Annotated in this window: 49 protein-coding genes (2 of these 49 running past the window's edge); 24 read left to right on the top strand and 25 right to left on the bottom strand. The window is 59.4% G+C overall.

The annotated features are described in order from the left end of the window. The 5 genes in view from MSNKSG1_RS09665 to MSNKSG1_RS09645 are tightly spaced (each overlapping or abutting the next) and all read right to left on the bottom strand, a layout consistent with a single transcriptional unit that may run on beyond the window. Positions 1-163: the 5' portion of a K+/H+ antiporter subunit F gene (locus MSNKSG1_RS09665; RefSeq protein ID WP_008939075.1), read on the bottom strand. It extends 107 nt beyond the left edge of the window; 163 of the gene's 270 nt are visible here — the first part of the coding sequence; its start codon is at positions 161-163; its stop codon lies beyond the left edge, outside the window. Then, positions 160-648 (bottom strand): Na+/H+ antiporter subunit E, encoded by a 489-nt coding sequence (locus MSNKSG1_RS09660; protein ID WP_008939074.1) that lies wholly within the window; start codon positions 646-648, stop codon positions 160-162. Before MSNKSG1_RS09660 ends, MSNKSG1_RS09665 begins: the two co-directional genes overlap by 4 nt. Then, complete coding sequence (locus tag MSNKSG1_RS09655; protein WP_008939073.1) at positions 648-2,165, bottom strand: monovalent cation/H+ antiporter subunit D; 1,518 nt, start codon at positions 2,163-2,165, stop codon at positions 648-650. The genes MSNKSG1_RS09660 and MSNKSG1_RS09655 overlap by 1 nt, the downstream gene beginning before the upstream one ends. Further along, positions 2,162-2,536, bottom strand: a complete 375-nt coding sequence (locus MSNKSG1_RS09650) for a Na+/H+ antiporter subunit C (protein WP_008939072.1) — start codon at positions 2,534-2,536, stop codon at positions 2,162-2,164. Before MSNKSG1_RS09650 ends, MSNKSG1_RS09655 begins: the two co-directional genes overlap by 4 nt. Beyond that, positions 2,536-5,337, bottom strand: coding sequence for a monovalent cation/H+ antiporter subunit A (locus tag MSNKSG1_RS09645; protein ID WP_008939071.1), 2,802 nt, complete (start codon positions 5,335-5,337; stop codon positions 2,536-2,538). Before MSNKSG1_RS09645 ends, MSNKSG1_RS09650 begins: the two co-directional genes overlap by 1 nt. 350 nt (positions 5,338-5,687) lie before the next feature. On the opposite strand from MSNKSG1_RS09645, the gene MSNKSG1_RS09640 reads away from it, so the two are divergent. Beyond that, complete coding sequence (locus MSNKSG1_RS09640; protein WP_008939070.1) at positions 5,688-7,742, top strand: NADPH-dependent 2,4-dienoyl-CoA reductase; 2,055 nt, start codon at positions 5,688-5,690, stop codon at positions 7,740-7,742. Positions 7,743-7,827: 85 nt separating this feature from the next. On the opposite strand, the gene MSNKSG1_RS19275 is transcribed toward MSNKSG1_RS09640, so the two are convergent. Beyond that, positions 7,828-7,992: a hypothetical protein gene (locus MSNKSG1_RS19275; protein WP_008939069.1), complete on the bottom strand. Its 165-nt coding sequence runs from the start codon at positions 7,990-7,992 to the stop codon at positions 7,828-7,830. A 109-nt stretch (positions 7,993-8,101) separates the two neighbouring features. Next, the gene (locus MSNKSG1_RS09635) at positions 8,102-9,091 is read right to left on the bottom strand and encodes a GlxA family transcriptional regulator (RefSeq protein ID WP_008939068.1); all 990 of its coding nucleotides are present in this window, start codon (positions 9,089-9,091) and stop codon (positions 8,102-8,104) included. A gap of 241 nt (positions 9,092-9,332) precedes the next feature. Between MSNKSG1_RS09635 and MSNKSG1_RS09630 the strand changes: the two genes are divergently transcribed. Further along, positions 9,333-11,138, top strand: a complete 1,806-nt coding sequence (locus MSNKSG1_RS09630; protein WP_008939067.1) for an acyl-CoA dehydrogenase — start codon at positions 9,333-9,335, stop codon at positions 11,136-11,138. A 17-nt stretch (positions 11,139-11,155) separates the two neighbouring features. Next, entirely contained in the window at positions 11,156-11,935 is a 780-nt protein-coding gene (locus MSNKSG1_RS09625; protein WP_008939066.1) for a crotonase/enoyl-CoA hydratase family protein, read from the top strand. A gap of 147 nt (positions 11,936-12,082) precedes the next feature. Here MSNKSG1_RS09625 and MSNKSG1_RS09620 read toward each other — a convergent pair whose 3' ends face one another. Then, the gene (locus MSNKSG1_RS09620; protein WP_008939065.1) at positions 12,083-13,360 is read right to left on the bottom strand and encodes an alkane 1-monooxygenase; all 1,278 of its coding nucleotides are present in this window, start codon (positions 13,358-13,360) and stop codon (positions 12,083-12,085) included. 202 nt (positions 13,361-13,562) lie between these two features. On the opposite strand from MSNKSG1_RS09620, the gene MSNKSG1_RS09615 reads away from it, so the two are divergent. The 6 genes from MSNKSG1_RS09615 to MSNKSG1_RS09590 all read left to right on the top strand — a co-directional run bounded on the left by MSNKSG1_RS09615 (position 13,563) and on the right by MSNKSG1_RS09590 (position 20,133). Next, positions 13,563-13,820, top strand: coding sequence for a hypothetical protein (locus MSNKSG1_RS09615; protein WP_008939064.1), 258 nt, complete (start codon positions 13,563-13,565; stop codon positions 13,818-13,820). A gap of 89 nt (positions 13,821-13,909) precedes the next feature. Then, entirely contained in the window at positions 13,910-14,203 is a 294-nt protein-coding gene (locus MSNKSG1_RS09610; RefSeq protein WP_008939063.1) for a hypothetical protein, read from the top strand. A 189-nt stretch (positions 14,204-14,392) separates the two neighbouring features. Next, the gene (locus tag MSNKSG1_RS09605) at positions 14,393-16,138 is read left to right on the top strand and encodes an alkaline phosphatase PhoX (protein WP_201764945.1); all 1,746 of its coding nucleotides are present in this window, start codon (positions 14,393-14,395) and stop codon (positions 16,136-16,138) included. Between the two features lie 87 nt (positions 16,139-16,225). After that, the gene (locus MSNKSG1_RS09600) at positions 16,226-17,866 is read left to right on the top strand and encodes a hypothetical protein (RefSeq protein WP_008939061.1); all 1,641 of its coding nucleotides are present in this window, start codon (positions 16,226-16,228) and stop codon (positions 17,864-17,866) included. A 201-nt stretch (positions 17,867-18,067) separates the two neighbouring features. Then, positions 18,068-19,708 (top strand): methyl-accepting chemotaxis protein, encoded by a 1,641-nt coding sequence (locus tag MSNKSG1_RS09595; protein WP_008939060.1) that lies wholly within the window; start codon positions 18,068-18,070, stop codon positions 19,706-19,708. Positions 19,709-19,770: 62 nt separating this feature from the next. Continuing rightward, positions 19,771-20,133 carry a DUF4870 family protein gene (locus MSNKSG1_RS09590; protein WP_008939059.1) on the top strand — a complete coding sequence of 121 codons (363 nt, stop codon included), beginning with the start codon at positions 19,771-19,773 and terminating at the stop codon, positions 20,131-20,133. A gap of 32 nt (positions 20,134-20,165) precedes the next feature. Here MSNKSG1_RS09590 and MSNKSG1_RS09585 read toward each other — a convergent pair whose 3' ends face one another. After that, complete coding sequence (locus MSNKSG1_RS09585; protein ID WP_008939058.1) at positions 20,166-21,479, bottom strand: MFS transporter; 1,314 nt, start codon at positions 21,477-21,479, stop codon at positions 20,166-20,168. 141 nt (positions 21,480-21,620) lie between these two features. Between MSNKSG1_RS09585 and MSNKSG1_RS09580 the strand changes: the two genes are divergently transcribed. Genes MSNKSG1_RS09580 through MSNKSG1_RS09570 form a run of 3 tightly spaced genes read left to right on the top strand, consistent with a single transcriptional unit; the run spans position 21,621 to position 24,563 of the window. Next, positions 21,621-22,457, top strand: coding sequence for a 23S rRNA (adenine(2030)-N(6))-methyltransferase RlmJ (locus MSNKSG1_RS09580; protein WP_008939057.1), 837 nt, complete (start codon positions 21,621-21,623; stop codon positions 22,455-22,457). Between the two features lie 27 nt (positions 22,458-22,484). Continuing rightward, positions 22,485-23,738, top strand: coding sequence for a hypothetical protein (locus MSNKSG1_RS09575; RefSeq protein ID WP_008939056.1), 1,254 nt, complete (start codon positions 22,485-22,487; stop codon positions 23,736-23,738). A 9-nt stretch (positions 23,739-23,747) separates the two neighbouring features. Continuing rightward, positions 23,748-24,563, top strand: a complete 816-nt coding sequence (locus MSNKSG1_RS09570) for a mechanosensitive ion channel family protein (RefSeq protein ID WP_008939055.1) — start codon at positions 23,748-23,750, stop codon at positions 24,561-24,563. Here MSNKSG1_RS09570 and dctP read toward each other — a convergent pair. Then, complete coding sequence (gene dctP, locus MSNKSG1_RS09565) at positions 24,531-25,631, bottom strand: TRAP transporter substrate-binding protein DctP (RefSeq protein WP_008939054.1); 1,101 nt, start codon at positions 25,629-25,631, stop codon at positions 24,531-24,533. The two genes, MSNKSG1_RS09570 and dctP, sit on opposite strands and share 33 nt — an antisense overlap. Before the next feature lie 95 nt (positions 25,632-25,726). On the opposite strand from dctP, the gene MSNKSG1_RS09560 reads away from it, so the two are divergent. Continuing rightward, positions 25,727-26,635, top strand: coding sequence for a DMT family transporter (locus MSNKSG1_RS09560; RefSeq protein ID WP_008939053.1), 909 nt, complete (start codon positions 25,727-25,729; stop codon positions 26,633-26,635). Next, a complete protein-coding gene (locus MSNKSG1_RS09555) occupies positions 26,625-26,903 on the top strand; it encodes a GIY-YIG nuclease family protein (protein ID WP_008939052.1) in 279 nt (92 codons plus the stop codon). The genes MSNKSG1_RS09560 and MSNKSG1_RS09555 overlap by 11 nt, the downstream gene beginning before the upstream one ends. Here the strand turns inward: MSNKSG1_RS09555 and MSNKSG1_RS09550 are convergent. Further along, complete coding sequence (locus MSNKSG1_RS09550) at positions 26,881-27,774, bottom strand: alpha/beta hydrolase (protein WP_008939051.1); 894 nt, start codon at positions 27,772-27,774, stop codon at positions 26,881-26,883. The two genes, MSNKSG1_RS09555 and MSNKSG1_RS09550, sit on opposite strands and share 23 nt — an antisense overlap. Before the next feature lie 78 nt (positions 27,775-27,852). Between MSNKSG1_RS09550 and MSNKSG1_RS09545 the strand changes: the two genes are divergently transcribed. Then, complete coding sequence (locus MSNKSG1_RS09545; protein WP_008939050.1) at positions 27,853-28,899, top strand: alpha/beta hydrolase; 1,047 nt, start codon at positions 27,853-27,855, stop codon at positions 28,897-28,899. Positions 28,900-28,915: 16 nt separating this feature from the next. Further along, positions 28,916-29,572, top strand: a complete 657-nt coding sequence (locus MSNKSG1_RS09540) for an OmpA family protein (protein ID WP_008939049.1) — start codon at positions 28,916-28,918, stop codon at positions 29,570-29,572. 86 nt (positions 29,573-29,658) lie between these two features. On the opposite strand, the gene MSNKSG1_RS09535 is transcribed toward MSNKSG1_RS09540, so the two are convergent. Both MSNKSG1_RS09535 and serA read right to left on the bottom strand, forming a co-directional pair. Further along, positions 29,659-30,453 (bottom strand): phosphatase PAP2 family protein, encoded by a 795-nt coding sequence (locus MSNKSG1_RS09535; RefSeq protein WP_008939048.1) that lies wholly within the window; start codon positions 30,451-30,453, stop codon positions 29,659-29,661. A gap of 98 nt (positions 30,454-30,551) precedes the next feature. Then, the gene (gene serA / locus MSNKSG1_RS09530; protein ID WP_008939047.1) at positions 30,552-31,781 is read right to left on the bottom strand and encodes a phosphoglycerate dehydrogenase; all 1,230 of its coding nucleotides are present in this window, start codon (positions 31,779-31,781) and stop codon (positions 30,552-30,554) included. A gap of 189 nt (positions 31,782-31,970) precedes the next feature. On the opposite strand from serA, the gene MSNKSG1_RS09525 reads away from it, so the two are divergent. After that, positions 31,971-33,374 carry an FAD-binding oxidoreductase gene (locus MSNKSG1_RS09525; protein ID WP_008939046.1) on the top strand — a complete coding sequence of 468 codons (1,404 nt, stop codon included), beginning with the start codon at positions 31,971-31,973 and terminating at the stop codon, positions 33,372-33,374. Next, on the top strand, positions 33,374-34,051 hold the full coding sequence (locus tag MSNKSG1_RS09520) for an SIR2 family NAD-dependent protein deacylase (RefSeq protein ID WP_008939045.1): 678 nt from the start codon (positions 33,374-33,376) through the stop codon (positions 34,049-34,051). The genes MSNKSG1_RS09525 and MSNKSG1_RS09520 overlap by 1 nt, the downstream gene beginning before the upstream one ends. Before the next feature lie 128 nt (positions 34,052-34,179). Here the strand turns inward: MSNKSG1_RS09520 and MSNKSG1_RS09515 are convergent, their stop codons facing one another. From MSNKSG1_RS09515 to MSNKSG1_RS09495, 5 genes are all read right to left on the bottom strand, one after another. Beyond that, complete coding sequence (locus MSNKSG1_RS09515) at positions 34,180-35,490, bottom strand: ABC1 kinase family protein (RefSeq protein WP_008939044.1); 1,311 nt, start codon at positions 35,488-35,490, stop codon at positions 34,180-34,182. Between the two features lie 60 nt (positions 35,491-35,550). Continuing rightward, entirely contained in the window at positions 35,551-36,213 is a 663-nt protein-coding gene (locus MSNKSG1_RS09510) for a fumarylacetoacetate hydrolase family protein (protein ID WP_008939043.1), read from the bottom strand. Between the two features lie 22 nt (positions 36,214-36,235). Beyond that, the gene (locus MSNKSG1_RS09505) at positions 36,236-36,778 is read right to left on the bottom strand and encodes an adenine phosphoribosyltransferase (protein ID WP_008939042.1); all 543 of its coding nucleotides are present in this window, start codon (positions 36,776-36,778) and stop codon (positions 36,236-36,238) included. Positions 36,779-36,808: 30 nt separating this feature from the next. Then, positions 36,809-38,107 (bottom strand): NCS2 family permease, encoded by a 1,299-nt coding sequence (locus MSNKSG1_RS09500; RefSeq protein ID WP_008939041.1) that lies wholly within the window; start codon positions 38,105-38,107, stop codon positions 36,809-36,811. 151 nt (positions 38,108-38,258) lie between these two features. Next, complete coding sequence (locus MSNKSG1_RS09495; RefSeq protein WP_008939040.1) at positions 38,259-38,876, bottom strand: trimeric intracellular cation channel family protein; 618 nt, start codon at positions 38,874-38,876, stop codon at positions 38,259-38,261. 190 nt (positions 38,877-39,066) lie between these two features. On the opposite strand from MSNKSG1_RS09495, the gene MSNKSG1_RS09490 reads away from it, so the two are divergent. Together MSNKSG1_RS09490 and MSNKSG1_RS09485 are read left to right on the top strand one after the other, a co-directional pair. Next, complete coding sequence (locus tag MSNKSG1_RS09490) at positions 39,067-39,636, top strand: BLUF domain-containing protein (protein WP_008939039.1); 570 nt, start codon at positions 39,067-39,069, stop codon at positions 39,634-39,636. Between the two features lie 152 nt (positions 39,637-39,788). After that, positions 39,789-40,769, top strand: a complete 981-nt coding sequence (locus tag MSNKSG1_RS09485; RefSeq protein WP_008939038.1) for an NADPH:quinone oxidoreductase family protein — start codon at positions 39,789-39,791, stop codon at positions 40,767-40,769. 11 nt (positions 40,770-40,780) lie between these two features. On the opposite strand, the gene MSNKSG1_RS09480 is transcribed toward MSNKSG1_RS09485, so the two are convergent. The 7 genes from MSNKSG1_RS09480 to MSNKSG1_RS09450 all read right to left on the bottom strand — a co-directional run bounded on the left by MSNKSG1_RS09480 (position 40,781) and on the right by MSNKSG1_RS09450 (position 51,645). Further along, entirely contained in the window at positions 40,781-42,610 is a 1,830-nt protein-coding gene (locus MSNKSG1_RS09480; protein WP_008939037.1) for a long-chain-acyl-CoA synthetase, read from the bottom strand. Positions 42,611-42,622: 12 nt separating this feature from the next. Beyond that, a complete protein-coding gene (locus MSNKSG1_RS09475; RefSeq protein WP_040886838.1) occupies positions 42,623-44,590 on the bottom strand; it encodes an acetyl/propionyl/methylcrotonyl-CoA carboxylase subunit alpha in 1,968 nt (655 codons plus the stop codon). Between the two features lie 153 nt (positions 44,591-44,743). Next, entirely contained in the window at positions 44,744-45,565 is an 822-nt protein-coding gene (locus tag MSNKSG1_RS09470; RefSeq protein WP_008939035.1) for an enoyl-CoA hydratase/isomerase family protein, read from the bottom strand. A gap of 156 nt (positions 45,566-45,721) precedes the next feature. Further along, positions 45,722-46,882, bottom strand: a complete 1,161-nt coding sequence (gene atuD, locus MSNKSG1_RS09465) for a citronellyl-CoA dehydrogenase (RefSeq protein ID WP_008939034.1) — start codon at positions 46,880-46,882, stop codon at positions 45,722-45,724. A 451-nt stretch (positions 46,883-47,333) separates the two neighbouring features. Further along, positions 47,334-48,950, bottom strand: a complete 1,617-nt coding sequence (locus tag MSNKSG1_RS09460) for an acyl-CoA carboxylase subunit beta (protein WP_008939033.1) — start codon at positions 48,948-48,950, stop codon at positions 47,334-47,336. A gap of 7 nt (positions 48,951-48,957) precedes the next feature. Beyond that, positions 48,958-49,824 carry an SDR family oxidoreductase gene (locus MSNKSG1_RS09455; protein ID WP_008939032.1) on the bottom strand — a complete coding sequence of 289 codons (867 nt, stop codon included), beginning with the start codon at positions 49,822-49,824 and terminating at the stop codon, positions 48,958-48,960. A gap of 21 nt (positions 49,825-49,845) precedes the next feature. Next, entirely contained in the window at positions 49,846-51,645 is a 1,800-nt protein-coding gene (locus tag MSNKSG1_RS09450; RefSeq protein WP_008939031.1) for an acyclic terpene utilization AtuA family protein, read from the bottom strand. 138 nt (positions 51,646-51,783) lie between these two features. On the opposite strand from MSNKSG1_RS09450, the gene MSNKSG1_RS09445 reads away from it, so the two are divergent. The 4 genes from MSNKSG1_RS09445 to MSNKSG1_RS09430 all read left to right on the top strand — a co-directional run. Then, entirely contained in the window at positions 51,784-52,395 is a 612-nt protein-coding gene (locus MSNKSG1_RS09445) for a TetR/AcrR family transcriptional regulator (protein ID WP_008939030.1), read from the top strand. Between the two features lie 255 nt (positions 52,396-52,650). Continuing rightward, positions 52,651-53,712 carry a hypothetical protein gene (locus MSNKSG1_RS09440; RefSeq protein ID WP_008939029.1) on the top strand — a complete coding sequence of 354 codons (1,062 nt, stop codon included), beginning with the start codon at positions 52,651-52,653 and terminating at the stop codon, positions 53,710-53,712. A 58-nt stretch (positions 53,713-53,770) separates the two neighbouring features. Next, positions 53,771-54,781, top strand: coding sequence for a putative solute-binding protein (locus MSNKSG1_RS09435; protein WP_040886836.1), 1,011 nt, complete (start codon positions 53,771-53,773; stop codon positions 54,779-54,781). A 15-nt stretch (positions 54,782-54,796) separates the two neighbouring features. After that, a protein-coding gene (locus MSNKSG1_RS09430) for a TRAP transporter large permease subunit (RefSeq protein WP_008939027.1) crosses the window boundary here: on the top strand, positions 54,797-56,482 show its 5' portion. 366 nt of this gene lie beyond the right edge of the window; only the first 1,686 of its 2,052 coding nucleotides appear in the window; its start codon is at positions 54,797-54,799; the stop codon falls past the right edge of the window.

The raw sequence follows: 56,482 nt of genomic DNA, 5'->3' as shown, positions 1-56,482 counted from the left end.
GCGTCACGCTCAGCAGGATAATCAGCGCAATGGCATTGATGTAGAGGGTGTCCAGTGCCAGCACCCGGTCGGTCGCATTGGGGCCCTTGATCAGTCGGTAAACATTCAGCAGGGCCGCCAGAGTGACCATGGCAATGGTGAGGTAAAGGGCGACGATTATCATTCGAACATCTCCAACAGGCGTCGTTCGTAGCGATTGCGAATGCTGTGGATCACTTCCTCGTCTGTTTCAGCATCAAGGGCATGAATAAGCAGCGATTTATGATCATCGCTGACGTCCACCGTCACGGTGCCGGGGGTGAGGGAAATGGTTCCGGCCAGAACGGTAATCGCCAGAGGATCGGTTAGCTCCAGCGGATAGACCACGAACGCGGAGCGGGGCTGGCGTGCCGAGAGGATGAGGGCGGCGACATCGAAGCTGGCGACCACAATATCCCTGAGAACATGCACGAGGTAACCCGGCATTCGCCACCATTTGAGCAGCGACGGGCGTTCGGGCCAGAATCCCTGCGTCATCTGGGGGATGGCCCAGGCCAGAACCAGGCCGAGGACGACACTGCCCCCACTGACACCTTCGCTCAGGAACTGCCAGATCAGGAACAGGCTCAGACTGAGCCAGGGCTGCGGGAATGTCAGTCGATCCAGCATCAGTTGTCCTCCTGAACCATGGGCGTTTGCAGAATCTGCACGTACCCCTGTCGATCCTGCAGCTGCGCGGCAGTCGCGTCCGTGTATTCATTGATCGGCCCGGCAAAGGCAACGATGATCACGCTCAGGGCCACCAGGGCGCCGGTTGCCGCACGTACTTCACCGCCCAGGCGGGGCGGGTCCTCGATGTGTCCACCGACGGTGCGCCAGAACACGATGCTGCCGGCCCTGCTGTAGGCAATAACAGTAAAGAAGCTGCCGACCAGCAGAATGCCCCAGAGCCAGGCCATCTCGGGACCGGAAGTGACGGATTGAAGAATCAGCACCTTGGAAAAGAATCCGCTCAGGGGGGGCAGTCCCGCGGCGGCAACGGCGCCGACCAGGAAGAACACACTGAGCAGTGTCCGGTTCTGCATGGGCGGTGCGGTCACGATCCGGTCACCGGCGCTACCGCGCTGGCTGGCCACCAGTTCGGAAAGCAGGAAAAGCCCTGCGACGGTCCAGGTCGTGCTCAACAGGTAGAACAGCGCTGCGGAGATACCGGCGTTGGAGCCCAGTGCGATGGGCGCCAGAAGGGTGCCCACGGAAATAACCACCTGCCAGGCGACCAGGGTCTTGAGGCTCTGGGCGCCGAGCGCGCCGATGACTCCCATCGCAAGGGTGACGAGTGCCAGCGGGAACAGCCAGTCCATGCCCAGGTTGGCCAGCGGACCGGCGTGGTCACCGAATACCAGCAGGTAGACCCTGAGAATGGCGTATACCCCCACCTTGGTCATCACCGCAAACAGGGCAGCGACGGGGGCCGAGGCTCTCGCGTAGGCCCGTGGCAGCCAGAAACTCAGGGGCAGGATCGCCGCTTTGAGGCCGAAGACGACCAGCAGCATCAGGCCGCCGGCTTTTACAAGTTCGAGGTCTGCGCCCTGGAGATCCGGAATCCGGAGGGCCAGGTCGGCCATATTCAGAGTGCCTGTCACGCTGTAGATCATGCCGACACTGATCAGGAAAAGTGCCGATCCCACCAGGTTGAGCACGACATAGTGCAGCCCGGGGATGGTACGGGCGGTGCCGCCTCCATGCATCAGCAGACCGTAGGATGCGATCAGGAGCACCTCGAAGGCCACGAACAGGTTGAACAGGTCGCCGGTCAGGAAGGCGATGTTCAGGCCCATGAGCTGGAACAGGAAAAGCCCGTGGAACTGCCGGTTGCCTTCATCGTACCCGCCCAGGGAAAAGAGATGACTGAACAGGGCGAGAACCCCGGTCAGCACCAGCATCAGCGCCGCGAGGCGATCCAGTACCAGGACGATGCCGAAGGGAGGCTGCCAGTTGCCGAAGGCATAGAGGCGGTATTGCCCGTCATTGGCAAGCAGGAGCAGCACAATCGTTGCGACCAGCAACAGTACGGTGGTCGCCAGGGCAAGCGTGCGGCGCAGGCTGATAGGCGCATAGCCCATGAAGACCTGCAGGATACCTCCAAGTAGCGGGATCAGAATCGGTGCGATCAGCCATTGATTCATTGGTCGTGGCCCTCCCGTTTTTCCGACGCCGTGGAGTCGGGTTCTGATGAGGGCTGGTCTCCGTTGACGTGATCGTCGTCATGGTCCGCAAGGCTTCTCAGGGAGAGCACGACGACAAAGGCGGTCATCGCAAAACCGATTACGATTGCGGTCAGCACAAGGGCCTGTGGCAGCGGGTCCGTGTACCCCTCAGTGCTGCCTATGATCGGTTGGGCGCCGGTCGCCAGGCGTCCGGTTGAAAACAGGAACAGATTGACGCCGTAGGAAAGCAGCGTCAGCCCGACGACCACCGGAAAGGTGCGTGCGCGGAGCAACAGATAGACGCCCGAGGCGGTCAGGGTTCCTATGGCCAGGGCAAACACGAGTTCCATCAGTTAGCCTCCGGTCCGGGTTTGATGGCGGAATGCGGGGAAAGGCGGCCGATGCTGACCAGTGCCAGCAGGGTTGCGCCGATGACGGTCAGATAAACCCCCAGGTCAAAGATCATGGCCGAAGCCACTTCAAATTTGCCCACAACCGGCCAGTGGATATAGCCGAACGTCGAGGTCAGGAACGGGTAGCTGAAGGCCAGGCTGCCGGCTCCGGCGATGACGGCGAACATCAGGCCAAGGCCGATCATGTTGTGGTACTTGAACGGGATCCGGTCTTCGGTCCAGTCCATCCCGCTGGCGACGTATTGCAGGATCAAAGCCACCGAGGTCACCAGGCCGGCGATAAAACCGCCACCCGGCAGGTTGTGGCCTCTCAGGAAAATGTATACCGAGACCATCAGGGCCAATGGGAGCATTGGCCGGGCGATCTGGCGAAGCATCATGGGATGGCTGTCCCGGGTCCACGGATGCCCCTGGCCGTCACCCGGTGGCGGGGTCAGCGCGGTATTCTTCAGCATCGCGTAGATGCCCAGCGCGGCAATGGCCAGTACCGTTATCTCACCCAGGGTGTCAAAGCCCCGGAAGTCCACCAGGATCACGTTGACCACATTGGTACCGCCCCCTTCCGGTTTGCTGTTGGCCAGGAAAAAGTCCGAGATCGAACTGAACGGGCGCGTCAGCATGGCCAGGGTGATCAGTGTCATCCCACCGCCGGCGACCAGTGCGATGAGCAGATCCCGGAGACGCCTGCCGGAACTGCTTTCGATGGGTGTCCAGGACGGCATGTAGTAGAGCGCCAGCATCAGCAGCACGATGGTGACAACTTCAACGGACAGTTGAGTCATGGCCAGGTCAGGCGCGGAGAAGCGGGCGAATCCGAGGGCAACAATCAGTCCGACAACGCTCAGTAGCACCAGCGCGTAGAAACGTTCCCGGTGCATAACGGCGGTCATGACGGCGGCAATGATCAATACCGCCACGGCAATGCCGGTAGGTGCGTCCACGGGCGTCAGTCCGTTCGCGCCAATAAAGAGTCCGAGATTGGCCAGCGGGGCTGCCGCGATCACGATGACGCTGAGCACAAGGAGCATCGCGTAGCGCTGAAGCGAGCCATTTTCGAGCAGGGCCGTCAGTCGGTTGGCCGCTTCGGTCACGCGAGCCACAACCGCCTCGAAGATGGCTTTTTCATCGATTTCCTTGAACCGGGCGTGGAAGTCGAAGAAACGCTGGCGCTGGCTGTACATCAGCAATCCACCGAAAAACGCCACGAAGCTCATCAGCAATGGAAGGTTCAGGCCATGGGCGAAGGTCAGGTGGTAATCAGGCACATCGCCGCCCAGGGTGGCCGATGCCGCGGCGTACAGAAGCGGGCCAACGGCTATGGCCGGGAAGATGCCCACCATGACACAGGCGAACACCAGTATCTCCACCGGTATCTTCATGTAGCGGGGTGGTTCGTGCGGCGGGAATATCGGCAGATCCACCGGCTTGCCGTTGAAGAAAACGTCGTGGACGAAGCGCACCGAATAGGCCACCGAGAAGATACCCGCCAGGGTCGCGATGATCGGGGGCAGCCAGGCCCAGAGACCGGGCAGGTTCAGGTCCAGTGACTCGGCAAAGAACATTTCCTTGCTCAGGAACCCGTTCAGCAGTGGCACGCCCGCCATGGAGGAGGCGGCGACCATGGCCAGTGTGGCCGTGTGCGGCATGTAACGCCACAGGCCGTTGATTCGACGCATGTCCCGGGTGCCGGTCTCATGGTCAATGATGCCCGCGGCCATGAACAGGGATGCCTTGAAGGTGGCGTGGTTGATGACGTGAAACACCGCCGCCACCGCGGCCAGCTTTGTACCCATTCCGAACAGCAGAGTGATCAGGCCCAGATGGCTGACGGTCGAGTATGCCAGGAGCCCTTTGAGGTCATGCTTGAGCATCGCGGTGTAGGCACCGAGCAGCAAGGTGGCCATGCCGGTGAAACTGACCATGTAGAACCACTGTTCCGTGCCGGCCAGTGCCGGATAAAGCCTTGCCATCAGGAAGATGCCTGCCTTGACCATGGTGGCCGAGTGCAGGTACGCCGATACCGGCGTGGGCGCCTGCATGGCGTGTGGTAACCAGAAATGGAAGGGAAACTGGGCCGATTTGGTGAAGGCACCCAGCAGAACCAGGGTCAGGACAACCGGGTACATGGCATGGGCCTTGATCTGATCGCCCGCTGCGAGTACGTCGTCCAGCTCGAAACTGCCAACAATGTTGCCGATGATCAGGATGCCGGCCAGCAAGGCCAGTCCGCCACCGCCGGTGACCGCCAGAGCCATGCGTGCACCTCGCCGGGCATCCTGCTTGTGGGTCCAGAAGCCGATCAGCAGGAACGACACCAGGCTGGTGAGTTCCCAGAAAATCAGCATCAGCAGCAAGTTACTGGACATCACGATACCCAGCATGGCGCCCTTGAAGCACAGAAGCAGGGCATAGAACTTGGCGATATTCTCCTTCGGCTTCAGGTAATACCGGGAGTAGAGAATGATCAGCAGACCGATGATCAGGATGAGCAGGGCGAACAGCAGTGACAGGCCGTCCAGCCGGAAACTGAGGGACAGGCCCAGAGCCGGGAGCCAGGGCTGGTGGAACAGGACCACGCCGCCGTCGGCAAGAACCTGCCACTGGGGATAGAGCGCCGCCAGGGCGATCAGCGCGGGTACGGATGAGGCAATGGCAATTGCCGTTCGTCCTCCCTGGGCAAACAGGGGTGCAGCGATCGCCCCCAGAAAGGGCAGCATAACAACCAGCGGTAGCGACATCGCAACCTCGTTATCGGTTTTTTCTTTTACGTATAAATACAGGCGTGTGTGCAGAAGTCTAGCTTCCGGATAGAGTCCCTGCATGGGGTTTGGCCCGCAGGAATACACCGGAAGCCTGGAATCAGGCGAAGGGTGGGTCCGGGAAATAGGGTAGACGACCGCGATGGCGGGCGATATCAGCCGTTATGGGCGGGCGAATGGTCTGTTTGCAGCCGAAGGACCTTCCGGTCATTGGTTGCTCCGTCTATCGAACTTGGGATTTGATGATACGTGGCCCGTCCGCAAGGTCAAGTCAACTTGCCATTGATCAAGTGTATACTCGCGATAAATTTTCCATGAGAGAGCCCTCCATGAGCGAAATGTATCCCAACCTGCTGAAATCCCTGGACCTTGGCTTTACCGAGCTCAAGAACCGGGTTCTGATGGGATCGATGCATACCGGCCTTGAAGACCGTTTCTGGAACATCCATAAATTTGCCCGGTATTTTGCCGAGCGGGCGGAGGGTGGTGTCGGCCTTATGGTGACCGGCGGTTTCTCTCCCAACCTCGCCGGCCAGCTGGCTCCGCTGGCTTCCACAATGAACAACCGGGCAACGGCGTTCCTGCACCGTCATGTCACCGGCGCGGTTCACGAGGCCGGAGGAAAAATCTGCCTGCAGTTGTTGCATGCAGGGCGCTACGGCTATCAGCCGCTGATCGTTTCGGCGTCTGCGACTAAGGCACCGATCAGTCCGTTCAAGGCGCGGGCCCTGTCCACTAAAGGTGTTGAGCGACAGATAGACGACTTCGTCAACGCGGCCAAACTGGCAAAGTTTGCAGGCTACGACGGCGTCGAGGTGATGGGCTCCGAGGGCTATTTCATCAACCAGTTCCTGTGTGAGCGGACCAACAAACGAACGGACAAGTGGGGTGGTCCCTACGAGAATCGCATGCGTCTGCCCGTGGAAATTGTCCGACGCATCCGCGAGGCCGTCGGGCCGGAATTCATTATCATCTACCGGCTGTCCATGCTGGATCTGGTCGAAGGTGGACAGACCTGGGACCAGATCGTCACCCTCGGCAAGGCCATTGAGCGGGCGGGTGCCACCATCATCAACACCGGTATCGGCTGGCATGAGGCGCGGGTCCCCACCATTGTCACCTCGGTGCCTCGTGGCGGTTTCGCCGATGTCACCGCCAAGTTCTACGGTGAAGTGGACATCCCGGTGTGCACCACCAATCGCATCAACACGCCGGAAAAAGGCGAAGAGATTCTCGCGGCTGGCAAGGCCGACATGGTTTCCATGGCCCGGCCTCTGCTGGCGGACAGCGAGTTCGTGCGCAAGGCAGAGCAGGGGCGCAGTGATGAGATCAATACCTGTATTGCCTGTAACCAGGCTTGCCTGGACCACGTGTTCCAGGCCAAGCGGGCGTCGTGCCTGGTGAATCCGCGTGCGTGCCATGAAACCGAACTGGTTTTGACGGTAGCACCCGTGGCCCGGCGAGTGGCCGTGGTTGGCGCAGGCCCGGCCGGTCTGGCAGCGGCGACGACGGCGGCAAAACGTGGTCATAAGGTCACCCTCTTCGAAGCGGACGACCGGATTGGCGGCCAGTTCAATTACGCCAAGCGCATCCCGGGCAAAGAGGAATTCTACGAAACTCTGCGCTACTACAAGCGCCAGATCGAGTTGCTGGAGATAGATCTGAAACTCGGCACCCGCGTCGATGCAGACTCCCTGGTCAAGCAGGGCTTCGATGATGTGGTGATCGCGACCGGGGTGAAGCCTCGCACCCCCAACGTCGAGGGTATCGACCATCCTAAAGTACTTGGTTATCTCGACGTGCTTCGTGACAACAAACCGGTGGGCGAAACCGTGGCGGTCATTGGTGCGGGAGGCATCGGCTTTGATGTCAGCGAATTTCTGACCCATGACGCCAGCCATCAGCCCGAAGGCGAACAGGTTGACGTCGCCGACTGGCAGGCGGAGTGGGGCGTAAACCCCGACTTTGAGGGACCTGGAGGCCTGGCCGAACGAAAACCGACGCCGTCACCCCGCAAGATCTACCTGATGCAGAGGAAGACCGGCAAGGTTGGAGGTGGCCTTGGCAAAACCTCCGGCTGGGTTCACCGGAGCAGCTTGAAACATCGGGACGTGGAAATGTTGCGGGGCTGTCGATACGAGCGTATTGACGATCAGGGGTTGCACATTTCCCTGACTGACAAGGACGGCAAAGTCACCGAAAGCAGGGTGCTGGCCGTTGATAATGTTGTCATTTGTGCGGGCCAGGAGCCCTACCGGGAACTGTTCGACCGTTTAAGCGCCTCCGGTGTGAAAACACACCTGATTGGCGGCGCGGATGTTGCCGAGGAACTGGACGCGAAACGGGCCATCCGGCAGGGAACGGAAGTCGCCGCTCAGCTATGATGAGCCGGGCATCTGGTTGCACATAGTGACGCTGGCGGGCAGGTTGGCGTCACTTTTGGGCACCTGACCCGGATGGCAGTCCGGGTCAGCGAATCGATTCCAGTGCCTTGAAAATGGCCTGTGCTTCCGCTTCAAGAACCTGAGAGCGAAGCGTATGGCCTTGCTCCAGGGCGTGCGCCAGCTGCTTTTGTTTCATGTCGTACAGGCGGCTAAGAACATCAGCCTGAGTTTGTCTGGTTGGTGCCTGCATGGAAAACTACCTCCCCACTATTACACCGGTGTCAGGAAAATATACGTTTCCCCGGGCCCAATGGCCTTCAAGCAATTATCAAGCATAAGCCGGGCCACAAATGTTTTGGTCAACGACCGAATCGAGCCCTGTAGGCTCCGGGGGATAACCCGGTGTGCTTCCGGAACAGGCGGGAAAACGAACTGATGTCCTCGTACCCGACGTCCCGGGTGATGGCGTCGATACTCTGCCCCGAGGACTCGAGTTGCCTGCGGGCACGTTCCACACGCAGCAGTTGCACATAGGTGTTGGGCGTATCGCCGGTGGCCTGCCGGAAACGCCGGAGCAGAGATCGTTCGGACAGGCCGGCCCGCCCGGCCAGCGCAGGCAGTGACAGGGCTTCCCTGAAGTGATCATCGAGCCAGTCCTGGAGAGCGAGAATGATGGCGTCGGAGTGGTAGCGTTTGGCCTGAAGAGCGCTGTAGGGCGCCTGACTGCTGCGCCCTGCGTCGATCACAAACGCTTTCGCCAGCTCCCGGGCCACCTGGGGGCCGGCGAAACGTTCCACCAGATAGACTCCCAGATCCCACCAGGCCATACCGCCGCCGGCACAGGCGACGGGGCCATCAACCGTCACCAGTTTCTCGGGATGAAGTTGCACTCTCGGGTAACGCTCTCGGAACTGGTTGCTGAATCCCCAATGGGTCGTCGCCTCCCGGCCATCAAGCAGGCCAGCCTCTGCGAGAAAGAACGCCCCGGTGCAATTGCTGGCGACGTGAACATTAGGAGTCTCCTGCGTCCGGAAGTTGCCCAACCACTCAATCAGCAGGGAATTGTCGGCTAATACTTTCTCGATCGGGGCACCAATGGTTGGAATGATGATCAGATCGCTGTCGTCGCGATCGGGCTCGTTCCACGCGCCATCGCTGACCAGGGTTAGCCCATTGATGCATTTACACGGTTCGCCGTCGTGGGTCAGCAGGCGTGTTCGGAACCAGGGCTGGGGCTCATCGCCGTGAATCCGTGCCCAGGTCACCCCTGCCAGCCGGAACAGATCGATGATGCCGGTGACGGCGCTGGCCAGGGCGCCATTGAAGCCAATGACTGAAACAGTGCGCATGAAAACTCCGAATCAGGGGCTTGGTGAGTGTTGATCCCCCTGAAACTGTGTGCAGCAGGGATGCTGCACTCAAGCGCACATGGATGTGTTTACAGCGGGTTTCTGGGGGATCAACACTCACCAAGGCCCGGGCGGTCCCGCGCCAATGTTGGCGGGATAGACCAAGAATATGTCAGAAATGCCGGTTTTAACACAAGCGCCGGTTGTGCGAATCTAGGCGGCAATAAACAGGAGACCATGCATGACAGACACCCTGATTGATCGCCGCGACCTGGCGTTCCAACTCTACGAAGTCCTCGACACCGAATCCCTGATTCCGCGCGACCGGTTCAGCGAGCACAACAAAGACACCTTCGACGCCGTCATTGAAACGGCCGACAAAATGGCCCGCGAAGAATTTGCCACCCACAACAGTGCCGCGGACAAAGACGAGCCCCGTTTCGAAGACGGACAGGTGAAAATGCTCCCGCAGGTCAAAAAGGCCTTCGACGCCTATTCCGAAGCCGGCTTCATCGCCGGCCGGTATGATTACGAATTGGGTGGCATGCAGTTGCCGGAGTCCGTCATGGCGGCCTGCAACGGCTTCTTTACCGCCGCCAACCCAGGGACGGCAGGCTACCCGTTCCTGACGACCGCCGCCGCCAACCTGATTCGGATTTTCGGCAACGGCCAGCAGCAGGCAACCTTCCTCCCACATATGCTGACCGGCCGCTTCACCGGCACCATGGCGCTGACCGAGCCTCATGCCGGATCCAGCCTGGCAGACATCCGCACCTCAGCTACCCCGACGGAGGACGGGCATTACCTGATCAAGGGCGCGAAGATCTACATCTCCGGTGGCGAGCAGTCCCTCACCGAGAACATCGTTCACATGGTCCTCGCCAAGATCAAAGGCGCGCCTGCGGGCGTCAAAGGTATCTCCCTGTTCATCGTGCCCAAATTCCGGGTGGATGCAGAGGGCAACCCCGAAGAACGCAACGGTGTCAGCCTGGCCGGACTCATCCACAAGATGGGGTACCGGGGCACTACCTCCACTGCCCTGAGTTTCGGCGACGATGCCCCGTGTCACGGTTACCTGGTTGGTGAACCTCACCAGGGCCTGAAGTACATGTTCCAGATGATGAACGAGGCGCGTCTGGGTGTGGGTTTTGGTGCGGCGGTTATCGGCTATCGCGGCTATATGCACAGTCTCGAGTACGCGAAGGACCGCCTGCAGGGCCGCAAGCCCTCCGAGAAAAATCCGGACAGCCCGCAGGTGCCGATTATCGAGCATGCCGATGTCCGCCGTATGCTGCTGGCCCAGAAGGCCTACAGTGAGGGTGGCCTGGCCCTCTGCCTGTATGGCGCGCGGTTGGTGGACGACCAGAACACTCACCCCGATGAGCAGAAGCGCGTGGAAGCCGGCAAGCTGCTCGACCTGCTCACGCCGGTCATGAAAGCCTGGCCTTCGGAGTATGGCCCCAAAGCCAACGACCTGGCGATCCAGGTATACGGTGGTGCGGGATACACCCGCGAGTACCCGGTGGAACAATGCTGGCGGGACAATCGGCTGAACCCGATTCATGAGGGCACCAACGGCATTCAGGCCCTGGACCTGCTGGGCCGCAAGATCTGGCAGGACCAGAGCCATGGTCTGCAGTTGTTGATGCAGGAAATGCAGGTGGATCTGGAAGCGGCCACCACAGAGCGGTGCCAGCAATGGGCGCTGTCACTGAGTGAAACGCTCCAGCAAGCGGTGAAGGTTACCCAGAGTCTGGGCAAGTCGCTGATGGGAGGCAATAATCCGGACGCCGTTCTCGCCAATGCTTCGTGTTACCTGCACCTGTTCGGGCACATTACCGTGGCCTGGATGTGGCTGCGTCAGGCCAACGTCGCGGCCAAAGCTCTGGAGAGCGCGTCCAGTAACGAGGAGCGGAACTTCTACAATGGCAAACTCCAGGCGGCCCAGTATTTCTTCCACTGGGAGTTGCCGACCGTTGCCCAGGATCTCGTTCTGCTTCGCAATCAGGACGATACCTGTCTCAACATGCAGGCCGACTGGTTCTGAAATCCGGGAGAGTAGGTATGTCACTGGTAAACGTCGAAAAGAAAGGCCACATCCTGCTGATCGGGTTGAACCGTCCGGAAAAAATGAACGCCATGAACCGGGCGATGTATCACGAAATCGCGGCGGCCTACCATCGCCTTGAACACGACCCGGAATTACGGGTCGGCCTGATGTACGCGGAGGGCGACCATTTCACCAGCGGCCTGCAACTGGACGACTGGGCCGGTGTGTTCGCTAACGGTAAAGGTATTGAGCCGGGAGAAGGAGAGCTTGATCCGTTTCATATCACCGGAGATGGCCTGTCCAAGCCGGTCGTCTTCGCGGCTCAGGGGATCTGTTTCACCTGTGGTGTGGAAATGATGCTCAACACCGATGTGCGAGTCGCTGCCAGAGGCACGCGGTTTGCTCAACTGGAAGTGAAGCGGGGCATCTTTGCCTGTGGCGGCGCCACCATTCGACTGCAGCGTGAAATCGGCTGGGGCAATGCCCAGCGTTACCTGCTGACGGGGGATGAGTGGACGGCAGATCAGGCGTATCAATGGGGGCTCATTCAGGAACTGGTCGAACCCGGCGAGCAGTTCGACAAAGCCCTGGAAATTGCTGAGAAGATTGCGAAAGCGGCACCGTTAGGCGTTCAGGGGAGCCTGAAGTCCTCAAAAATCGCCGTGAGCGAGGGACAGGAAATGGCCAAGCAGCGCCTGTTCCCGGACCTGCAGCCGGTGATGGCCAGTGAGGATGTCAAAGAAGGGATTCAGTCGTTTCTTGAAAGGAGAGAGGCTGTTTTTAAAGGGCGATAACATTCGGAATCTGGAGAGGGCCTCCGCACGCCCTTCCTTCCGGGACACGCCGTAAATACGTCCCTGTAGGCTTGAGCGCAGCGTCCCTGCTGCGCACAGTCCCGGAAGGAAGGGCGCGCGGAGGCCCGGCTGACCATCGGTGGGAGGCTATGCCGCCTCTGAGTCAGACTTGCTTCCCCGGCGGTTCTCCGCTTCGGCAGCCACCTTGGCCGCATAGTCGGCATACTTCGCCATCAGCTCGTCCTTCCGGTCCGGATCCCAGTTGATCTTGCTCAGATCACCCTCGTAATGATCGATCACCCGCTTGTCCATTTCCTCATACCACCACTTGGGAACGTAGGCCGGTAGCAGCATTGAGGCATAACCGCCAGGCAATTGCGGTGCGTTCTCGAAATGCCGCAGGGCCTGGAAGCTCCGTGTGGGGTGGGCGTGATGGTCGGAATGGCGCTGCAGCTGATACAGGAACAGGTTGGTGACAATGTGGTTGCTGTTCCAGCTGTGCTCGGGCTTGGTGCGCTCGTATTTGCCGCTCTTGTCTTTCTGGCGCAGCAGTCCGTAATGCTCGATGTAGTTAACGCTCTCCAGCAAACTGGCTCCGTAGACGGCCTGAGCCGCCAGGAACGGCACCGCGCGAGGGCCGCACACCAATGTGGTGGCGCCAAAGAAGCCGGCGCTCATGGCCCAGCCCTGAAGCAGTTCATTATCCAGGCTCCAGAAGGATTTACCCTTCCGGGCAAGACGGGCCTTCTCGATCTTGATGGACGATTTGATGCCACCCACCACTGTGCGTGGGAGGAACTTCCAGAAGCTCTCACCCATCCGGCTGCTGGCGGGGTCCTCGGGCGTTGCCACACGCTTGTGATGTCCGAAATTGTGCTCCACCACGAAGTGGGTGTAGGCGGTCGGCGCCAACGCTGCCATCGCCATCAGCTTGTTGAACTTGTTCGACTTGTGGCCTAGCTCATGGGCGGTGTTGATACCGACACCGTTGATGGCCCCGACGGTGAGGGTCAGGCCGATCTTGTCCTCCAGGGGCGTCTTTTTCCGGCTGGCAAGCCAGGCCCCCATGAAGGTCATGGCGTACTGGGTAGGAATGAAGGCCTTGACGATCCGGTCGTAGTACTTGTCCTGTTCCAGTGACTTGACGGCAGATTCCGGCGGGTTGCTCTGATCTTCGCCGATGGCGCGATCCAGTGCCGGAATGATGCCGTGCACCAGAGCCGGACCGGTCCAGGCCAGTGCCTTGAGCTTCTTCGGAGCAACCGCGTAGCCAGTCAGCGCGGCCAGGCCGATACCCGGTAAGGCGGGGCCCAGCAGCCAGAGATAGCGTTTCGGGTCTTTCCAGTCGCCGCCTTTGCCGGATTCGACGTTGGTGTCCGGGGGCTGGTGCCTTGTGCGAATCGATCGCAGGGTTGACCTTGGCATTCATGTCCTGTTCTCCGTGTGGTGTTCGTTATCCGAATTTATGTCGGACAATCTTGCAATGCAACAGGCGACGACGATGTGGAGGTCTTTGGCTCAAAATGACAAAGGTCTGTTTTCTGGAAGATTCAGTGAAGCTGAGCCAGACTTGCTGGAGTTAACAAGAACGACACACAGAAAGTGCCGCCGCAGGGACCACCAGACCATGACTTTTCAGGCTGAACCGGACCGGGAGCCGCAAAGGCTCATTCAGGACACGCTCCAGGAATATCGGACAACCGGCAGGATGGCAGAAATCATCTACCGGGACGGAGCCGGGCAGGTGTGCATCGCCCACGACGTCATTCGGGATGTGTTCAGCCGGGCAGGAAGCGATTTCGTGATGCTTGGCCGCGGTGCAATGCTGGAGCTTGATCACATCATGACCATCGACGGCTGGTCGCCCCGGGTGGGAATGTCCTGACTCAACCGTAATCGCCACGTAATTGCCCTCCGGTTGGCGTTGCCTCACCCTGTGTACCTCGACATTGACACTCAAAGGAGGGATACGCAGTGAAACGTCGACTTATGACAGGAGTGATTTTCGCATCGGCACTTGGTCTTGTTGCCTGTGGTTCGGAGGACAACGAGGGCGTCGATATGGACAAGGCTGCCGAAAATGCCAGTGACATTGCAGAAAATGCCGCCGACAGCACCGAGGAAACCGTGGAGGAAGCCACGGGTCAGGATGAGGGCGCAGTCGGTGAGCTCAAGGAGGGCGCCGAAGACGCGGCCGACGACATGGGCGATGCGGCAGACAAAGCAGCAGATGACGTCGAGGAAGGTTATAACCAGATGACTGAGTGACCTCCCCGAAGAGGCCCTCTCCAGGGGCCTCTTCTGATTTTTGTTTTCCCGCCCGAGCAAATTGCCTCGCTTCAGCTGTCTCCAAACTGTCACGCCCTGTTCATTTCCTGTAAACCAATGTGAAACACAGCGCGCCTAACCTCTGGACTCGTCACATAAAACCGACAGTTCACTTCGTTAGGGTAAAAGATGATGAATCAGAATAATGGCAAGGCGCTGTTCAAGGTTTCTGCACTGGCGTTGGCTGTTGCCGGCACAACCCTGCTCGCAGCCTGTAACAACAGCGATAACAACACCACTTCCGACACCACCAGCACCATGGATACCGATACCCAGGCGCTTACCCGTCTGGCGACGGTTCCCCTGGGGGCGGAAATTACCGGCCTGTTCACCACCGAAGAGGGCGATCTTTTCTTCAACGTCCAGCATCCGTCGAGCAGCAACACTGTCTCCGATGCCGATGGCAAGGTGTTTACGGCCGGCACCGTGGGTGTGATTCGCGATGCAGATTTCAGCTCCGCTGACCTGGCCTTCGACGCTGTCGAGGTGCCTAGTGGCGACGATCAACAGCTGGTTCGGACTGCCGTGGGTTCCTACAATGTGATTGCACAGAATGGTGACCAGTGGGCCGGCGCGCCGACCGGCAGCCTGGGCGCTATCTCCACTGCTGATGGTTCTTCCGTGATCAAGGTTTCCAACGATCCGGACTTTAACGCCTTTATCAGCACAGGAACGAATGAGGGATACCTGTTCACCAACTGGGAAGACCGCCCGGGCGGTATGAGCCGACTCAAGATCCGCAAGCTGGACAGCGGTGACTGGAGCGTCGTTGACAACGACGTGATGATGGTCGATTTCAGTTCGGTGGATGGTACCTGGGTTAACTGTTTCGGTACGCTCTCGCCCTGGATGACACCTCTGACCTCCGAAGAACTCTACTTCGACGACACCTCAGACTGGAATAATCCCGGCTACACCTACATTAGCGATGTTGAAGCGCTTCAGACCTACCTCGGTGGCACCTACCCGAACCCGTATAACTACGGCTTCATCGTAGAGATCCAAGATCCCACCACCGCCACGCCGACGCCCGTCAAAATGCGCGCCATGGGCCGTTTCTCCCACGAGAACTCTGTGGTCATGCCGGACAAGAAAACTGCCTACATGAGTGACGATGGCACGGGCACCATTTTCTTCAAGTTCGTGGCCGACACGGCAGAAGACCTGTCTGCGGGTACTCTGTATGCCGCTAAAGTGACCCAGGATAGTACTACCGATCCCACCAAGGCAGGTTTCGACATCCAGTGGGTTGAGCTGGGCCATGGTGACAACGCGACCATCAACGGCTGGATCGCGAATTACGATGGAATCGACCAGGGTAGCTATTCCGCCGGTAGCACCAGCTACATTTCGGATACCGAGATCAACGACTGGGCCGAGAGCAAGCTCCAGCAGGATCTCGACAGCAGCGGCAGCATTGCGGCCAATCCGTTCGGCGATGACCGGGTTGCGTTCCTGGAAACCCGCAAGGCGGCCGCAGCTCTGGGCGCCACCGCAGAGTTTCGTAAGATGGAAGGCGTGAACATCAACCTGGCTGGCGCGGCGGACGGCAGCGTTCCTTATGCCTACATGTCCATGTCCGAGTTCAACAAGACCATGTCTGACGGTACCGGAGCGATTCAGCTGGATCCGACCAACGCCGATTGCGGTGCGGTTTACCAGATGGCTCTGGGTACCAATTTCAACATCACCCGTATGGAGCCGGTGCTGGTCGGTGGACCCTACGATGGCACGGCTACCGCCAATACCTGTTCTGTGGATAACGTCGCTAACCCGGACAACCTGCTTGTCCTGAACGACGGTAGGGTTGTTGTGGGCGAGGACTCTGGCGAGCACGAAAACAACATGCTGTGGCTGCTTAATCCAGAGCTCTGATCCCCGGGTCGGAATCACAGTGAAGTGCACGGGAAGCGTCGGTTGGCGCTTCCCGTTTTCTATGGAAGAACGAATGGACTGTGCGTTATGCCTGATGTGATACGGATCTTTCCCCTGATTACGCTGCTCCTCGCCGGGTGTGGCGGCGATGAGGAAGCCAACCTAGCGCCCGAGGGTGGTTCCCTGGCGCAGTCGGCTTCCGGTTCCGAACCCTATCGTCCGCAAGTGGCGGCCGACACCCTGTATAACCGCGAAGCGGTCATCCCGCCCCAGTGCTACACAAAGACTGAGGGCACCAGGAATCCCTGCTACACGTGCCACCAGAGCTACGACGATGCCACCCGGCCAAACAAAATGGCCGATGGCTTTCTGCAGGGGGACTACGGTTTTTCGGATGTCGGTGTCGAGAACCACTGGAAGAATCTGTTTGTTGATCGACGGGACGAGGTGGCCGCGATCAGCGATGAAGCCATTATCAATTACATCCAATCAGACAACTACACAGCCTTTATCAAGGGTCTGAAGAATGATCCCGACTGGTCCGGACCGGTTCCGGCCATTGATGGCCTGGCCGAGGGTGCTGCCGCTTTCGATAATCAGGGGTTGGCGCTGGACGGCAGCGGGTGGGTGGCCTTCAACTATAAACCCTTGCCAAGCACATTCTGGCCAACCAACGGCTCCACAGATGACGTGATGATCCGGTTACCAAAGCCGTTCCGAACGGCCTCCTGCGCCACTGGCACAGACGCCTTTTCACGCGATGCGTATTTCGCGAATCTGGCCGTGCTGGAAATGGCGATGAAGGACCTGTCCACAATCTCCACGCTCCCCATTGACGAAAACGCGGTCTGTGAGGATCTGAACGACGATGGTGTGTTGACCATGGTGCAGGAAATACCCGCGAGGGATCATTACCTCGGGGATGCCGCCTCCGAACCGGTGGCGCGGATGAGCTATCCGGAAGGCACGCAGTTTATTCATACGGTTCGGTATGTCGGGCTGGATAACGGGAAAATCACACCGTCCCGCCGGATGAAGGAAGTGCGATACATGAAGAAGGTCAAGGCCTATTCTACGCCCGCCCTGGCATCGCTGTATGGCAATGAACGTCAGGAAAAAATGGAAGGCATGCTGCCCACCTTCGTTGATCATGGCGACAAGGGACTGAATAACGGGTTGGGCTGGGAGGTGCTCGGCTTTATTGAGGACAGTGAAGGTGAGTTGCGCAAGCAGACCTATCAGGAGCAGATGTTCTGCATGGGGTGTCACGGGACCATCGGTACCACAATCGACCAGACCTTCGCCTTCCCCAGAAAGGTGACGGGAGCCGAGGGTTGGGGGTATATCAATTTCGAAGGAATGAAGGATGCACCCAGCGTGGGGGAGACCGAGCCGGAAATTCTCCAGTACCTGCAACGGGTTGGTGGAGGAAACGAATTCCGTGCCAACCCGGAGATGCGTGATCGCTGGTTCCTCCCGGATGGAACGGTCGATGAATCGGCGGTCAGGGGGGCTGATGTCTATACGCTGATTACTCCGAGCCCCGGGCGAGCATTGTCACTGAACAAGGCGTATCGGGTCATCGTCCAGGAACAGAGCTTTGCCTATGGTCGGGATGCGACGGTCACACCGGTCAAGAATGTCTTCCGTTCAGTCGATCCGGAAGCTGCGCCTCCGCTGGAGGAGTCGGCCCGGATCGACCACTGGGATCTGCGGCTGGCCTGGTAATCGTCCGGGATTCAGTCGAGCTAACAAAAAGGCACAAACCGCAGCGGTTTGTGCCTTTTTGTTTCAGAAAACCCTCAGCTCGCCGTTAACCCTGTTAAATGCACTAAAGTATGAGTTATTAACTCATATCAATTTATTACTCTCCTTGATGGCCTTCAATAACAAGATGAAAGCAGACAGAACAATAACTATGAGGTTGTTATGGGTTTACTTGATCGCTCAACGGCAGTCTGGGGACTGGTGGTTGCCAGTGTGTTGGCAGTGGCGGGGGTGTTCGTGGCGCCTGTGTTAGGACTGGACCCCATTTCACTGATGGTTGGCGTGATCCTGGGATTGGTGGTCGCCAGTGTGTACCTGGTGGTCCGGGTGCTGGAGCCTGCCGAGCGGGGCATCGACGGTCTCAACGATGGCTCCCTTCCGGATGATCACCCGCTGCGGCTGAAATGCGCCGGACTTCTCTCGGATGCGGCCTCTGGCCGGGCGTTGGTCGAAACCCTGTCTGATAGTGCTGACCGCAACGCGATCTCGGCGGCCCAGGTCTCCTTTGCAGCTGATCAGGTGAAACTGCGACTGGACCGACAGGTGGAAGAAACCGCACAGATGGCGAGTCATGCCGGACATATTACGGAAACGGTCCGGGAATCCTCGAGCCAGGCCACGGATGCCGCCACCATGGCGCACCAGGCGAGTGTGACCAGCAGCGAAGGGCGGGAGGCTCTGGTCAGCGCTATTGAGAGTGTCCGCCAGGTTCATCAGCAGTCGGGTGAGAACCTGCGGCTCATTCAGGAGCTGAATGAGAAATCCAACAAGATTCAGGGTGTGACCACCACCATTCAGGGCATTGCCGAGCAGACCAATCTGTTGGCACTGAACGCCGCCATTGAGGCTGCCCGGGCCGGAGAGCAGGGCCGGGGTTTTGCGGTAGTTGCCGATGAAGTTCGACAACTTGCCGGGCGAACCGCCCAGGCAACCAGTGAGGTCGCCGAAACGCTGGAGGAAATTCGCTCCGATACCACGCTCATCGTTTCCCGCATCGAAGATCTTGCCAAAAGCATCGATGAAGGGCTGTCATCGGTGGAGAGTGTGGGCGAACGTCTGGATCAGATCCGGGACCAGTCGGACCGGGTCCAGCAACAGGTCCAGAGAATAGCCGAGATTGACCAGAGCAATGAGCAGAGCCTGGAACAGGTCTTTTCGGCCATTGAGACGGTTCGCGACCAGATTTCCGAGAGTGATGCCAGTGTCGCGTCGCTGGCGGAACAGGCCGCCACCTTGATGGAATTGGCGGAGAAGGCCAACGCGGCCTTTGCCCTGAACAGTGAGGCCAGTTACCACCGGTTCTTCTACGATCAGGCCCGGGACGGCGCCCGCCGGATTGGCGAGTTGTTCGAACACGCCATCGCTGATGGCCGCCTGACCGAAAGTGCACTGTTCGACAAAACCCGCGATGCGATTCCCAATACGCATCCGACCAAGTATGCCAGCCGGTTTGACCAGTTCACGGACCAGGCGCTTCCGGCCATACAGGAACCCGTGAAGGACGCCCATGAGGCTCTGGTTTTTGCGATCGCCTGCGCGCCGGACGGCTATGTGCCGACCCATAACCGGGATTTCGCTCACCCGCCCACCGGCAAACCGGAGGTGGATCTGGTCAAGAGCCGAAGCAAGCGGTTGTTCAATGATCGGACCGGCATCCGCTGTGGCAGTCACACGGAAAACATGCTGCTCCAGACCTACCGGCGGGACACCGGTGAGATCATGCATGACCTGTCTGTGCCAATCTATGTGAACGGCAAGCACTGGGGCGGATTCCGCCTGGGGTACCGGCCGGAGCATCACTGACGTTCCGGTCCGCGGGTAGGGGTATGTTAGACTGAAAGCGTAATTCAGCCAGGAAGCAGCCCATGTCCGATTCAGAGTACATTCCCGCAGACTCCGATCCGGTCCGGCGCAGGTCGGACCCGGCCCGCAACATTGCTGTGCTGGTTTATATACTGCAGGCCCTGTCCTTTTTTGTTGGCGGCATTACCGGTCTCGTCGGTGTCATCATCAACTACGTCAAGCTGGACGACGTTCGCAATACCTGGATCGAGCGTCATTTCCAGTGGCAGATCCGAACCTTCTGGATTGGTCTTCTGTGGACTGTCATCGGCGTTATCACGACCGGCATCATCATAGGCTGGTTTATTCTGCTGGGCATTTCGATCTGGATTATCTACCGCGTGGTGAAGGGAGCTCTGGCCCTTAACGAAGGGAAAGTAGTCTGATTCTGACAGAAATGGTTTGTTCGCCGTTCAAGTCACATGTCAGTGACTTCTTTTAACCTGAAGGCGCTGAGAAGCCCAGCCAGGCCCATAAAGCCGAGCACGAGTATGACGGCAACCTCGGACAGCGTGGAAATCCAGGCAGTGATCCCGCCCGTTACCAGCAGCAAAATGCCGATGACGGTGTTGCTGACGGCCGTGTAATCCGTGCGCTTGTTGCCCCCGGCCATATCTATCAGATAGGTCTTTCGGCCGAGGCGAACGCCCGCATGGGCAATGCTGAGCGCAAAAAAGGCGATCGGGTAGAACCAGACGCTGCCCATGTCCGGCCCAGCAATCAGGGCGGTAAACCCGACTCCTAGACAGACCGCGCTCGCCATGGCGGCGCCCCGGATCATCACTCTTCGGCTGGAAGTATCTGCGGCCCAGCCCCAGAAGCTCGCGCTCAGGGAGCTGGCGAGGCTGCTGGCCAGCAGAAACACGCCCAGCATCCAGCCGATGTCCGATTCCCGCTGCGCCAGTACCACGAAGTAAGGCGATGCCAGGGCGGAGCACAGGAGCAGGGCCCGGGTGATGACGAAGTGCCGGAACGGGGCATCGTCCCGGAGCAGGGACAGGCTCCGGATGGCTTCGGTCATGGCGTTGCCACCGCCGCCGGTTTCTCCGGCGTACTCTTCGACATTGGCGAACAGGAATCCGGCGATGACCCAGAGTACCGCTGCCAGGAGCAGTAGCGTTGCGTAGAAGGTTAGGGAGGGCTCTCCACGATCCCAGAACAGCAATGCGGTCATTACCACCGTCGCTGTGCCGCCGACGGTGGTGGCCAGCCCGGACAGCCGCCCCCGACGGGTTTTCGGGATACATTTGCCCTGGACGTCCTTCATGGATACCGAGCAGAAGCCCCGGGCCAGCGAGAACACCACCAGCGCGGCAATGAGGCCGCCGCCGGCGGCATACCCATCGAGAAACCAGACGCTGGCTGCCATGCCAACAACGCTGGCAGCCTGGCCAAAGCTGCCCAGCGTCCAGAACCACTTGCGTATGGCCTTCTTGCGAACCCAGGCTGCGATCACCATTTGTGGCACCATGGAACCGGATTCCCGGATAGGAACCAGCCATGCCACCATCGCCGGCGCACCGACGGCGCTCATCAGCCAGGCGAGTACGGTTTTCGGGCTGATCAGGAGATCACCGAGCTTGGTCAGGACGTTACTGGCCAGAATCAGGAAAAAATTGCGGGGGACTTCCCTGCAGGCTTCCTCCGGGATGTCTTTGCAGACACGGGCGTCCTCCTCGTTGGCGATCAGGCCATAGAGCTGGTCGATGGTGTCCTGCTTGCTAGGTGGCAATGGGTATCCTCCTGATGGATTTGGCAAAAGCATAACAGCCTGAACTCTCAGAGATAAACGCCGTTTACGGTTGGATTGGAGGATCGGACTTGCCTGTGCAGGTCCACTGGGGCTAAATGTCAGTTTTCAGGGGCTTTCTTCATGCTCAGCTATCTTCACGCATTTCACGCGGGCAATTTTGCCGATGTCCAGAAGCATGCGGCGCTGACGTTGGCGTTATCGATGATGCAGGCCAAGGCCTCCGCCATCGCGTGTTTCGACACTCATGCGGGCAGTGCGGTGTATGACCTTGGCGGGGAACGTGCGAGGAAAACCGGCGAGGCCGATGGGGGTGTACAGAGGCTTTGGCAACGGCGTGAACACCTCAGATCACCCGACTGGCAGCCGGTGCTGGACCTGCTTGGTCATCTCAACGCCGGCGATGACCGCCTGGCCACCTATCCCGGCTCGCCGCAGTGGTTCCGCCAGTTCCTCCGCGCCGATGATGCGTTGACCGCGTTTGAGTTACACCCGTCTGAGAGTGAGCAGCTCGCCAACTGGGCCGGTCGCAAGGTTCGGGTGTTGCGGGAAGACGGTCTGAAAGGCCTGCTTGGCCAACTGCCTCCGAAACAGCCCAGACTGCTGGTCCTGATTGATCCGTCCTATGAGATCAAATCTGACTACAGTGCCGTTGCCGAAACCCTGCAGAGGGCGTGGCAAAAATGTCGCCATGGGGTCTATCTTATCTGGTATCCGGTTCTGACGTCTGGCCTGGAAAAGCAGTTGAAAGAAGCGCTCAGAGCTGGACCGGTCCGGAAAATTCTCATGAGCGAAATACATCTTAACCATCCTCCGGAACGAGGCATGACCGGTTCCGGCATGTTGATTGTCAATCCGCCGTGGGGATTCGACGACAGGCTTGCCGGGATGCTCGACGAGGTTTCAGGAGCCGAAGGGCTGGGGATTCGACACGAGCTGGACTGGCTGGTTCCGGAATAACAACATGGCATTTCAGGAGTCTTCTGTTTGAAGGACGAAAACGGGGCAGACAGCGAGGGCTCGCCACTCGGCCAGCTCATCACGATGGAGAGTTGGCGGATTCCTGAGACCTCCGTCCGGCGCACGGTCAAGGGGGCGGTACGGCATCTGATGGCGCAGCTCCGACAGGGAATCGCACCGGAAGAAGAGCCTTTTCAGAGCCTGGACGACCTGCCTGTTCTGTCTGAACGACAGCGGGAGCGCATCGCGCCCTATCCGGATTATTTCGCCCAGGCGCGAACGCTTGTTGCGTCGCTTGAGACCCTCAGAACCTCCGGCGCGTTCAGCCGCGATGTTGCCCTGATCGTTGCGCCGCCTTTCTCCGGGTTGCGTGAATCGCTGGTCCGATTACCCACGTTAGGGCCGGACGGGGCAACGGACCCGTGGCGGTTGGTCGCTCCGCCCGAGGATCTGTGCATGACCGAAGCACAGGCTCGGCAGTGGTGGGATAAGCAGGATCTCGCCAGCGCGTGGGTCATACCCGAACTCGGCGATTTCTGGCTCCGGCATCCCGCGGGGCTCGCGCTGATTCCGGAGTTGCTGCGCCGTGTGGCGGCCGGTGAGACGGGGCCGGGTATCATTGGCTGTTCCAGCTGGTGCTGGCAATTCTGGTCCAGATATCTGCCCGATGCGCACCTGGGTCCTTTGACGCCAGCCCCGCTGGATGCTGAGCGCCTGGGGCGTTGGTTTGGCAATCTCTCGATACTGCAGGACCGTCGACCATTGGTGGCGCGCATGGCCGATGACGGTTTGTATGTCCTTCCCATTGATGACCCCGACGATGGCTCCCGACGTAAACACGCCGGGTTTCTCCGCGATCTGGCGATTGCTTCGAGGGGGAATCCTGGCGTGGCGCTGGCGATCTGGCAGCACGCCCTTCGGGCACGTCCGGAAGAAAGTGCCGAAGCGGAGGAACAGACAACGGATGAGGCAGGTAGGTATCGGGAGTGCTGGGTGGTGCACATGGATCAGCTCAGTCTTCCGACGATGCTCCAGACCTACGATCGGGCCATCGGCTTTATTCTCCATGCGCTGCTGCTGCACGACGGTCTGGATGAGGAGCGCCTGGCAATGGTATCGGATGTGAGGGGGGCGCCTTTGCAGCTGGCCCTGTCGCGTCTCGTCAGGGCCGACATTATCGAAAGGGGCGATGCTTCCCGGCATTGGCGGGTGACCCCCTTGGGATACCCGACGGTTCGGCGCCACCTGCTGAGCTGGGGCTATCCGGTGGATGAGTTTTAGGGGGGTAACATGGAAGAAACACTCGGTGGTCTGAAAGGCCTGTTCTCGACCGTCACATCCCAGGCTGTGATGGAGGCGGCCATTGTCATTGCCGCTGCGGCGATGCTGATCTTCCTGATCCAGAAGCTGGTACCGGGCGTGGCCGCCCGGTTGGGCGGCAAGACCCGGCTTTATCTGTTGGCGTCGGTGCCCCTGCTCAGGCTGGTGATCATTGTCGTGACCATTGTCGTTGTGGTTCCGATCCTGATTGAGCCGTCGTTCGAGAACATGGTCGCCATTTTCGGCACCCTGGGCCTGGCATTGGGGTTTGCGTTCAAGGATTACGCCAACAGCCTGATCGCCGGCATCGTCACCCTCTACGAGATGCCGTATCGGCCAGGAGACTGGATCGAGGTGAACGGCAAGTACGGTGAGGTCCGTTCCATCGGAACCCGGGCAGCAGAGATCGTCAGCCCGGACGACACGGTGGTGCTCATACCCCACTCGACACTCTGGAATGCCTTGATCGCGAACGGCAACGACGGCACCGACAACCTGATGTGTGTGGCGGAGTTTCACCTGACACCGGGCCACGATGTTCGCAGGGTCATGAGCCTGTTAAGGGATGTCGCGTTCACCTCGCCCTACACCAAGACCATGAAACCCATTTCGGTGGTCGTCGCCCAGCACCCGTGGGGTTTGACCTATCGGCTCAAGGCCTATCCACTGGAGCCGCGGGACCAGTTCCGGTTTGTCAGCGATCTGACGGCGAGGGGAATGGATATACTGTCGGAGCACGGCGTCTGCCCGGCATCAGTTCCCGTCAGTGTTGCCAGTCCCGCCTGATTTAGGGGTTTTGGCGAAAGTGGCCACCATCCCCTGGATGGTTGAGAGAATCTGCTCCCCTCGAGTACCGTTCTGCTCAAGGTAATACTGGTAGGTGGGCTGACTGGCCTCCCGGAAGGTATTCCGTTCCTCGTCAGTGAGAGTCACGACGCGGATATCTCCGTCAGTAGTGATCGCTTCCAGTCGCGTCTGGTTCAGGTCCTTCTGAAGGTTCCAGGCATCCTTGCCGAGTTCGCGAATGGACTGCTCCAGCCATTCTTTCTGCCGCGCCGGCAGGCCCTGATACCAGCCCGGATTGGCCACCACGGATGAAACGAACTGAGTCGCTCTCGCCCGGGTCATCGTGTTTTGCACTTCGTGGAAATTCATTTCCTCAATGGCAAAAACCGGGTTGGTCTGGCCGTCCAACTGCCGCAACTGCAGCTCGCTGAAGACCTTGGAGTAGGGTGTTTTGACGGGGGCTGCGCCATAGGCCCGGAACGCTTCTGCTGACATGTTGGAGGTCATGGTCCGGAATCGCAGGCCCTGGAAATCGTCCGGCGTTCGCAACGGCTTGTTGGCGGTCCACGCCATCCAGCCCTCCGGCACGAAACCCAGCAGGGTGAGGTTGCGCTCCTGGTAAGCCGGTGCAAAGAGCTCCGTGAGGGACGGGTCGGTAAACAGGCGTCTGGCGACGTCGTCATCGTCCGGAACCAGAAAGTGGAGCAGGAATACCCCGGTTTCAGGGACGAGGTCCGAAAGGTGGCCGGGTGAGGCGAACGCCATGTTGACCGATCCGTTACGGACCAGCTCGGTCAGTTGTGAGGAGGTGCCGAGGGAGCCGTAGGGGAATACATCGACGACGATCCGGCCGTCGGAATTCGCTTCGATTCTGGATTTTAGCTCCCGGGCGTAGGCGTGTTGTACACTGCCCTCGATTTCTTCGAGGGCGAAACGCCAGGTTACCGGAAAATCGTCGGATGAGGCCTCTGATGAGTCTCGCGTCTTGCCGGTTTCGGAATCGGAACAGCCGGCCAGGGCAATAACAAGGCTCGCCAGGAGCGGCAGCCAGAGGCGGTGGGTATGCATGTCCTTCTCTCCAGACCCTGGTTACTGAGATGGTGAACCAGCCCTAAGCTAACATATTCGGCGGAGAGCTTCCCGCTGCGACGGAGTTGATCTTCATGGCAAACCAGAAACAGGCGATGCTGTTCGGTCTTGCAACGGTGCTGCTGTGGTCGACGGTTGCAACGGCATTCAAACTGGCGCTTCAGGATCTGGCGCCGGTCCAGATGCTGTTGATTGCCTGTGCAGCGTCGGTCGTCGTGATGGCGCTTATCCTGAAAGTACAGGGGCGTTGGAAGCTGGTTTTCTCTCTGTCCCGCCGGCAATACCTGCAGTCGATCGGGATGGGGTTGATCAATCCGTGCCTGTATTACTTTGTCCTGTTTGGCGCGTTTGACCGCTTGCCGGCTCAGGAGGCCCAACCGCTCAACTACACCTGGGCGCTTGTGCTGGCCTACCTGTCGGTTCCCTTTCTCGGGCAGCGGTTGCGCCGGATTGATGTCGTTGCCGGACTGGTCTGTTATGCCGGTGTTGTTGTGATTGCCACTCGCGGCAATATCACCTCGCTGTCATTCTCGGATCCGATCGGCGTAGGTCTTGCTCTCGGAAGTACTGTGATCTGGGCGTCCTACTGGATCATTGCGACCCGGGACGATCGGGACCCGGTTGTAGGGCTATTCCTGAATTTCCTGTTCGGCCTGCCGGTGATTGCGGTGGTGTGTGGTCTGACCGCGGGATACAGCATCGCGTCTGGCGGGCCGCTCCTTGCCGCAGTCTATGTCGGGGTTTTCGAAATGGGCGTGGCCTTTGTCCTCTGGTCCTACGCCATGAAAAAAGCCGAAAACACCTCCCGGGTCAGCAATCTGATTTTCATTTCCCCCTTCCTGTCCCTGGTGTTCATTTATTTTATTCTTGGTGAAGTGATCCTGATTTCCACCTACATTGGTCTGGCGTTGATCATGGGCGGACTCTGGCTGCAGCAACGAAAGGTGAAAGTGCGTGAAGCGGAGCTGGCCCATGGGCGGTGACTGGTTCCTTTACATGGTCCGTACCGCCAGCGGTGCGCTTTACACCGGCATTTCCACCGATGTGCAACGGCGGTTTGCCGAACACGCCGCCGGTGCTCCGAGAGGCGCCCGAAGCCTTCGGGGGAAAGGTCCTCTGGAGCTGGTATTCTCGGAAGCGGCCGGGGACCGACAGCTGGCCTCGCGTCTCGAATGGCACATCAAACGCTGGCCAAGAGCCCGGAAAGAGGCGTTGATCCGGGGCGAGGTCAGCCTTTCAGATGTGATCTGATGTGCTCACCTGCGGTCCGGATGGCGTCGGTGGCCCGGTCCAGCTGACCGGCATGCACCTGGAAAACGTGCCAGAGACTGTTGTAGATTTCCAGGCGAACCGGCTCGCCATCCCGCTCGGCCACATCCTTCAGACGCACCGCATCATTGAGCAATATTTCCTCGCTGCCCACCTGAATCAGCATCGGCGGTAAGCCTTTGAAATCGCCGTACACGATCGAGATCAGTGGGTGATCAAGGGCTTCAGAGCCGGCATAGAGGCGCGCCGCCTTTTCAGTCCAGCCCGACTGGATGACGGGTTCCCGCTCCGGTGAATAGAGTTGTGTCTGGGTAAGATCGGTCCAGGGTGAAAACAGGGTCAGCGAGCCTGGAAGCGGCTCTCCCCGATCTCTCAGGTGCATCGCGAGCGCCACGCACAGTCCGGCACCGGCGGAGTCCCCGGCCAGCGCGATCTGTGCCGGCGGAACGCCCTCGGCAATCAGGGCCAGATAGGTATCGTGGGCATCTTCAAGTGCGGCTGGAAACGGATGTTCCGGCGCGAGTCGGTAATCCGGCGTCACCACTTCACACCCGCAGGCCTGCGCGAGGTGGCCTGTGAGACCACGGTGAGTATCCGGCGAGCCGATCATGAATGCGCCACCGTGGAGGTAAAGAACGACGCCCGTTCCGGGATTCGCCGTTCGGGTCCGGAGGACCGGAACGTCTGCCAGGATGCCGTGTTCGAATTGGCAGCCGCGGGGTGGAGTCGAGCTTCGGTAGGCCTGTCGGATCAGGCGACGCTGAAGCTTGACCGGTACCCGAGGACTCAGCATCGGACGGACCAGTCGGCTCATGGTTTGCCGTAAACCGGCCTCAAGAAGAGGTTGGAACATCTGTGTTCTACTCCCGCTATGCGATAGGATGTCAGCCCTAACAGCTAATTACGAACCCTGACAGGCGTTTAACTCTACGTGTACTGGAAAACAGATACCATAGAAATTCCGGATTGGAACAGACACTCGCTGCTCGAGCGTCTGGAGCCCTTTGAGCCCGGAGAGGAACGTCCCCTGAGCGACGAAATGGTCGCCTATTGCCGGTTTTACGGGCTGGATCTCTGGGTAGAGCATCCGGATGTCCACTACCACCAGGGCTACGTCCAGGCCGACGAACATCAGGTAATGGTCCATTATTATCGCTTATCCGGTTCCGTTGCCCATCGGGGCACCGTGTTCATTCTGCACGGTTATTTTGATCACGTGGGTCTCTACAGCCAACTGATCGACCGGTGCCTCGGTGCCGGTCTGGATGTGCTTGCCTACGATCAGCCGGGTCACGGGCTGTCCAGTGGGACCCCGGCAGCCATTGGCAGCTTCCTGGAGTACCAGGAGGTCCTGTCGTCGGTGATTCGTCAGGTGCGGGGAAAGGTTCGAGAGCCCTGGTTCGCCGTAGGCCAGAGCACCGGTGGCGCCATTCTGATCGATTATCTCCTGTCGAATCATCACGATCCGGACTCGTCCGACTTCAAACGGGTGGTTCTGCTTGCTCCGTTGGTGCGTCCCATGGGGTGGCTGGGGGCCAGGATTCTCCATACGGTGGTCAAGCCCTTTATCACCCGTTGGCATCGGGCATTTGCTGAAAACAGCGGGAACACCCGTTTTCTGCGCTTTCTTCGAGAACACGATCCACTCCAGGCCCGGGCTGTGCATGTGGATTGGGTCACGGCACTTCGACAGTGGGTGCCGCATATTGAGTCGGCACGGCCGGTCGATTTTCCGGTGACCGTTGTGCAGGGGGAGAAGGACAAAACCGTGGACTGGCAACACAATCTCCGGATCATCCGGAACAAATTCTCCTCGATTGAGGAACTGAGAATCCCGGACGGACGTCATCATCTTGTGAATGAAGCCCAGGATTTGCAGGCACAGGTATTCAATACCATCATTGATACGTTCACCAACACCGGGGCGGGTGCGGCACAGGCCAAAGACAGGTCGCCGCTCACCAAACCTGTTCAATAACGCACAGGAGAAAGCTGTGAAAAAAACCATTCTTGCATGCGTCATCGCCGCCTATGGCGTCACTGGCTGTATGACCTACGATCCCTACACCGGCGAGGAGAAGACTTCCAACGCGACCAAAGGCAGTGTGATCGGTGCAATCGGTGGCGCGGTGGTCGGTGCTGCGACTTCAAGTAAGAGCGATCGTGGCAAGGGGGCGCTGATCGGTGCTGCCAGCGGTGCTGCCATCGGTGGTGGTATTGGCTACTACATGGACAAGCAGGAAGCGGAGCTGCGTCGCAAGCTGGAAGGCTCCGGCGTTCGGGTGGTCCGGAATGGCGATCAGATTCAGTTGGTGATGCCGGGCAATATTACCTTTGACCTCAACCAGGCGTCGATCAAACCGTCCTTCTCGAATACGCTGGAATCCGTGGCACTTGTGCTCAAGGAGTACGACAAGACCATCATCCAGATCGAGGGTCACACCGACAGCTCCGGTTCCGACAGCTACAACCAGCTGTTGAGTGAGAAGCGTGCGGCATCGGTTCGCGATTTCCTGCTGAATCAGGGCATCGAGCCGCGTCGTACCCGTGCTGTGGGTTACGGTGAGCGCTATCCTGTGGCTTCCAACGACACCGCCGCAGGGCGTGAGCAGAATCGCCGCGTCGAGTTGACGCTGGTGCCGATGCAATAAATCCAGAACGTCCCTCTAGCAGGCCAGCCGGCATTCAGTCCGGCTGGCCTGTCGGGTCCGCGCAGTCCCGGGTTTGACTGCCGGATCTATTCCCTCTCGTTTTCCCTCTCCGTTTTTTCGGCCCCAGGCAGCAACAGGCTGGCGAGGCTGAAGCTTATGGTCCAGCAAATCATCAGCGTCCACAGATCGTGGGACAGAAAGTGGGCACCCCGGAACTGCTGTGCAACGCCGAAAACAAGCCCCATTAACAGGCCTGTGGCAAGCCCGAGAAAGCGCCAGCGGGGGCGCCAGGCTGCCAGGAAAAAATACAGGGCAATCCAGGCATAGCCGGCGCTCGCATGACCGGCCGGAAAACAGGCCGTGTCCGGCATGCTGTCCGGTCTCGTCGCGAGGAGGCCGACGAAGGGCTGGTCACCGCCATAGCGAATGAGATTCCACGGGCAGTCCATGGGCACCAGATGTTTGATCACAGACACAGCCAGGGTCGAGAGCCCGACCGCCAGAAACAGGTACAGCAAAGGTCTTCGCCACTGGATGGCCCGCTTGCTCAGGGACACGAAAATCAGCGCAAGGATAACGACACCGCCCATGGCTTTGCTGAGCCCGCGGGCGTCACTGTGCAAGATGGTTTCAAACAGGTACCGATGCTTGAAGGCCCACTGCTGACCTTCCAGGCTGTACAGGAAATCGGCAACCCGAAAATCCAGGTCAAACGCCTGGAAAATGGCAATGCCGGTCAGGAACGCGGCCCAGGCAACAAGAACTTTCCATTGCCAAGGATAGGCAGATGTCTGGCTGATTGGACCAGAAAGCGTTGAGGTCTGGCTGGAAGAATGGTCGGGCATACGGATGTCACACAGGTCCAGAAAGTTGGCCAGCATACCCGGCCATTCTTAAAACAGGCTTAATTTTTTGATTCAGACGCAAAAAAACCGACGCCGTGGCGCCGGTTTTTCGGTGGCCGGTTTGTTCCGGTCATTCAGAACAGTACGCGGCAGCGAATGGTGCCCTTGACCTGGCTAAGCTTCTCGAGAGCCAGTTCGCCGTAGGCTTTATCCACATCGACGACCACGTAGCCAATCTCCTCCTTGGTCTGCAGATACTGCCCGCAGACGTTGATCTCGTTTTCCGAGAACACCTGGTTGATTTCGGACATCACGCCCGGCACGTTTTCGTGAATATGCAGCAGGCGGTGCTGGTTGGGGTGCGAAGGCAGAGCCACTTCCGGGAAGTTGACGGACGATACGGAGGTGCCGTTATCGCTGTACATGGCCAGCTTCTCGGCGACTTCGCGGCCGATGTTTTCCTGCGCTTCCATGGTGGAACCGCCCACGTGCGGCGTCAGGATCACGTTGTCGAATTCGCGCAGCGGAGAGACAAACTCTTCCTTGTTGGACTTCGGCTCAACCGGGAATACGTCAACGGCAGCGCCCAACAGCTTGCCCGAGGCGAGTGCTTCGGACAGCGCGTCGATATCCACGACGGTTCCGCGGGAAGCGTTCATGAAAATGCTGCCCGGCTTCATCTGGGCGAACTGCTCCGCCTTGAACATGTACTTGGTGGCCGGCGTCTCTGGTACATGCAGCGACACCACGTCGGCGATGTTCAGCAGTTCCTGCATGGTACCGACCTGGGTGGCGTTACCGATGGACAGCTTGGACACCACGTCGTAGAAGTAGACGTCCATGCCCAGGCTCTCAGCCAGGACACTGAACTGGGTGCCGATGTTGCCGTAGCCGATAATGCCGAGCTTCTTACCCCGGATTTCGAAACTGTTCTTGGCCGATTTCTGCCACTCGCCCCGGTGGGCCTTGGCGTTTTTCTCGGGCACACCGCGCAGCAGCAGGATGGCCTGGGCCAGCACCAGCTCCGCCACGGAACGGGTGTTGGAGAAAGGCGCGTTGAACACGGCAATACCGCGACGGGTCGCCGCCTTGAGGTCCACCTGGTTCGTCCCGATACAGAAGCAACCGACCGCGACCAGCTTCTGGGCGGCCTCAAATACTTTCTCCGTCAGCTGGGTGCGGGAGCGCAGACCGACGAAATGCACATCGGCGATCTTCTCGATCAGCTCTTCCTCGCCCAGTGAATGGGTCAGATACTCGATATTGGTGTAACCCGCGGCATTCAGGGTATCAATGGCAGATTGATGCACGCCTTCCAGCAGCAGGATCCGGATTTTGCTCTTTTCGAGAGACGTATTTGACATGGGCTAGCTTCCGAACCTTTCGTCGTATTAAATGACCTGGAGCCGGGGATCGTCAGCCCGGCTCACAGAACAGGGGCGGTATGATACCATAAACGCAGACTTTCACAGCGCGCCGGTTTGCCTTTATCAATTCCCTGTGAATCCCGTATCAACAGGCTCTGGCCCAACCCTGACGAGACTGACGTATCCATGAATTCCGAACAGATCATTGCCGCCCTCAAAGACCTCGTTGCTGCAGGCGACGCCCCCGGTAAGGTCCTGACTGATCCCGCTGATCTCGATACTTATGGAAAGGACTGGACCAAGATCTATCCACCCAAACCGCTCGCGATTGTGTTGCCGAAGACCACCGAGCAGGTTCAGGCTCTGGTGACATTCGCCAACGAAAATCAGGTGGCTCTGGTCCCCTCGGGTGGCCGGACTGGTCTGAGCGCCGGTGCGGTTGCCGCCAACGGCGAGGTGGTGGTTGCCTTTGACAACATGAACCGGATTCTTGATTTCAATCCGAGCGACCGAACCGTGCGGTGTCAGGCCGGTGTGGTGACCGAACAGCTGCAACAGTTTGCCGAAGAAAACGGGCTGTATTACCCGGTGGATTTTGCCTCGGCCGGTTCCAGCCAGCTGGGCGGCAACCTGTCGACCAATGCCGGTGGCATCAAGGTCATCCGTTATGGCATGAGCCGGGACTGGGTTGCCGGCCTCAAGGTGGTGACCGGGAAAGGCGACGTGATCGATCTGAACAAGGATCTGGCCAAGAACAATACCGGCTACGATCTGCGTCACCTGTTCATTGGCGCCGAGGGAACCCTGGGGTTCATCACTGAAGCCACCATGAAACTCACCCGCAAGCCGGACGACCTGACGGTGCTGGTGCTGGGCCTGAAGGACCTGACCAATACTATGGATGTCCTTCAGTCCTTCCAGAAGAAGCTCGACCTGACGGCGTATGAGTTTTTCTCCCATCAGGCCATGCAGCATGTACTGGCCCATGGCCAGGTGCAGGCGCCATTCGAAACGGAAGCCCCGTATTACGCGCTGCTTGAATTTGAAGCCGTTTCCGATCAGGTGATGGATGACGCCATGACCCTCTTCGAAGAGTGCGTCGAAGCCGGCTGGGTGCTTGATGGCGTGATCAGCCAGAGCGAAACCCAGGCGCAGAACCTGTGGCAGCTGCGGGAGCGGATTTCCGAATCCATCGCCCCCCGGATTCCCTACAAAAATGACATTTCCGTCGTGGTTTCCCGGGTGCCGGGTTTCCTGCAGGAAATCGACAGCGTGGTGACCGAGCATTACCCGGACTTCGAGATCATCTGGTTTGGCCACATCGGCGATGGCAACCTGCACCTGAACATTCTCAAGCCGGAGGACATGGCGAAAGAGGATTTCTTTGAGAAATGCCAGCAGGTCAACAAATGGGTGTTCGAGATCGTCGAACGCTACGAGGGCAGCGTCTCCGCCGAACACGGTGTGGGGATGACCAAGAAGCCCTACTTGCAGTACACCCGCAGTGAAGCGGAAATTGCCTATCTTAAGGGGATCAAGCAGGTGTTCGATCCCAATGGCATCATGAACCCGGGCAAGATTTTCGACTGATGCAGGATCATATCGTCGTACTCACAGGCGCTGGCATCAGCGCCGAGAGCGGTCTCTCCACCTTCCGTGACAATGGTGGTCTGTGGGAGCAGCACAGCGTGTACGACGTGGCCACGCCCGAGGCGTTCCAGCGCAATCCCGAACTGGTGCTCAGGTTCTACAACGACCGGCGGCATCAACTGAAGTCGGCGATCCCCAACCAGGCACATCGCCTCCTGGCGGAGCTGGAACGCCGATACCGCGTCACGATTGTCACGCAGAATGTCGATGACCTGCACGAACGGGGCGGATCCAGCCAGGTTCTGCACCTCCACGGCGAGCTCACAAAGGCACGCAGTACCGGTTTCCCGGAACTGGTCTACGACATCGGTTACGGAGATATAAAGCCGGGTGACCGCTGCGAGCGCGGCACCCAGCTTCGGCCCCATATTGTGTGGTTCGGTGAGGAAGTCCCCATGCTGGATGCGGCGGCGGAAGTGGTTCGAACCGCGGACCACCTGCTGATCGTCGGCACGTCACTGCAGGTCTATCCGGCCGCCGGCCTCGTTCACGAGGTCGGTTTTGATGTGCCCATCACCGTGATTGATCCCGGGGAGCCGGCGTCAGTGTCCAGGGCGCGGGTGATACGCAAGGGTGCCTCTGAGGGCGTGGCCGATTGGGTACGGTCTCTCGGTTGACGTAAAGGTTCGGGGTGCTGGCGGGGCAAGGTCCTCCAAAACTGTGCGGAGCCATGGATGGCGGAGCCCAAGCGCCACAGGGATGTGCCGCCAGGAGCGGGTTTTGGAGGACCTTGCCCCGCCAGCACTTACTCCCCAGCTTTAAGATATTTCTCCAGTTCCGATCGGAACGCCGCCTGAACCCCCAGCCGTTTCAGCATCCAGTAGTGGCCGGCAATCATTCGGTCGATGAAGATGCTCTCCACCGGTGGCTTGAAATAGTCCAGGTACTTGAACACCGTGCTGGTCTTGGCCGCGACCCGTTTGTGGATGTCCGCTTCGGCGAAATCGTAGGGTTCGTCGTTCAGGAACGGCACGATGAGAATATCCCGCCACATGGCGTAGTAGGCTTCATCCACCGCAGGCTGACTCTCCACCCGGGCCCCCAGATCGATCAGATGGCTGTCCAGGGCCTGGTAGTCGCCGGCCAGGGCGGCGGCCAGCGCCTTGCGATAGGCCTCCACGATCTCAGGTTTGAGCTTCTTCACGCATCCGAAGTCGTACAGGATGATTGTGCCGTCAGGCCGGTAGGCAAAATTCCCGGCATGCGGGTCGCCGTGAATACACTGGAACCGGAACAGCTGGTCGGCCATGAGCGTGAAGATGCGATGGCCGATGAGGTTGATGGTTTCCTGGTCATAACGGTCGGGGGTGACCTGGCTGATGTGATCGCCTTCCACCAGTTCCATCGTCAGCACCCGGCGGGTGGAATGGCTGTCGACCACCTGAGGAATCAGCACCCACGGCTGACCCTTGTGAAACTCCCGGAACAAACCGATATTGCGGGCTTCGTTCTCATAGTCGAGTTCTTCCTGCAGCCGTTCCCGAATTTCTGCGAACAGCTGATCGACGCTCTTCTTGGGCATCTTCAGCAGCCCGCCGAGGCGAAGCGCCGTCCGCAGCTGCTTCAGGTCGGAATCGCAGGACTCGTCGACACCCGGGTACTGCACCTTGACGATGACGTCGGTGCCATCATAAAGGCGGCCCCGGTGAACCTGGCCAATGCTCGCGGATGCGTAGGGCGCTTCCTGGACGTATTCATAAAGCTCCCCCAGAGGCTTGCCGAGCTCCGATTCGATCTGTTCGACGATAACGTCAAACGGCATCGGGGGCGCTTCTTTCTGGAGTTTCTCCAGCGCTTCGGAAAATTCCCGGGGCAGGAAGTCCTGGGTCTGTGATGCGATCTGGCCGACCTTCATAACCGCACCTTTGAGTTCGCCCAGCGTATCGGCGATCTGTCCGGCCATGCGGGTGTAGCTTTCGCTCTGGGCGCCTTCGTCGTTTTCACCGCCCAGCAGTTTTCGTGCGCGCTGGCCGGCATACTGGCCTGCCACGGAGGCGGTCATGCCGGCAAGTTTGAAGAAACGCCCTGTGCGGGAGGTAACCGGTTTCTTGGCCATACAACGTTTTCGTCCAATACCCGTTCAAGTGGAACATCGGTTGTGGCCGACGACTGTTTCTCAGGTTACCTGTGTTTGCAGGAACAGCAAGTCCTCAAGTTCCAGGGTCAGCGTTTGTCCCGGGGAGAGGGGCCCGACGCCCCGGGGAGTGCCGGTCAGTACCACGTCGCCCGGCATCAATGAGAACTGGCTGCTCATGTGAGCAATCAGCGGGACAATGGGATTGAGCATGTCCCGGGTGTCGCCCGTCTGGCAACGCTTGCCGTCGATATCCAGAGAGAAGTGAATGTTGTCACGGGGCAGCTTGTCGGCCGCGACGAACGGCGACAGGGGACAGGCACCATCGAACGCTTTGGCGCGTTCCCAGGGGTGGCCCTTTTCCTTGAGCTGGCTCTGAACATCCCGCAGGGTCAGGTCCAGAGCCAGGCCATAACCGAGAATTGCGGATTCCACCTCGCTGGCAGATGCCGCCGTCAGCGGCCGGCCGATCAGTACCGCTAGCTCCGTCTCGAAGTGGACCTCACCCCGCCCGCGGGGAAGGTCGATGGGGCGTGTGATGTGAACCGCGGCGGTAGATGGTTTGATGAACAGCAGCGGTTCGTCAGGAACGGGGTTGTTGAGTTCACGAGCGTGCTCGGCGTAATTCCGGCCAACGCAGACGATCTTGCCGAGGGGCAGATGCACCGGGGTGCTGTCTTTCCAGTGGTGCTGGTAGTCGGGCATGACCGCCTCCTGTTGCCTGTGTTCAGTCGCCTTCGAACGAGCACACAGTATAGACCGGAAGCCCTTCATCCTGCAGCTTGCGCGATCCTCCAAGATCCGGGAGGTCAATCATGGCCGCGACCTCGATGATTTCGGCACCGATGCGCCGGATCAGCCGGGAGGCTGCCAGCATGGTGCCGCCGGTGGCGATCAGATCGTCCACCAGAACCACCTTGTCGCCCGGTTTGAAGGCATCTTTGTGCAGTTCCACCGAAGCGGTTCCGTACTCGAGCTCATAGTCCTCAACGAGGGTGTCGAAGGGCAGCTTGCCTTTTTTGCGGACCAGAACGAGGGAGGCATTCAGTTCGTAGGCGAGGGCCGAGCCGATAATGAAACCGCGCGCATCGACCGCCGCGACGGCATCGATTTCCTCACCGTGATACCGGTGCACGAACGCATCAATCAGCTTCCGGAAGGCCGTCTTGTCCTGCAGGACAGTCGTAATATCGCGAAAGGATACGCCGGGCTTGGGCCAGTCCGGGACGGTTCGAATCGCCTTTTTGATGCTCTCGGAAAAGTAATCCATGGTAATGACACCAACCGGTCTGGACGCCGCTCAGGCGGCGTCCAGGAACATGAATTTCAGGATGAATACGACGGCAATGGTCACCACGCTTGCGTTGAGGTGCGACCAGCGTCCGGAAATCCCCTTGATCACAGCGTAGGTGATAAAGCCGAGTGCGATACCGTTGGCAATGGAGAAGGTCAGCGGCATGGCCAGGGCCGTCACGATGGCGGGTGCGGCATCCGTGATGTCATCCCAGTCGATCTGCTTCAGTCCGCTGGCCATCAGCACGGCCACATACAGCAGAGCCGGTGCGGTTGCGTACGGAGGAATGATGCTGGCGATCGGGGAAAGGACCAGGCTGGCCAGGAACAGCGCGGCGACCACGACAGCCGTCAGCCCGGTTCGGCCACCGGCGGCAATACCAGCGGTGGACTCGATGTAGCTGGTGGTGGTGGACGTACCGAGGGCGGCACCGGACATGGTGGCCACGGAATCGGACATGAGGGCCCGGCCGAGGCGCGGCAGTTTGCCGTCTTTGTCGAGCAGACCGCCGCGATGGGCTGCGCCAATCAGTGTCCCGGACGTATCGAACAGATCCACGAACAGGAACGCGAAAATGATGCTGATCATGCCGATGTTCAACGCGCCGGCAATATCCAGCTGCATGAAGGTGGGCGCAATGCTCGGCGGCGCCGAGAAGAAGCCGTTGTACTCGACCATACCCATCATCATGGCAATGATGGTCACGGCCAGGATGCCGATCATCACCGCGCCGGTGACGCGGCGGTAGGACAGGGCGCAAATCAGCACGAATCCGCCAAAGAACAGTAGGCTTTCCGGAGTTTTGATGTCTCCGAGGCCAACCAGTGTGGCGGGATGATCAACCACGATGCCCGCGTTCTTCAGGGCAATCAGGGCCAGGAAGAAGCCGATGCCGGCGGATATGCCGAAACGCAGGGACATGGGGATGCTGTTGATGATCCATTCCCGGACCTTGAGAATGCTGAGCAGGAAGAAAATCAGACCGGACATGAATACCGCGCCCAGCGCGACCTGCCAGCTGTAGCCCATGCTACCGACCACAGAGAAAGCGAAAAACGCATTCAATCCCATACCGGGGGCGAGGGCGATCGGGTAATTGGCCCAGAGTCCCATGATCAGGGTGCCGATGGTGGCGGCCAGGCAGGTCGCCACGAAAATGGCGCCGAAATCCATCCCGGTGGACGAGAGTACACTGGGATTGACCACAATAATGTAGGCCATGGTGAGGAAGGTGGTGACGCCCGCCAGCAGTTCTTTACGAACCGTGGTGCCGTGGGCCTGGAGTTGAAACAGTCGTTCAAGCATGACGGATGTCTGCCTCGCAGGATGCTGGAAGTTGAAATTTGGGATTGGTCGAGCCGGAAAATCGTCGAACTGCGTGAAAAGACGGCAATGTTACCGTCTGAGCGGTCGTTCGCCAAGAGATGATTGGTGGTTCAAAGCAACTGTAATGTGTTCAGTGCTGCGACGGATCCCGCTGCAGGCGGATGTCGAAACGGACGGCGAGCATGCGTACCACCACGATGAAAAGCAGGCCGATGGTGAGCGCCAGGGTCTCGCTGGCCAATAGCCACTGACACACAAAATACAGCCAGCATCCGGCGAAGGAGATCGACGCGTAAATCTGGTCCTTGCGGAAAATGAACGGAACCTCGTTGCAGAGAGTATCCCGTAACGCGCCCCCAAAGGTTCCGGTCATCACCCCCAGAAGAGAGGCGATAAACCACGAATGGCCAAGATCCAGCGCCAGCTGCGCCCCAAGGATCGAGAAAATGCCCAGCCCGATGGCATCGGGAAAGACGATCCGGGACGCTTTCAGTCGCTCGGCTCGGCGCCAGTAGCTGAAGATGATCGCCATCACCAGGATCAGGATCGGCTGCTCCTGGTGCTTGATCCAGTACAGGGGGTGGTTGTCCATCATCAGGTCGCGCAACGTGCCGCCGCCGAGGGCCGTGATGAAACCGATGGTGAACACGCCGACGGGATCCATGTTCTTTGACCTTGCGACAATCATCCCCGAGATGGCGAAGGCGACGATGCCAATCATTTCAAGGATATAGATGATGTCGAACATGATTCGTCCTGGCGGGGATGGAAAATGGACAGGGGTGTGCCCGAGCCGGGTGCGCGAAGGATAGCGTAATTCGGCGCCGGATTCATCTGTGGGCCTGCCGTTGGGCGACGTCTGCAGTGTGATCCAGCAAGACATGTGTCCACGTATCATGCACACCGCGTACTTTATTACCTACTGTCCGGAGTCAATCATGCCCCTGATGCGTCTGGCCTACGCCAGTGAAGCCACGTTCGAAGATAAGCCGGTCAACCAGGGGGTTGAACCCCACGTGGCCCGAATTCTGCTGACTTCACGCCGAAACAACGCCCGATCCCATCTTGTGGGTGGTCTTTACTATGGCGACGGGCGTTTCTTCCAGTATCTGGAGGGGGAGGAATCCGATGTGCTCAGTACGTTTGAACGGATCAAGCAGGATGAGCGGCATCAGAACATTTTTACGCTGATGGAGGGCCCCCTGGAATCACCCACGTTCACCAGCTGGTCAATGAAATACGTGCCCCTGTCCAGCGACGTACGTCGTTTTCTGGAGCGCAATGGCCTGGAAAGGTTCAATCCCTCCGAGTTTACCGAGTCGCAATGTGAAGAAATGATCGAGCTGATCCGTCAGTCCAGCCACGATCAGAAACTGGTCAATCACGACGAGGAGACGGGCGGGGCGAACTCCCGGCCTCAGGCATTCTCGCCCGGCCTCAGGTTTGGCCTGATGGCTGCGGGTATTGCCCTTTTGGGGGCTCTGATTTACGCCGGATCGCTCCTGTAGGATGCCGACGAGGCAGGCGGCCAGTATTAGCAGTATTTATTTTTCAGGATAAAAGAACCTGATTTGCTTCATGGCCTGAGTCTGTTTAGTTTGATTCATATCAAATGGTCCGGCACCGGCCGGCCCTACAACAAACAGCGTCAGGAGAATCCATGAAAGCCATCCTCTGCAAGGAATACGGCCCCGCCGATAAACTCGTTATCGAAGACATCCCTAGCCCGGAGGTAAAGAGCCGCGGCGTCAAGGTACGGGTCAAGGCGGCCGGTCTGAACTTTCCGGACACCCTGATTATCGAAAACAAATACCAGATCAAACCCCCTCTGCCGTTTTCTCCGGGTGGCGAAATGGCCGGCGAGGTGATTGAGGTGGGTGACCAGGTAACCCGTTTCAAACCAGGCGACCGCGTGGCGGGATTGACCGGTTACGGTGCTTTCGCGGAAGAAGTCATCGTGCCCGAGCAGAACCTGTTGCCGGTGCCGGACGGGATGTCGGATGAGAAGGCAGCGGCCTTCACCATGGTTTACGGCACCTCCTACCACGCTCTGAAACAGCGCGCGAATCTGCAGCCCGGCGAAACACTGCTGGTACTGGGCGCCAGTGGCGGTGTCGGGCTTGCGACAGTGGAGCTTGGGAAAGCCATGGGTGCCCGGGTGATTGCGGCTGCCAGTTCCGCGGAAAAACTGGCGATTGCCAGGGAAGCCGGTGCTGACGAGCTGATCAACTACACCGAAGAGCCTCTCAAGGAGACCGCCAAGAAGTTGACCAAGGGCAAGGGCGTGGACGTGATCTACGATCCGGTTGGCGGCGAGTTCACCGAGCAGGCCTTGCGGGCCATGGCCTGGAATGGTCGCCATCTGATCATCGGTTTTGCCGCCGGCGATATTCCCAAGATTCCCGCCAACCTGACATTGCTCAAGGGCTGTTCCGTAGTCGGTGTTTTCTGGGGCGACTTCACTCGCCGCGAGCCGGAGGTCAGCGCCCAGAATATGATGGATCTGATGAAACTGTTCTCCGAGGGCAAGATTGATCCGAAGGTGAGCGCGGTTTACGAATTCGAAGACTACGTGGATGCGCTGGGCGCTTTGACCGGCCGCAAGGCGACCGGGAAAGTGGTGCTCAAGGTAGGCGCCTGAGGCGCCGCCACTCAGAACCGGAGGTTGCCGCTCTCGATCCGGGAGACCAGGTCGGGAGTGAGCCGCGTGTAACCGGCCGTGTGGGGCAGCCACGCATAAACCTCTTCGTTCGGTCGATCGAGGGTGAAGCCGGCCTTCTGGATGTCCACCTTCCGGTATTTGAACGTTCCGGTCTTCTCGATTTCGTGGGTGACCCGCACGAAGACCGGGACCGCGTAGGGCGGAAGATTGTCCTGAAGATACCGGGCCAGATCGTTGGGATCGAAGTCGGTCCCGCCGTTCTGGGGTACCAGGGTCACCATGCCGGCCTTGCCGTTGGTGCCGGGGATTTCCACGCCGTAGACGATGGCCTCCTGTACCATCCCGGAACCGTCGATGATGTTCTCCACCTCTGTGGTCGACACGTTTTCTCCCTTCCAGCGGAAGGTGTCACCCATCCGGTCGACAAACTGCAGGTGTCGCCAGCCAATCTCCCTTAACACATCGCCGGTATTGAACCAGGCATCGCCTTTCTTGAAGGCGTTACGGAGAATCGATTTTTCCGTGGCCTCTTTCTGGGTATAGCCTTCAAAGGCCCACTTCTTGTTGATTTCTCCAATCAGCAAACCGGGTTCGCCCTTTTTCGCTTCTTGCAGGCGTCCCTTCTCGTTCCGGATCGGATCCCGTGTGCCTTCGTGGTACTTCACCAGCTTGTAGGGAGCCGTGGAGAAGCCAACCGTGTTATCCATGTTGAAGAAGTTGCTGAAACCGATATTGCCTTCGGACGAGGCATAGAGTTCCGCCACCGTCTCGATCCCGAACCGTTCCTTGAATTCGCGCCAGATTGACGGACGAAGGCCGTTACCGATCATCTTGGTCAGGGAATGGTTCCGGTCCTGGTCGCTGGGCGGCTGGTTGAGCAGGTAGCGGCAGAGTTCGCCGACGTATCCGAAGGTGGTCGCGTGATAATGGCGGACATCGTCCCAGAAAGCGCTGGCGGAAAACTTTCGGCGCAGGGCAATGGCCGACCCACCGGCCAGGACCGAGCCCCAGCAGACCAGCAATGCAGTGCCGTGGTACAGCGGCAGGGTGCAATACAGGACGTCCTCCGGCCCCATGGCCAGTGACATCAGGCCAAAGCCGCCATAGGCCCGAACGAACTTTTTGTGGGATCCCGGCGCCGCCTTGGGCAACCCGGTTGTTCCGGAGGTGTACAGGTAGACCGCCGTATCGCCCATGGTCGGGGGATTCTTCAGGTGGACCGGGCTGCTGGACCGGGCACTGACGTGTTCGGCCATGTTGGTGAAGCCAGCCGGAGCCTCGCCGAAAACGTTCAGGGTATTGGTGTTGGCGAGGTACTGGAAGGGTTGTGGATGCTCGGGGTGGATTTCTTTCCGGATGGCCTTCAACGGCGCCACCAGCTCTTCGCCCGCCACAATCATTCTCGGCTGGATCAGGTTGATGCTGTGGGCCAGTACCTTGCCTTTCTGGGAGGTGTTGAGCATGGCGCAGGCCACGCCGATTTTGGCGGCGCCGGCGACCACCGCCAGTAATTCGGGCCGGTTTTCGAGCAGGACAGCGATGGCGTCGCCTTTCTGGAGCCCCTGGTCGTTCAGGTACTGGGCAATCCGGTTGCTCCAGTCGTTGAGCTCGCGCCAGGTCACACTGAGATCGTTGAACAGGATGGCCGGGCGCTGCCCGTGTTTCTCCGCGTTCTGTTCCACCAGCCTGCCCAGGGTGAGGTCTGCGTCATCGTCCTTGACGGAATAGTAATAGAGCCCCTTGGCAATGGATGGCAGGCGGCGCAGAACGCCCGGCAGGCTTCGGACCAGGTCGCGGGCGGAAACATTGTCTTGGCTCATGATACGTTCACTTCATTGTTTTGTCGGTTCGGCATCTCCGGTCGTGGCAATCTCTACCAGTAACTGATTGCGGCTGACCTGGTCGCCGGCCACCGCGTGGATGCTGGCCACCACACCGTCGCAGTCGGCCTTGACCGGATGTTCCATCTTCATGGCTTCCAGGACGACCAGTGGTTGTCCCTGTTGAACGGCATCTCCTTCCTGGACGAGAACTTCCGTTACGGCGCCATCCATTGTTGCCAGCAGCCGTCCGCTCCCCGCTCCGTCCTTTCCGGCGGTGGGCTGATGCGTCACATCCCGGACGCACCACGATCGGCCGAGCGCATGCAAATATAGGGAATCCGAGTGCTGGTGATATTGGCAAGTCTGACGTACGCCGTTGTCGATGATGCACAAGCGGCCATCCCGATCGTCCTCCAGTCGAAGATCGTATCGGCTCTCTCCGTGGCTGACCGAGACGCCTTCGGCAGTCTGTCGCACGAGCAGCTCGACGATGCGATGACCGGTTTCCAGTGTCATCGGTGTTACCGTGGAGGGCGCGTTACTCCAGCCTTCCCCGCCGGTTCCGGATCGGCTCAGGATGGCGGCGCTCAGTGCCAGCTCACGTATGGACAGTTCGTGGGAGGACAGTGAGGGATCGTCCCGGAAATCCTGATCCAGAAAGGCGGTGGTGGCCTGTCCGGCGCCGAACGTCTCATTGGCGACGATCCGGCTCAGGAAATAACGGTTGGTGGTGACGCCGAACACCGTGGTGTCTTCCAGCGCCCGAACCAGACGACGGCGGGCCTCGTCGCGGTTATCGCCCCAGGCAATGATTTTGGCAAGCATGGGATCGTAATGAGGGCTTATGATGTCGCCGGAACGAACCCCGGCGTCGTATCGCAAGCCATCCCCCGCTGCGGGTTCGAACTGGTATAGCTGCCCGGTCTGCGGCGTGAATTCGCTGGCCGGATCCTCGGCATACAGCCGCACTTCGATAGCGTGTCCGCTCAACTGTATCTCTGACTGGCTGAGCGGCAGGGGGCGGCCTTCGGCCACCGCAAGTTGCAATGCCACCAGGTCCTGGCCAGTGATGAGTTCGGTGACGGGATGCTCGACCTGAAGCCGGGTGTTCATCTCCAGGAAATAGAAGTTGCGGTCCTTGTCCACCAGAAATTCGACAGTGCCTGCTCCTTCGTACTGGCAGGCGAGGGCTGCTTTGACAGCCGCTTTGCCCATGGCTTCCCGCAGTTCGGGAGTAACGAAAGGAGAGGGCGCTTCCTCGACGACTTTCTGGTGGCGGCGCTGGACGGAGCAGTCGCGTTCACCGAGATAGACAGCGTTGCCGTGCCGGTCGGCGAACACCTGGATCTCGACGTGCCGGGGTTCGATGACCGCTTTCTCCAGAATCAGTTCGTCGTCGCCAAAGGACTGCCTGGCTTCAGATCGCGCGCGCCGGAGGCTGTCGGCCAGCTCTGCCTCTGAATCCACCCGGCGCATGCCCCGGCCTCCGCCTCCGGCAGAGGCTTTGACCATCAGCGGATACCCGATATCGGCCGCTGCCTGGATGAGTTCATCGTCACCGGCATTGTTGCCTTCGTATCCCGGAACAACCGGTACACCCGCTTCCTGCATGGCGATTTTCGACCGGCGTTTGCTCCCCATGAGATCAATGGCAGCTTCGGGTGGGCCGACAAACACCAATCCGGCGTCTTTGCAGGCTTTGGCAAACTGGGCGTTTTCGGAAAGGAAGCCGTAACCGGGGTGGACACAGTCAGCCCCGGTTTTGCCGGCGGCGTCGAGAATGGCGTCCATGTTGAGATAAGACTGGGAGGCCGGGGCCGGGCCGATGCAGACGGCTTCGTCCGCCAGTTCCACATGCAGGGCGCCGGCATCGGCCTTGGAGTAAACCGCTACCGTTCGATAGCCCAGGGATTTGGCGGTGCGGATCACCCGGACTGCGATTTCGCCTCGGTTGGCTATCAGGAGTTTTTTTAGCATTTTGATGTCTCTGAGTGGGGTGCATGCCGCAAGGGCAAGCATTGAACCGGTTTCAGAAAACCGCTACGAGCACGTCCCTGTGTGCTTGTTTCGGGCCATCCATGGCCCTCTACATTTTCTGAAACCGGTTCAATGCTCACCCTTGCTCCGCCGTCAGTTGGAATCATCTGCCCATTTGGGCTCTCGTTTCTGCATGAACGCCATTGTTCCCTCGGCGCCCTCGGGGCCACGTATCGCTTCGGCGAACGTTTCGGCCGCGCTGTCGAGCAATTTGTTCATGGGCTCGTGGCCGACCCGGTGCAGCAATGCTTTGGTCTCGGCAGTGGCGTTTGGGGCGCACAGGCGGACTCTTTCCAGTGTCGCCTGGAGCAACTCTTCCAGCTGTGTCTCGCTGTCTGCAGCCTGATGCACGATGCCCAGGGCGCAGGCTTCCCTGGCGTCGATCCGTAAACCGAGCAATGCCAGTCGCCGGGCCTGAGTGAGGCCGATTCGTTCGACGACGAAGGGCGCAATCTGAGCCGGAATGACGCCCAGTGAGGTCTCGGGCATTCCAAACCTGGCGGTGGGTCCGGCAATGGCCACATCGGATACGCAGGCGAGGCCGAAACCGCCGCCCATGACGGCGCCCTCGGTCACCGCTATCACCACCTTCGAGGATTCATTGACCTGCTGGATCATGTGGCCGAAGGCCCGGTTCAGTTTGTAGAACGGATCATGCTGGCCTTCGTCTGCCTTTTGTCCCCGCGCTCCTGCCATGTCCTTGATATCGCCGCCGGCACAAAAATGGCCGTCTTTTCCCCGGATCACGACTGCCCGGATGGTGTTGTCCTGTTCGATCTGGTTAAAAATCGTCGACAGCTCGGCGACCATCTGCAGGCTCATGGCGTTGCGGACGTCCGGGCGGTTGATGGTCAAAAACAGGGCCGGGCCGTGTTTTTCCAGGAGCAAGGTCTCGCAATGCGGTAACTGTTCCATGTGCTGACTCCAATTACATTGTTCGAGGGTGCCAGTTGGGGGAGCTTTGGGGGACTGTGCGCAGCAGGGAAGCTGCGCTCAAGCGTACAAGGACGTATTCACAGCGTGTCCCCCAAAGCTCCCCCGCCTGGCAACCCTTCCACCGAAAGCCGATACTCAGTCTTTGCGCTTTCCAGGCAAAATGCCCATCAGCTTGCAGATAATCCCGAGCATGATTTCGTCGGCACCACCGCCAATGGACACCAACCGTACATCCCGATAGGCCCGTGACAGCGGGTTGTCCCACATGTAGCCATTGCCGCCCCAGAACTGCAGACAGCCGTCGGTGACTTCACGCCCCAGGCGGCCGGCTTTAAGCTTGGCCATGGACGCCAGCTTGGTCACGTCCTTGCCGGCGATATGAAGTTCGCAGGCCTGGTAGGTCAACGCCCGCAGGGCTTCGATCTCGGTCTGCAGTTCGGCCATGCGGAAATGGATGTACTGGTTATCGAGCAGGGGCTGACCGAAGGTCTTGCGTTCGCGGCAATACTCGATGGTCTTGTCGACACAGACTTCCAGCGCCTTGATCACGTTGGCCGCGCCCCACATCCGTTCTTCCTGGAACTGCAGCATCTGCATCATGAAGCCGGTACCTTCGGCACCGATCCGGTTTCTCTGGGGCACACGGACGTCGTCGAAGAAGATCTGTGCGGTTTCCGAGGAACGCATGCCCAGCTTGTTCAGGTGCGGGCTGAAGGTGATGCCCGGTGAGTTCATGGGCACCACTATCAGGGATTTGTTCTTGTGGGGTTTGTCGTCGCTGGTGTTGGCGAGAAGGCAGATAAAATCCGCCTTCGGCGAGTTGGTGATCCACATCTTCGAGCCGTTGATGATGTAGTCGTCGCCGTCTTTCCTGGCTGTTGTCTTCAGGCCCGCCACGTCCGAACCGGCCCCCACTTCGCTGACACCGATACAGCCGACCATATCCCCGGCAATTGCCGGCGCCAGGAAGTCTCGCTTGAGTTCGTCAGAGCCAAAGCGGGCGAGGGCAGGCGTACACATGTCGGTCTGCACGCCGATGGCCAGTGGTACGCCACCACACAGGGCGGTGCCCAGTTCCTCGGCAGCGACAAGATTGTAGCTGTAGTCCAGACCCATGCCGCCGTATTCCTCCGGTTTCTGGATACCGAGGATGCCGAGGTTGCCCAGCTTCTTGAACAGCTCATGAATGGGAAACTCGCCGGCTTCTTCCCACTCGTCGCAGTAAGGGTTGATTTCCTTTTCGACAAAGTCCCGGACGGTCTTTCTGAGGGCTTCGTGTTCGGCTGTGAATTTCACGTTTTTGTTCTCCGTTTGTTAGTTCGTGTCTGCCTCTGTTGGTGCAGGTCCGACAATTTGGGTGGCGGCTGTGGGGAGGGGCCTTCAGAAAACCGCTACAAGCACGTCCGTGTGCGCTTGTTTCGGGCCGTCCCTGGCCCTCTACATTTTCTGAAGGCCCCTCCCCACAGCCGCTTTATATTTTCAACCTCAGTGCTACCTTCAGTTTATTTTCTGTCCATTCGTTCTTTATATTCTGAGTTCTGGAATCTGGTCAGTTTTACTGGCTAAAGTTAACTCGTGGCCTGATAGCGCTGTCTGGGAAGTGTTGTCCAAAAATGTTGAAGGCCAAGGATGGCCTGAAACAAGCGCATATGGACGTGCTCGTAGCGGTTTTTGGACAACACTTCCCAGACAGTGCCTGCTCCAAAGCTCGCAGTCCTGTGCCAAGGCCCAATAAGCAAATCAAAGGTCAAAACCGGGCCACCCCAAAGCTGTTGGGCCGCAACTGCCGCTGCTCGGCCTCCCGGCAGATCGACAGCACCAGGGCCAATACCCGCCGCGTATCCCGTGGGTCGATCAGTCCGTCGTCCCAGAGGCGTGCGGTTCCGTAGAGTGCGGTTGAGCCTTCCTCCAGCTTCTTCGCTGTCGCCTGTTCCAGGAAATCCAGGGTCTTGGCGTCCGGTTCCATCCCGCCCCGGCGCTGCTTGTCCTCCGCCACGATGCGCATCACCTTGCCCGCCTGGGCCGGGCCCATGACCGCTGTCCGGCTGTTCGGCCAGGCAAAGATGAATCGCGGGTCCAGACCCCGGCCACACATGGCGTAGTTGCCGGCACCGTAAGAACCACCGACGACAATGGCGATCTTGGGCACCCGGCAGTTGGCGACGGCCTGTATCATCTTGGACCCGTGTTTGATGATCCCGTTCTGTTCCGAGTGGGTGCCCACCATGAAACCGGTGGTGTTGTGCAGGAACAGGATGGGCGTGCCGGCCTGGTCGCACAGTTGAATGAACTGGGCCGCCTTGGTGGAGCCCGCGGGTGTGATCGGGCCGTTGTTGCCGATGATGCCGACAGAGAGTCCCTCGATGCGGATGGTGCCGCATACGGTCTGGTCGTCGTAGCCGTTCTTGAAGTCCAGGAAGCGAGAGCCGTCGGCAATTCTCGCGAGGATTTCCCGAACGTCGTAGGGCTTCTTGGATTCGGCGGGAATGACCCCGAGGAGTTCCTCCGCCGGGTAAAGCGGCGCGTCCCAGTCGGCTTCCCGCCGCGGCGGGAGGTTTTCGTTCCAGGGCAGGGCGCCAAGGATTTCCCGGGCCTGACGAATGCCATCGGCGTCGTCCTCCGCCAGGTACTCGGCGGTGCCGGCCACGGTGGCGTGCATCTCGGCGCCACCGAGTTCCTCGTCGGTAGCGACTTCGCCGGTCGCTGCTTTCAAAAGGGGCGGGCCAGCGAGGAACATCTTGGCCTGTTCCCGCACGGTGATCACATAATCCGAAAGGCCCGGCTGATAGGCGCCGCCGGCAGTGGCATTGCCATGGACCACGGTGATTTGTGGAATGCCCGCAGCAGACATTCGGGCCTGGTTGGCGAAGCCGCGGGCGCCGAGGACGAAGATGTCGGTAGCATAGTTCAGATTGGCGCCGCCAGATTCAGACAGGGATACCACCGGCAGCTTGTTCTCCATGGCAATCTGCTGGAGTCTCAAGGTCTTGTCGAGGCCGGCCGGGGTGATGGTGCCGCCCTTGATGGCACTGTTGCTGGCCACCACCAGACACCGAACGCCTTCGACGGTGCCAATGCCGGCAATGATGCCGCCGCCGGCCTGGGAGCCGTCTTTGTCATCGTGCATTTTGTAGCCGGCCAGTGAGCAGAGTTCGAGGAACTCGCTGCCCCGGTCCAGCAACCGATTGATCCGGTCACGGGGCAGAAGCTTGCCCCGTTTGGTGAACTTTTCGCGGGCCGATTCGGCCAGGTCCAGCACCTTCTGTTCCGCTTCCCGAAACGTCCGGATATGGGCATCCATGGCCTCGGTATTGGCTCGGAACTCATCGGATTGCGGATTGACGGATGTTTCCAGTGTCTGCATGGGCGCCTCAGTCGTCACTCAGTACTTTGGGCGTGTAGGCCCGGTGGAAGCCGTTGAAGGGTTCGTTGTTTTTTGCCTTGGGCAGGGGCCAGACCCGACCGCCCTGGGACGCGGCTCCGTCGATGCGAACGCAGTCGCCGCTGATAAAGGCGGCGCCCGGGCTGAGCAGGAAGCAAATGGCGGCGCTGACCTCGGATTCGGTGCCCATGCGTTTGATGGGAACGTTATCCCCAAGGCTGCGAATCCAGTCGCGCATTTGTGCCGGGTAGTTGTCCATGCCGGAGGAAGCAATCCAGCCCGGAGCCACGGCATTGACTCGGACGCCGGAGGCACCCCACTCCACAGCGGCGGTCTGGGTGAAGTTCACCATGCCGGCGCGGGCTGCGCCTGAATGGCCCATGCCGGGCATGCCACCCCACATGTCGGCAACAATATTGACGATGGTGCCGCCGGTTTTGCTCAGCGCCTGGGTGTAAGCTTCCCGGGCCATCAGGAAACCGCCGGTCAGGTTGGTCCTTACCACCGTTTCCCAGCCTTTCTGGCTTATGCCAGTCAGTGGTGCCTGAAACTGGCCCCCCGCGTTATTCACCAGCCCATTCAGGCCGCCGTGTTCCGCGATGATGTCCTTGACCGTTGCCTTGACCGCGTCTTCTTCACGAATGTCGCAGACGTGGGCGCTGGCCATGCCACCGTCCTCAAGGATCTCAGCCCTGACCGCCTCGACTTTTTCGGCTTTGCGGCCTACCAGCGCGACCTTTGCGCCCAGTGCAGCCAGTTCGTGGGCGGTGCAGCGACCGATGCCGGAGCCGCCGCCGGTGACAATGAACACCTGATCCCGGAACAGGTCCGGTCTGAAGATGGATTGATAATTCATTCGCGAAAATTCCTTGTCTGTTTACCGTGCAATCAGGCGTGAGGGGACGGATACCGGAAACTCCAGGAGCTGCTGGGCAAAGGCCTTGCCCTGCGGATCGATCCGCAAACTTGCAACACCGCCGCCGCCAAGGCTGTGCTCCAGAAGGAAGTTGAAGGCATTCAGGCCAGGCATGAACCACCGGGTGACCTTTCCGGATTCGGAGTTGAGAGTATGGCCCATCCAGTCGGCGACAGCCTGTTCGGTAAGGGCGGCCGCGATGTACGGGAGATAGTCAGGCTCGCGTGCAATAACGCCGATGTTACAGTGGTCACCTTTGTCGCCGCTGCGCGCCCAGGCAAGTTCAATCAGTGGCACCACGGTGTCGCCATCGACTTCCTCGGTGGGTGGCGGAAGGTCCGGGAGTTGCAGTGCGTCAAAGCCGCCGGTGCACTGGACTGGTACAGTGGTTTGTTCTCCTGCGATGTCGGCCGATACCTGGACCCGGCTTTTCGGCACGAGGCAGGAGTAAAGCCGGATCTTCGGCCATACGGTGGGTCGACCACCAACAATCCCGGTGATACCCGGCGCCATACCCGTGGCGGCCTGTGCGATTTCCCGGGAGAACAGGACCAGGGCCTCCTTTTTGGAGTGCGCCGTACTGATTTTGACGACTACCTCCCGACAGTTCTGGCAACGGGCGTGGGCCCCGTACGTACTTTCGGTACCCAGCAGTTCGATGCTGGTTTCGCTGTAGTCCGGCAGGCCCCGTTCATGGAAGAGCCGGGAGGTCTTGGCCAGGATGGCTTCGGCCACCGTTTGTGCTTTCACTCTGGCGTCCAGTCCGGCAAGCAGGAAGGTAACGGTGCACTTGAAGCCGTCCGGCCAGGTGCCGGATACCTTGTAGGTGTCCGTGGGCGGCCGCCCCAGGGCTCCCCGTACGGACACCCGGTCCGGGCCGGTCTCCTCGAGTGTGACCTCGCTGAAATCACAGCTCACGTCCGGTAACAGGTAGGCCCGGGGATCTCCTATCTCATACACCAGCTGTTCGGCCACCGTCCCCCGGCTGACCTTGCCGCCGGTTCCTTCGGGCTTGGTGATGGTAAAGCCCCCGTCGGCACCTACCTCGGCGATGGGAAAGCCCATGTCCGCGTAGCCCCCGGCCACGTCCTGCCAGTCCGTAAAGTTGCCGCCAGTGGCCTGTGCGCCACATTCCAGGAGATGGCCGGCCAGGCTGCCCTGGGCGAGCCTGTCGTAGTCGTCCCAGGACCACCCGAATTCGTGCACCAGCGGCGCCAGCACCAGCGCGCTGTCGGCGACCCGGCCGGTGATCACGATGTCCGCTCCCTGTTCGAGTGCCGTTACCAACCCGGGAGCCCCGAGATAGGCGTTCAGGCTGACCATCATTCCGGGCATGGGCGCTCCGGTGGTCATCTCCCGCGTGCCATCGTCTGCCAGCGACTTCTTTTGAGGCAGCAGGTCGTCACCGAGCACCAGGGCAATCCTGAGATCGACCCCGGCTTTGTCACACAATGCCTGGAGCGCGTCGCGGCAGGCTTCCGGATTGACGCCCCCGGCGTTCGCCAATACCCGGATGCCTTTTTCTTTGATCTCGGTGAGCAATGGGCCCATCACCGTCTGGACGAAATCCCGGGCATAGCCCTGGGACGGGTCCTTCATCTTCTGACCGGCCATGATCGACATGGTGATTTCAGCCAGGTAGTCCGCCACGAGGTAGTCAATGTCGCCGTGACGGACCAGCTGGGCGGCGGCGGTTTCCGTATCGCCCCAAAAGGCAGCGGAGCAGCCGATCCGGACGGTTTTATCGAGGTTCTCTGACATGAAGGTTGCCTTGTTCGTTATGCCCGCATGCGATGGGCTGAACTGTGTTGGAAAGACAATACCAAGCAAGCGCTTGGTTTGTAAACAGCCGGGTCTCAGGTAAAATAGGCCTTCTTTCCCGCTAACCGGAATCTTCTCGTGAAACAAACACCGATCCTGCATAAACTCGTCCGTGAAAATCTCGTCTCCGATCCTGAGGGTGCCCGCGGACGGTTGTTGAGGGAGGCTGCCCGTCTGTTCCGGGACAAGGGCTATGAGCGCACCACGGTCAGGGATCTGGCGGCGGCTGTGGGCATTCAGTCCGGCAGCCTGTTCCATCACTTCCGCACCAAGGAAGACATTCTCAAGGCGGTGATGGTTGAAACGATCCGTCTGAATACCGCGCTGATGAAGGCGGCCGTCGAGGCGGCAGATGCGCCACGGGAAAAACTCCGCGCACTGGTTCGGGCGGAGCTGGAATCCATCAATGGTCAGACGGGCGAGGCCATGGCCGTTCTTGTTTTCGAGTGGCGGAGTCTGTCGCCGGATTCGCAGTCGGAGGTCCTTAAGCTCCGGGATATCTACGAGGCACTCTGGCTCGAAGTCCTTGGCACACTGCGGGAGCAGGGTGATATCCAGGCGGATCCGTTCGTGGTGCGCCGTATTCTGACCGGCGCCCTGAGTTGGACGGTGACCTGGTACAAGCCCGAGCGAGGCGGTCTGACGCTGGACGGCCTGACGGATCAGGTAATGGCGATGATGAATCTTTAGTAATTTCTGTGCGCCAGGTCAAAAAATAACCAAAGAATACCTTTCCCAGCAGGCCATTGGCCTGATCGGCATGTCGGTTTCGGCAAACCAGCCATTTTGGTCGGACAATTTTCGACGCATTCTGTTAACCGTTGACTGGAGACAGCGCAACCCGCGGAGCGCGCGATGCTTCACAGTATTGCCTCGGCATAACAGCAATAATCTGACGCTGTCATCCAGATCCAATAAAAACAACGTGAAACAGGGCGAATTATGATGTACCGACTGGTTATTGAAACCGGCCGCCAGTGTGTGGCGCATCTCAGGCTTCTGCTTGTGGGTGCGGCCGTTATGCTTGCCGGCTGTTCCGCGAATCCCATCTACTCCACCACCGGTGTTGTTCTCTCCAACTATTCCGAGCAGGAAGCCACTCCCTATGTGATGCAGATGTCCGACCCGCAGCTGGCCTGCGCGCTGGGTGAGGGTGTGGACCCGTTGCTGTATTCGTTCTCGCGCGTAACGGACGCGCCGGACAGTACCGGTTCGCTGCTGATGTTGCTGGCGGGCAACTGTATGGAATACCGCGCCTGGGAAGCGGAGCTTTCCTACCTTCGGGCGGATTACGAGGGTAATGTTCCGGCGGCCAAGGATGCCCGCGAAGAGGCCAAGCGTTTGTACGCCAAGACCGCAGAGCGTCGCTACAAGGCCTTCAAGCGTGCCATGGCGGCGTACGATTTCGATCCGGCCGCCGAACCACTCGAGTGCCCGTTCCTGTTCAATGAACAGGATGAACTGACCTTCCTTTTGGGACTTCTGACCGGCATGCAGGCCATTGTGAATGATGCCAATTCCGGTGCCATGGCGGGCATTCCCCGGAATATTGCGCCCCAGGCGGAGCGCGCCGCCACCTGTGTGGATGACAAGAAGTGGGGCGGTTTACCCAATGCGATCCGCGCACTTGTCTGGCTTCTCCTGCCCGATACTCGCCCTGATTTGTCACCCGATCCCTGGGTGGTTATGGATCACAGCGTAGAACTCGGTATCCAGAAAGGTTTCCGTGCATCGCTGGCTCTCAAGGCGGTCGCCGCTGAAACCTTTGGCCGTCCGGACAAGCTGAAGGAAGCCATCGCCGAATTTGCCGATTCCGATGCAACTGTGGACGTCTGGGATGAGTACCGTCTTGTCGACACCGTTGCGCGGGGCGTCATCCAGTTCTCCTCCGATAAATACTGGACCGAGCATTACGGTTACCGGACGCCCCAGAGCTTCTTCGGAAAGATGAGCCCGGAACGTGATACCGAGAATGTCGAAACCATGAACCTGGATGACCTGCTCTGAGCAGGTCATCCATCCCGATCCGATTACCCATAAACAAGAAAATGACCCGGAGGTCGTTATGATCCGCAAGTCCCTTACTGCACTGGCACTGGTTGCCGCGGCACCGCTGGCTTCTGCCCAGACCGTCTCCATGTGTGTGTTCGATGTCATTGGTGCCAATGGCGATTTCTATAACATGGCCAAGGACTACGCCCTGGAGATGAAGAGTCACGGCGTTGACTTTCAACTCAAGCCATACACCGACGAGGGTGTCGCTGTGGGTGACTTCAACGCCGGCCAGTGCGACGCGGTGGCTGCCACGGACCTGCGAACCCGTCCCTTCAACCGGTTTACCGGCAGCATCAGTGCGGTTGGTGCCATTCCGACCTACGACAACCTGAAGACTCTGCTCGCGACCCTCGCGCAGCCCAAAGCGGCGCCCCTGATGAAGCAGAACGGCTACGAAGTGCTGGGTATCATCCCCGTTGGCGCCGGTTACCTGTTCGTGAACGATCGGAGCATCGATACCGCCGGCGAGCTGGCCGGTAAGCGAATGGCGACCCTGGATTACCAGAAAGACGCCATCCATATGGTGAACTTTGTGAAAGCTACCGTGGTTCCCTCGGACATCACCAACTTTGCCGGCAAATTCAATAACGGTTCTGTCGATACCGCGTATGCACCGGCCTTTGCCTACGAGGCTCTGGAACTCTACAAGGGCATTGGCGACAAGGGGGGCGTTGTTGACTATCCGCTGGCCCAGCTGACCATGCAGATCATAGCCCGTGACGGTGTTCTGGATGAAAAGACCGCACAGCAATCCCGGGAAGTGGCCTGGAACATGTTTCCCCAGGCGATGAACCTGATCAAGAAGCAGGAAAGCGCCATTCCGGACGACGTGTGGATTCGCATTCCGGAAAAGGACATCCGCGGTTATCAGGAAATGTTCCGCCAGAACCGTCTCGAAATGCGTGATGGCAAAAACGGTGCACCGGATGTCTATGATCCGAAAATGCTCGGTCTGCTGAGCAAGATCCGCTGTGCCAGTAACCCGTCTGCTGCAGAGTGCACTGCGGCTAACCGCGAATAACAGGACGGTGCGAGCATGAACTGGCGAACGCTGACGGTCCCGGCCGCGAAAACCCTGTACCCCGTGCATCGATTGCACGGGGCCCTGCTCCTGCTGCTCCTGCTGTTTACGCTGCTGCTGGGCATGGGGAGTTCGCTGCATTCCCGCCTGCTCTGGGTGGGAGAGCAGACCTGGCCGAATTACTACCTGCTTGACCCCGATGCCAAGGAGCCGGCCTGTGATCTGAACCGTGACATCGACGCGGAAGTCGCCAAGCGGGTGCAGGCCTACAAGCCGGACCCGGACGACCTGTTCAGTTCGCCCCCCAATCCTGCGGCCATCCGAAAGTCGCTGGAGAGCAACCTGGAGTTGTGCCAGCAGAAGTATGCGCTTTATGAGCAGAACCTGAAACACGCCACCGCTGCGCTCGCTGTCTACAAGGCGGTCGAGCAGGGGATTGCGCACTTCCTGCTGGACAACATTGAACTGACCAAGTTTCTGTTCATCGCCATGTTTGCAATGGCGGCGGCCATTGCCGCCCTGGATACGGATCACATCGCGCTGCGTTTGCCCCGGAACCGGGCCGAATGGCGTCTGAGTCAGGGCGTGCAGTTTGTGGTCAATGGTCTGATGGTGGTGTCACTGAATGCCTATCTGGGCAAGCTCACGACGTCGCCGGAGTCCGGCGGCACCATGGAGCTGCAGTATGCCTGGGCCATGGTGTTCGGCCTGTTCATGGTGATCAATGCCGTGCGCTTCGTCTATGTGCCCTCGCGAATCGGTTCCGGTTCGCTGTCGTTCTCGTCCGGACTGGTCATACCGCTGTATTGCGCGATGGGCCTGATCGCGATGAGCTACTTCTTCCTGGTGGATGGGTATGCGTCCGGTTTGGCCATTTACTTCGGCATGATGACCAACCTGTCGTCGATGTTCATCAACATCGGGTTGTATGTGCTGGTGGGGATGATGCTCAAGCAGACCCGGCTGCCGGAACTGCTGCTGAATGTGATAAAGCCGTTCAACCTGCCGGCGCCCATGCTGGCCTCGGTCATCATCTTCAGCACCGCGTTCCCGACGGCGTTTACCGGCGCCTCGGGGATCTTCATTCTGGCTGTAGGCGGGGTGGTCTACGATGAACTTCGGCGCGCCGGTGCCGGTCGCCAGCTGTCGTTGGCCACCACCGCCATGTCGGGCAGTCTGGGCGTGGTGCTGAATCCGTGCCTGCTGATCGTGGTCGTTGCGGCCCTGAACAAGGAAGTCACCACCACTGAAATGTACAGCTGGGGTTTCTGGATCTTCATCATGTCGGCGACCCTGTTTTCATTCGTGGTCTGCAAGACGGAAGGCAACTGGAAACCCAGGCCGGCTCCGGGCGCGTTGACCCGGGCGATCGGTGAGTTGCGCCCCCTGATTCCCTATGCGCTCGTCGGCGGTCTGGTGATCCTGGCGATCTGGATCATTCTGGGGCTGAAGTTCAACGAATACAGCGCTCCCTTGATTTTGCCACTGGTCATGCTGGCGCTGGTGTTGCTCGATGCCCGTAAATCGAATCGTGAAGATGAAGAGACGCGGTTGCAGGCCTTCTGGAACCGGAGTTCAGCGGCCGCCAGTGATTCGGCGGTCCACATCGGGGCTCTATTGGCGCTGATCGGTTTCTCCATCTGCATGGGCGGTATCCTGGAGCGCTCGGAGATCGTGCACGTCCTGTTCCCCGAGCATCTG

The sequence above is a fragment of the Marinobacter santoriniensis NKSG1 genome (assembly GCF_000347775.1).
GTDB lineage: Bacteria > Pseudomonadota > Gammaproteobacteria > Pseudomonadales > Oleiphilaceae > Marinobacter > Marinobacter santoriniensis.
Note: the sequence above shows the minus strand (reverse complement) of the source record. Positions and strands in the feature narration are given on the sequence as shown.

What these genes read in the sequence shown, in the direction of transcription:
- MSNKSG1_RS09660 (WP_008939074.1), bottom strand. Translation starts at nt 648, where the DNA reads ATGCTGGATCGACTGACATTCCCGCAGCCCTGGCTCAGTCTGAGCCTG.
- MSNKSG1_RS09655 (WP_008939073.1), bottom strand. Translation starts at nt 2,165, where the DNA reads ATGAATCAATGGCTGATCGCACCGATTCTGATCCCGCTACTTGGAGGT.
- MSNKSG1_RS09650 (WP_008939072.1), bottom strand. Translation starts at nt 2,536, where the DNA reads ATGGAACTCGTGTTTGCCCTGGCCATAGGAACCCTGACCGCCTCGGGC.
- MSNKSG1_RS09645 (WP_008939071.1), bottom strand. Translation starts at nt 5,337, where the DNA reads ATGTCGCTACCGCTGGTTGTTATGCTGCCCTTTCTGGGGGCGATCGCT.
- MSNKSG1_RS09640 (WP_008939070.1), top strand. Translation starts at nt 5,688, where the DNA reads ATGAGCGAAATGTATCCCAACCTGCTGAAATCCCTGGACCTTGGCTTT.
- MSNKSG1_RS19275 (WP_008939069.1), bottom strand. Translation starts at nt 7,992, where the DNA reads ATGCAGGCACCAACCAGACAAACTCAGGCTGATGTTCTTAGCCGCCTG.
- MSNKSG1_RS09635 (WP_008939068.1), bottom strand. Translation starts at nt 9,091, where the DNA reads ATGCGCACTGTTTCAGTCATTGGCTTCAATGGCGCCCTGGCCAGCGCC.
- MSNKSG1_RS09630 (WP_008939067.1), top strand. Translation starts at nt 9,333, where the DNA reads ATGACAGACACCCTGATTGATCGCCGCGACCTGGCGTTCCAACTCTAC.
- MSNKSG1_RS09625 (WP_008939066.1), top strand. Translation starts at nt 11,156, where the DNA reads ATGTCACTGGTAAACGTCGAAAAGAAAGGCCACATCCTGCTGATCGGG.
- MSNKSG1_RS09620 (WP_008939065.1), bottom strand. Translation starts at nt 13,360, where the DNA reads ATGCCAAGGTCAACCCTGCGATCGATTCGCACAAGGCACCAGCCCCCG.
- MSNKSG1_RS09615 (WP_008939064.1), top strand. Translation starts at nt 13,563, where the DNA reads ATGACTTTTCAGGCTGAACCGGACCGGGAGCCGCAAAGGCTCATTCAG.
- MSNKSG1_RS09605 (WP_201764945.1), top strand. Translation starts at nt 14,393, where the DNA reads ATGATGAATCAGAATAATGGCAAGGCGCTGTTCAAGGTTTCTGCACTG.
- MSNKSG1_RS09600 (WP_008939061.1), top strand. Translation starts at nt 16,226, where the DNA reads ATGCCTGATGTGATACGGATCTTTCCCCTGATTACGCTGCTCCTCGCC.
- MSNKSG1_RS09595 (WP_008939060.1), top strand. Translation starts at nt 18,068, where the DNA reads ATGGGTTTACTTGATCGCTCAACGGCAGTCTGGGGACTGGTGGTTGCC.
- MSNKSG1_RS09590 (WP_008939059.1), top strand. Translation starts at nt 19,771, where the DNA reads ATGTCCGATTCAGAGTACATTCCCGCAGACTCCGATCCGGTCCGGCGC.
- MSNKSG1_RS09580 (WP_008939057.1), top strand. Translation starts at nt 21,621, where the DNA reads ATGCTCAGCTATCTTCACGCATTTCACGCGGGCAATTTTGCCGATGTC.
- MSNKSG1_RS09570 (WP_008939055.1), top strand. Translation starts at nt 23,748, where the DNA reads ATGGAAGAAACACTCGGTGGTCTGAAAGGCCTGTTCTCGACCGTCACA.
- dctP (WP_008939054.1), bottom strand. Translation starts at nt 25,631, where the DNA reads ATGCATACCCACCGCCTCTGGCTGCCGCTCCTGGCGAGCCTTGTTATT.
- MSNKSG1_RS09560 (WP_008939053.1), top strand. Translation starts at nt 25,727, where the DNA reads ATGGCAAACCAGAAACAGGCGATGCTGTTCGGTCTTGCAACGGTGCTG.
- MSNKSG1_RS09555 (WP_008939052.1), top strand. Translation starts at nt 26,625, where the DNA reads ATGGGCGGTGACTGGTTCCTTTACATGGTCCGTACCGCCAGCGGTGCG.
- MSNKSG1_RS09550 (WP_008939051.1), bottom strand. Translation starts at nt 27,774, where the DNA reads ATGTTCCAACCTCTTCTTGAGGCCGGTTTACGGCAAACCATGAGCCGA.
- MSNKSG1_RS09535 (WP_008939048.1), bottom strand. Translation starts at nt 30,453, where the DNA reads ATGCTGGCCAACTTTCTGGACCTGTGTGACATCCGTATGCCCGACCAT.
- serA (WP_008939047.1), bottom strand. Translation starts at nt 31,781, where the DNA reads ATGTCAAATACGTCTCTCGAAAAGAGCAAAATCCGGATCCTGCTGCTG.
- MSNKSG1_RS09525 (WP_008939046.1), top strand. Translation starts at nt 31,971, where the DNA reads ATGAATTCCGAACAGATCATTGCCGCCCTCAAAGACCTCGTTGCTGCA.
- MSNKSG1_RS09520 (WP_008939045.1), top strand. Translation starts at nt 33,374, where the DNA reads ATGCAGGATCATATCGTCGTACTCACAGGCGCTGGCATCAGCGCCGAG.
- MSNKSG1_RS09515 (WP_008939044.1), bottom strand. Translation starts at nt 35,490, where the DNA reads ATGGCCAAGAAACCGGTTACCTCCCGCACAGGGCGTTTCTTCAAACTT.
- MSNKSG1_RS09510 (WP_008939043.1), bottom strand. Translation starts at nt 36,213, where the DNA reads ATGCCCGACTACCAGCACCACTGGAAAGACAGCACCCCGGTGCATCTG.
- MSNKSG1_RS09505 (WP_008939042.1), bottom strand. Translation starts at nt 36,778, where the DNA reads ATGGATTACTTTTCCGAGAGCATCAAAAAGGCGATTCGAACCGTCCCG.
- MSNKSG1_RS09500 (WP_008939041.1), bottom strand. Translation starts at nt 38,107, where the DNA reads ATGCTTGAACGACTGTTTCAACTCCAGGCCCACGGCACCACGGTTCGT.
- MSNKSG1_RS09495 (WP_008939040.1), bottom strand. Translation starts at nt 38,876, where the DNA reads ATGTTCGACATCATCTATATCCTTGAAATGATTGGCATCGTCGCCTTC.
- MSNKSG1_RS09490 (WP_008939039.1), top strand. Translation starts at nt 39,067, where the DNA reads ATGCCCCTGATGCGTCTGGCCTACGCCAGTGAAGCCACGTTCGAAGAT.
- MSNKSG1_RS09485 (WP_008939038.1), top strand. Translation starts at nt 39,789, where the DNA reads ATGAAAGCCATCCTCTGCAAGGAATACGGCCCCGCCGATAAACTCGTT.
- MSNKSG1_RS09480 (WP_008939037.1), bottom strand. Translation starts at nt 42,610, where the DNA reads ATGAGCCAAGACAATGTTTCCGCCCGCGACCTGGTCCGAAGCCTGCCG.
- MSNKSG1_RS09475 (WP_040886838.1), bottom strand. Translation starts at nt 44,590, where the DNA reads ATGCTAAAAAAACTCCTGATAGCCAACCGAGGCGAAATCGCAGTCCGG.
- MSNKSG1_RS09470 (WP_008939035.1), bottom strand. Translation starts at nt 45,565, where the DNA reads ATGGAACAGTTACCGCATTGCGAGACCTTGCTCCTGGAAAAACACGGC.
- MSNKSG1_RS09460 (WP_008939033.1), bottom strand. Translation starts at nt 48,950, where the DNA reads ATGCAGACACTGGAAACATCCGTCAATCCGCAATCCGATGAGTTCCGA.
- MSNKSG1_RS09455 (WP_008939032.1), bottom strand. Translation starts at nt 49,824, where the DNA reads ATGAATTATCAATCCATCTTCAGACCGGACCTGTTCCGGGATCAGGTG.
- MSNKSG1_RS09450 (WP_008939031.1), bottom strand. Translation starts at nt 51,645, where the DNA reads ATGTCAGAGAACCTCGATAAAACCGTCCGGATCGGCTGCTCCGCTGCC.
- MSNKSG1_RS09440 (WP_008939029.1), top strand. Translation starts at nt 52,651, where the DNA reads ATGTACCGACTGGTTATTGAAACCGGCCGCCAGTGTGTGGCGCATCTC.
- MSNKSG1_RS09435 (WP_040886836.1), top strand. Translation starts at nt 53,771, where the DNA reads ATGATCCGCAAGTCCCTTACTGCACTGGCACTGGTTGCCGCGGCACCG.